The organism is Polynucleobacter sp. 39-46-10 (genome assembly GCF_002282275.1).
Map to the genome: position 1 here is coordinate 1 of NZ_NCJB01000018.1, position 51450 is coordinate 51450.

Below are 51450 nucleotides of genomic sequence, written 5' to 3' on the forward strand. Positions count from 1 at the left end.
AGTAGTGCTCTTAGTAGTGCCCTGTAGTTGCTGAATGATTTCTGCTTTATTGCTGGGCATGATTTGAGCAAAGACTTCATCAATGCCGATCCTTTTTCCTACGCGGTTTGCAGCAGCTACATTATCGCCAGAGAGCATTACTGTACGAATCTGTAATGCATGCAATGCATCAACCGCTGATTTGGCATTGGGCTTGAGCTCATCTCCAAAAGCAATTACAGCAATTGGAGTTGGCGCTTGCGTACCTGAGCTACCTAAATTTATCAGAACGGAAACAGTCTGACCCTGCTCAAAACAGGTTTGCGCCTTTTGCAAAATGAGAGTGTATTGACTGCTAGCTTCCAGGGAGGCCACACTTTGCAGGCGAAGCGTTTGACCCATGAAAGGACCCGCGGAGGGCATGCCTTCAATTCCAATGCCCGGTAAGCCTTTATTCAATGAGGCAGCAATCGGCGTGACACTTTTTTCTTTGGATGCATCCAGGAGCGCTTTAGCCAAAGGATGCTCACTTCCTAATTGCAGGCCTGCAGCACTAGCGAGAATTTGATCAATATCTGTAGATGATTGATCAAAAGGAAGGAGGGCAAGCATACGTGGCTTACCAATGGTTAATGTGCCAGTCTTATCAAACGCAACGACATTGAGTTTATGGGCCAACTCCAATACTTGTGGATCTTTAATCAGAATGCCAAAGCGTGCGGCTATACCAGTGCCAGCCATGATTGCTGCTGGAGTGGCTAAGCCAAGTGCGCAGGGGCAAGCGATAACAAGAACCGAGACGGCGCGCAAGATTGCGATGGAGATGGACTCTAAGTAAAGCCAGTTGCCGATACCAGTAATGAGCGCAAGAATAATTACAGTAGGCACAAAGATTGCGCTCACCTGATCCACCAACTTTTGAATCGGCGCCTTTTGTGTTTGCGCCTCTTCTACTAAGTTAATGATTTGCGAAAGCACGCTTTCAACGCCAACTGCTTGAGCGTCCACTATCAGCACACCCTCACCATTTAATGCGCCACCAATTACTTTTGCCCCAATTAATTTTTTAATGGGCTCACTTTCACCGGTGAGCAGGGATTCATCAACGTGGCTAGCGCCCAACAAAATGACACCGTCAACCGGAATGCGCTCACCAGGAAGTATGAATACCCGATCCCCAGGTAGCACTTGATCCAAGGGTAAGTCGCGGTATTTGTCCTCATCTACACCCGCATTACTCTGAAGTTCAAGATCAGCGTTTAAAACTTTTGCATGTTCAGGCCAGAGTTTTTGTAAGGCGCGAATCGCTTCACTGGTTTGTTGCTTGGCGCGCGCTTCTAGCCATTTGCCTAATAAGACCATGCAAATAATGACCGCCGATCCTTCAAAGTAGAGTTCATGCGCATGGCTTGAGGTAAGCAAAATATAAAGGCTGAGCCCATAGGCAGCACTGGTGCCTAGGGCAACTAGTAAGTCCATATTGCCCGCACCAGCCATTAAGGATTTATAGCCTGCCACGTAGAAACGCCAGCCTAAAATGAACTGCACTGGTGTAGCTAGGGCGAGTTGCCACCAGCCTGATAAAGACCAGTGAACACCAAAAGGCATGAAGAACATCGGTAAGAAGAGTGGCGCAGAAAGCAGGAAGCTCAAGACGACACGACCCAAACCGTCAGCCGCCCAAAATGACTTGACTCTTTTTTGATCCAAATTACCCCGAACGGAGCTCTCTTTAGCCTCGTAACCTGTCTTTTTAACTAGCGCAATGATTTCTGCGAGGTTAGATGCGCCACGTTTTATCCGAACTCTAGCCTGTTCGGTGGCTAAGTTAACGCTAGCGGCTTCTATCCCAGGAATCTTATCCAAAGCCTTCTCTACGCGACTGACGCACGAGGCACAGGTCATTCCACCGATATCGAGGCTAAAAAACTCTGAATTGGTCTGTTTTTGGGGGTTCATGTAGAAGATAATCTACTGCAAGGTGAAAAAAAGCCACCAACAACCGCATTTTGACAGTTTTGAAGGAGTAGTTATGTTTACGCTCAAAGTTTCAGGGATGACTTGTGGTGGCTGCATCAATGCCGTTACCCGAGCTATTCAGGCTCAAGACTCTCAGGCTCAAGTTCAGGTGGACCTAGCAACCCAGTTGGTAAACCTGGAAACCAGGCTTTCCCCTGAGCTAGCAGCACAGCTGATCACAGATGCAGGATTTCCAGTATCTCAATAAGCCTAAAAAATCCGGCTTTAGCAATTTTTTGCAGGTGCGGTTAATCTACCTACTATTCCATTATTCGAAATACATCTCAATAGACCTTATTGAGGTTCCCTCGCGGGATTGTTTATCTTAGGAGAAGTCGGTGGCGCTTACTGTAGAGGCTGTGCAAACAGCATTAAAAGGCTTGGTTGACCCAAATACAAAAATTGATTTTGTGTCGGCAAAGAGAGTCAAAAACCTTCGTGTAGAGGGCGGAGATATCAGTCTAGACATTGTTCTGGGGTATCCAGCAAAAAGTCAGTTTGATGCTATTCGTAAATCGGTGATTGCTGTGCTCCGCGAATTGCCTGAAGTGAAAAATGTCAGCGTGAATATCGGTAGCCAAATCGTTGCGCATTCGGTTCAGCGCGGAGTCAAGCTATTGCCGAATGTAAAAAATATTATTGCGGTAGCCAGCGGTAAGGGTGGGGTAGGAAAGTCAACTACTGCAGTCAATCTTGCCTTAGCTTTGGCTGCCGAAGGAGCGCAAGTCGGCATGTTGGATGCAGACATTTACGGCCCAAGTCAACCGATGATGCTCGGCATTACAGGCAGACCCGAGTCCATTGAAGAAAACACGATGGAGCCGATGGAAGGTCACGGCCTTCAGGCAAGCTCAATTGGTTTCTTGATTGATGATGATGCACCGATGGTGTGGCGTGGCCCAATGGTCACCTCTGCTTTAGAGCAACTGCTTCGTCAGACTCGCTGGCGCGATCTGGATTACCTGATTGTGGATATGCCGCCGGGTACTGGCGATATTCAGTTGACGCTGGCTCAGAAGGTGCCTGTTACTGGCGCGGTCATTGTGACCACTCCTCAAGATATTGCTTTGCTTGACGCACGTAAGGGCCTCAAGATGTTTGAGAAGGTTGGCGTTCCGATTGTGGGCATCATTGAAAATATGAGTACCTATGTCTGCCCAAGTTGCGGCCATGAAGAGCATGTATTTGGTACAGGTGGTGGTCAGAAGATGTGTCAAGAATATGGCACAGACTTTTTGGGTTCCTTACCCCTGAATTTATCTATTCGTGAACAGGCTGATGCAGGGCGCCCAACAGTGGTGGCTGATCCTGATGGCGCAATCAGTGCAATCTATAAGACGATTGCAAGACAGGTTGCCATTAAAGTAGCAACGCTGTCAAAAGATATGAGTAGTAAATTTCCTAATATCGTGGTTCAGAACACCTGAGGCCTTATGCGTTTTGCAGTTCTCATGCGTAAGCAGTTTGTTGATAACCCCTGGATTTCCTATCGGTGGGTGCCTCAGGAGGTATTGCCAGATTTTGGGCAATTCAATAATGCATCTGCTGATGAGGGAAAAATTGTTGGCCAGTTTTTAGGTCGTGATGATCAAGGTGAGTCTTGGTTATTTACCGGGTATGAACTTAATCTTTTTCCGGACGAAGGTGAGGGATACTACCTCAACCTATCCGCAACCCAACCCTGCTGGTTTGTAATGTGGCGTCTAGAAGAAGACATTGAGCGCTATATTGATACTCAGTCTATCGAGTTAGCCAAATCGGAAGCAACCATTGCTGTCCCGCACCGCATTTGTGTAAGTTACAACGAAGCAGGGCGCTTATTGGATGGCGGTGAATCAGTGGACAACATCCCTCTATCGTCAGAGCACGCTTCTTGGTTGCAAGAGTATGTCAATGAGCATTACCGTCCTGAACCTAAGAAACGACATCGTCCTGAATCATTCAAAGGCGCCAATCGTGGGTTGGAGGATTAATGGCTGGCGGATTCCTGAATCGTTGGTCGCGCCTCAAGTCTGGAGAGCAGCTCGAGCCCGAGAAAAAACCAAGTGATCAACTTAAGCAAGAATTAGCATCCAGTTCAGAGGCAAACAAGCTCAATGCCGATGCTCAAGAAACTCCTCCATCGGCAACACTCGAGGACGTCGAGAAAATAGACCGCTTTGCCCCTGATTTTTCGGCTTTTATGAAGCCAGATGTAGATCCTGCGGTCCAGCAGGCGGCTATGAAGAAGATGTTTTCAGATCCTCACTTCAACATCATGGACGGCCTGGATATCTATATTGACGATTACTCCAAGCCAGATCCCATTCCTTTGGAAATGCTCAAGCGCATGGTGCAGTCAGACATGCTCAACATCTTCCGTAAAGATGATGAGGAGAATGGCCCGAGCACACAAACTTCTGCCAATCCAGTTTCTGGGCAGGAGGAACAGGCTTTACCCCTAGCTCCCCAGACTGATTTAACATCCACACCAACGCCTATTCAGGAAGTGGGGGATAAAGACCCCTTATCCGTGGATAAGAAAACCAGTTAAGAAGAAATCGATGAGTCAAAAATTAGTCTGTAATTGCAACGGAACCATGCCTTTGGATTCAAAGGCGCTGGGCGTCACCATTCATACCTCCTTATGCAGACAAGAAGTTAGCTCGGTCCTCAAAGCATTTGATGGTAGTGATTCGATTGTTATCGCGTGCACTCAAGAGCGCGCTTTATTTGGTGAGTTGGCCGAGCAATCTGAAAAACCCTTGGTGGCGCCTTTGCGCTTTGTAAATATTCGTGAGGTGGCTGGCTGGACTCAAGAAGCCAAATCTTCCATGCCGAAGATTGCTGCATTGCTTGCCTTGGCAGATATGCCAGAGGCAGATCCTGTTCCAGTAGTGAACTATGAAAGCCAAGGCCGCTTACTCATTGTTGGGCCTGGTGATCAAGCTTTGCCTTGGGCTGCAAAACTCAGCGACTCTCTTGATGTTTCTGTTTTATGTACTAAACCTGGCGCAATGCCTATCGCAAGAAACTTCCCGATCTATACAGGCAACATCACCAAGCTCGAGGGTTATCTCGGTAATTTCACCGTGGAGTGGGACCTGCAAAACCCAATCGATCCGGAGATGTGTACACGCTGTGGAGCTTGCGTTGAGGTATGTCCTGAGGGCGCGATTGATGAATCGTTTCAGATTGATTTAGATAAATGTAAATCCCATCGCGCCTGTATCACGGCATGTGCTGGTATTGGTGCGATTAACTTTGATCGCGTAGAGCGTCAGCGTAGTTCTGAGTTTGATTTGATTATGGATCTGCGCACTGATCCGCAGATGCGCATGAGCCAAACACCGCAAGGTTACTTCGCCCCTGGTCAGAATCCACTCGAGCAATCTTTGGTTGCAAGCCAATTACTGGGTTTAGTTGGTGAGTTTGAAAAGCCTAAATATTTTGCCTATACCGAAAAGATTTGTGCGCACGGTCGTAACGGTAAAGTGGGGTGCAGTGCTTGTATCGATGTATGTTCTACAGGCGCTATATCTTCCTTGTTTAAAAATGGGCAAGGCACCGTAGAGGTCAATCCGAATTTATGTATGGGTTGCGGTGCGTGCTCAACAGTCTGTCCGTCTGGCGCAATGCGCTACAACTACCCAAGCGTGACTCATCAAGGCAGGGAAATTAAAACTCTTGCCAATGTGTTTACTGCTGAGAGTGCCAAGATCAAACAGGTGCAAGCACCAGCCTTGTTGTTGCATTCACTCAAGACTGGAACTCAAGTCCTAGATTCTCTAGGACGCTTGGCTCACTTAAGACCAAAGCAATATGAGGCTTTGCCATCCTTCGTATTGCCTTATGGCATAGAGCATATTGCCTCCACTGGTTTGGATTTATGGCTTGGTGCACTTAGCTATGGTTTTGGTGAAGTGGTTTTATTGCTGACTGGCGATGAGGATCCAGCGTATCGTGCTGCACTCGAAACACAGGCTGATTTGGGTAATGCTATTTTGTCAGCATATGGTTTTGATGCCAGATTCTCGCTAATACAACTCGACTCCGCGGAAGATCTACAACCGGCATCTGCTGCAATGGCCAAGCTGCGTCAGCGCGGCGCTCTGCCAGCGATTTGTTCACCTGCTAGCTTTGGTCTTGGTAATCAAAAACGTGAAACCGTTGAGATGGTATTGGAGCATTTGCAAAAGCAAGCTAAAACACCGCTTCCTGCAGGCGGGGTTGCTCTGCCTAAATCTTCTTTCTTGGGTGGCCTCAACATCAATAAGGATGCCTGTACGCTTTGTATGTCTTGTGTCGGCAGCTGTCCTGAGGGTGCGCTGCTAGACAACCTGGATGAACCCAAGCTTTCCTTTATTGAAAAGCAGTGCGTTCAGTGCGGCATCTGTGTCAAAACTTGCCCGGAGCAAGCTTTGGTCTTGGCGCCTCGCTTGAAGACGGTAGAAGAGCGCAAGCAAAAAGTAGAGATTAACGAAACCAAACCTTTCCATTGCATCAGCTGCGGCAAAGTATTTGGAACGGCAAAGATGGTGGATTTGATGTTGGTGAAATTGGGTGCGCATGGGGCATTTGCTGGCGCGGCGCTCGATAGACTGAAGATGTGCAGTGATTGTCGTGTTGTCGATATGGTGAAGAAAGAGTTATGAGTGAACAGATAAAAGAAGCCGCATCTACTAAGATTGGTGACGTAGGGCTACCAGAGGATTTGGCCAGAGCAGATTTATATGGTTTGATTGCTAGATTCTTTCATCAGCCGCCCGATCAGGAATTATTGGATCAAATAGCAGCTTCTATTCCGGATGGAGAAGAGACAAAGGCCGAAGATGCTCCGCTAGCCAAGGTTTGGCATAGCGTGGTTGAAGTTGCTAAAAACAACCCTGCCAAAGCCTGGCATGAGGAGTTTGATCGCAATTTCATTAGTGTAGGTCGCCCAAATGTGATTTTGAATGGCTCGTTCTATATGGCTGGCCATTTAAACGAGAAGCCTTTGGTGGATATACGCCGCGATTTAGATACTTTTGGTTTGGAATCGGCTGAAGAGGTCACTGAGACAGAAGATCATCTATCGGCCTTATGTGAGGTCATGAGATACCTCATAGCAGGGGATGATGTCGAGATTTCCAACCTCACAAACCAGCGCGCCTTTTTCAATAGCCATATCCGCACCTGGTATGACGAATTGTGCGATGCGATAGAAGGTATTCCAGATATGCATCTCTATCACCCAGTCGCTGCCTTAACCAGGGAATTTTTGGCCATCGAAGGGCAGAGTTTTGACATGATTTAATGTTGCGCTGCACAAGAGGAAAACCCCTAGAAAAAAATTAATTCCAAATATGCAAAAAATACAATTACCAATTACACTTTGATCTATATCAAATTTGCACTAACTAGGAGCATGCGATGACTACTAAATCCGCAACTGCAGTAAACGAAGAAAACAAGCCGTCACGCAGAAAGTTTTTTATCGGAGCGGGTGCCACTGTTGGTGCTGTTGCTGTTGCTTCGCAAACTTCAATTGGTAAGGCAGTAATTCAAGAAATTGGCAGTACTGTTCAAGGCAAAGATGACGGTTATCAGTTGTCTGCGCACATTCGTAAGTACTACGAAACCACCATGCTTTAAATCCAGTTATTAATGAAGTCGTTTCCAAATAATTAAATAAAAATATTTCTCAGGGACAACATATGAGTCTGACTCGTAAATCCAATACCCCACAAAGCAGTCGTGCTACGCCTGCATCACGCCTCATCGGTAGCCTCTCACGCGGGCTTCAGTCTGCGGTACCAACGATGGATCGTCGTACCTTCCTCAAGCGCTCAGGTGTCGGCGTAGGTGCTGGTATTGCGGCAAGCCAATTAACATTGGTGCAAAAAGCCTCTGCTGAGCAAAGCAAGGCTATGCTGGACGGCAAGGGCAAAATTGAAGTTAAGAGAACAATTTGTACCCACTGTTCCGTAGGTTGCGCCACTGATGCTACTGTTGAGAATGGTGTTTGGGTTCGTCAAGACTCCGCATTTGATTCCCCGATTAACTTGGGTGCTTACTGCGCTAAGGGCGCATCTTTGCGTGAGCATGGCCACGGTGACTTCCGTTTGCGTTACCCAATGAAGTTGGTTGATGGTAAATATCAGCGCATTTCCTGGGATCAAGCTTTGACTGAAATTACTGCGCAGATGAAAGATTTGCGTAGCAAGTACAGCCCTGATTCACTCTTCTTTATTGGCTCATCAAAACACAATAACGAGCAATCTTACTTAATGCGTAAGTGGGTTTCTTTCTTCGGAACCAATAACACAGACCATCAAGCCCGTATTTGTCACTCCACAACAGTTGCCGGTGTTGCAAATACCTGGGGCTATGGTGCGATGACCAATAGTTATAACGACATGATGAATGCCAAAGCAGCTCTGTACATTGGCTCTAACGCTGCAGAAGCGCATCCAGTGTCTATGCTTAGCTTGTTGCATGCCAAAGAAAACGGTTGCAAGGTCATCGTAGTTGACCCACGCTACACCCGAACTGCAGCGAAGTCAGATCAGTATGTTCGCATTCGCTCTGGTTCAGATATCCCATTCTTGTTCGGTGTTCTGTATCACATCTTCAACAATGGTTGGGAAGATAAGAAGTACATCAATGACCGTGTCTACGGAATGGACCAGATCCGCAAAGAAGTGATGGAAAAGTGGACTCCTAAGAACGTTGAAGAGGCTTGCGGCGTTCCAGAGGCGCAGGTTTATAAAGTTGCAGAAACAATGGCCAAGAATCGCCCAAGCACTCTAGTTTGGTGCATGGGTCAAACACAGCATACCATTGGTAATGCTATGGTTCGTGCGTCTTGCATCCTGCAATTGGCTTTAGGCAACATTGGTAAGTCCGGTGGTGGCGCAAACATTTTCCGTGGTCACGATAACGTTCAAGGTGCAACTGACGTTGGTCCTAACCCAGATTCATTACCTGGCTACTATGGTCTTGCAGCGGGCTCATGGAAGCACTTCGCAACTGTTTGGGGTGTTGACTACGAGTGGATCAAGGGTCGCTATGCGCCCGACATGATGGAGAAATCCGGTACTACGGTTTCTCGTTGGGTTGACGCAGTGCTTGAGAAGAATGACATGATTGATCAGCAGACCAATGTAAAAGGTTTGTTCTTCTGGGGTCACGCACCAAACTCACAAACTCGCGGTCTTGATATGAAGCGCGCGATGGATAAGTTGGATTTACTAGTTGTTGTTGACCCATATCCAAGTGCAACTGCGGCAATGGCAGCTATGCCGCCTGCAGAGGGTGATTCTGTTAACAAGAACCGCAATGTTTACTTGTTGCCAGCTACAACTCAGTTCGAGACAACAGGTTCATGCACAGCTTCAAACCGCTCATTGCAGTGGCGCGAGAAAGTAATCGATCCATTGTTTGAGTCTGTTCCTGACCACGTGATCATGCAAGCGTTTGCAGATCGGCTTGGTTTTGGTCAAGAGCTTTCAAAGAATTACAAGATGCTCAATTCCAAATTTGCTGGTAAGCAATGGAAAGAGCCGCAGATCGAAGATATCTTGCGTGAGATCAACCGTTCAGTTTGGACAATTGGTTACACCGGTCAAACTCCTGAGCGTTTAAAAGCGCACATGAGAATGGCTGGCGTATTTGATCCTAAGACCTTGAAGTCACGTGGCGGTGTTGATCCAGTAACTGGTTATGACACAACAGGTGATTACTATGGCTTGCCTTGGCCTTGCTACGGCACCGCCGCTATCAAGCATCCAGGCTCACCAAATCTCTATGACACTAGTAAGAGTGTGATGGAAGGTGGCGGTAACTTCCGTGCCAACTTTGGCGTGGAAAAAGACGGCAAGAATTTGTTGGCTGAAGATGGCTCTTACTCTAAGGGTTCAGCGATTACTACTGGCTACCCAGAATTTGACCACGTGCTCGTGAAAAAACTCGGTTGGTGGAATCAGCTGACTGAAGATGAGCAAAAGGCTGCCGAAGGTAAAAACTGGAAGACCGACCTCTCGGGTGGTATACAGCGCGTTGTGATGAAAAACGGTTGCCATCCATTTGGTAATGCGAAAGCTCGTGCGGTAGTGTGGAACTTCCCTGACGCCATTCCAACTCACCGTGAAGCGCTCTACAGTACCAATGCTCCAATGATGCGTAAGTACCCAACATCTGCGGACAAGAAGAATTTCTGGCGCTTGCCGACTCTCTATAAAACAGTTCAGGATAAGAACTTGAATGAGAAGCTCTACGAGAAGTTCCCAATTATTCTGACCTCTGGTCGTTTAGTTGAGTACGAAGGTGGAGGAGACGAAACTCGTTCCAACCCATGGTTGGCTGAGTTGCAACAAGAAAACTTTGTGGAGATCAATCCTAAGGCTGCAGAATCTCGAGGCATTAAGCATTGGGACTATGTTTGGGTTAAGTCACCAACGGGTGCCAAGATCAAGGTTCGTGCGTTGGTAACCCCACGTGTTGACCAAGACACAGCTTTCGTGCCATTCCACTTTGCCGGTTGGTGGCAAGGTAACGACTTGCGTAAATATTACCCAGAGGGTGCTTCCCCAGTAGTTCTAGGCGAGGCGGTGAATACTGCAACGACCTATGGCTACGACATGGTAACGATGATGCAAGAAACCAAAACCACCATGTGCCAAATCGAAAAATTTGCCTAAGTTAAAAAATAAAGTCAGGAGAACACCATGGCAAGAATGAAATTTATCTGCGACACAGAACGATGCATTGAGTGCAACGGCTGTGTCACGGCTTGTAAAAACGATAACGAAGTACCTTGGGGCATTACCCGTCGCCGTGTTGTCACGGTAAATGACGGTGTAATTGGTCAAGAGAAATCTGTCTCAGTTGCTTGTATGCACTGCTCAGATGCGCCTTGTATGGCTGTCTGCCCAGTAGATTGTTTCTATCGCACCGACGAGGGTGTGGTCTTGCATGACAAAGACATCTGTATCGGTTGTGGCTACTGCTCTTTTGCTTGCCCGTTTGGCGCACCTCAGTTCTTGAGTCAAGGCGCCTTTGGTTCACGCAGCAAGATGGATAAGTGCACCTTCTGTAGTGGTGGTCCAGAGGCCAATGGAAGCGTTGCTGAGTTTGAGAAATACGGTCGCAATCGTTTGGCAGAAGGCAAGTTGCCTTTATGTGCTGAGATGTGCTCAACAAAAGCTTTAATTGGTGGCGATGACGAAGTGATTTCTTCTATTTATGCTAAACGTGTTTCAGTTCGTGAAGCGAATGGCAGATATCCAAGTAACGACATCTTTGGTTGGTCTACGGCCTACGGCCCTTCAGGCTCACCTGCACCTAAGCCAACACCTGCTGACAAAATTCCAGGAGCAAAGTCATGAAATTCAATTTCAAAACTCTCGGCGTATGTTTAGCGGCTGGTGCTTTGCTGGCAGCTTGCTCCGAACCTCCTGAAATTGCAGCGAAAGCTGCAAAGCGTCCTGATGTAGCTCCTTATATGGGTGCTGACAACGGATTTATGACGAAGGGTTGGACTCCAGGTGATCAAGCTAGTTGGACGGAGGCGATTAACAAGCGCAATCAGAAGCAATCTGAGTATTCACGCGCTAAGTGATCAGTTAAACAACAATAAATAAAACGAAAACGTTTAAGGATATTTGTATGAATCGATCATTTTCAAGTGTTAGTCGCTCCTGGGTCCCTGGGTCTTGGCTCTGGGCGTATCACTGAGTTTGTTGAGTGGGGTTTCTTTGGCCGAACGTGCGCCAATGCAGCCTTTGCCATCGCCAAGCGGAATTGATATTCCTAAGAATCTCAATGCGATTCCTAGTGGCACACAAGCGCAATCTCAACCAGCGAACACAGCTCCTAAAGAGGGTGTCATTTGGGATACAGCCAATAGCGATCCTTATAACTATGTCAGCATTCCAGATAAAGAGGCGAGTGTTCTTATTCAGCGCTCAGGTCAGCAATGGCGCTTGATTCGCAATGGCGTGATTACCGTTTATGGCGGCTGGCTCCTAGCGCTTGCGTTCTTTGGTGTGATTGCGATGTATATGTTTAAAGGCCCAATTAAGTTGCAGGAGCCCTTATCTGGCACAAAAATTAAGCGTTTCAATGGCTTCGATCGCCTGACACACTGGACAATGGCATTTAGCTTCATTGCCTTGGCATTTACTGGCTTACTAATTTTGTACGGCAAGTACTTTGCAATGCCATTGATGGGCGGCGCAGCTTATGGCTCCTTCTTGATGGTTTGCAAAAGCATTCATAACTTTGTTGGTCCGCTATTTACATTAAGCATCGTGATTTTCTTTTTCCTCTTTGTTCGTAAGAATATTTTTGGAGAGGGTGACATGGCATGGTTAATGTCTTTCGGTGGTATTTTCTCTGGTAAGCATGTGCCAGCTGGATTCTTTAACTTTGGCGAGAAGTTCTGGTTTTGGTTCGGCATGGTTTTCTTGGGCTTGATTATTTCTGCCTCTGGATTTGTGCTCGACATGATCGTGCCATTCATGGATATTCAGTACTTGCGTGGCACTATGCAATTAGCCAACATCATTCATAGTTCTGCGGCTATTTTGATGACAGCTATGGCAATGGGCCACATCTATATCGGTACGATTGGTATGCAGGGCTCAATCGACGGCATGAAGACTGGCTACGTTGACGCAACTTGGGCTAAGGAACACCATGAAATTTGGTACAACAAGATTAATAAATAAGGACAAAGCCATGAAAAAAATCATTGCTTTCACACTCTGCTCAATGGCTACTACTACTGCATTTGCTACTTTGCCTCCGTTGACGCCTGAAGCTCAAGCGGCCGCAACTTTGGCAAAAGCAAAAGCGGCTTATGGCGACAAGGTAGCGGGGTTCCAGCTTTGTCAGGCTATGAATCGTGTGGCAGACAAGTTTAGGGTTCCTGGTACTCCAGCTCCTGCAGCCTGTGTTGCACCACCCCCATTTGTTGCGCCTGTAGCTGCAGCACCAGCAGCAAAGTAATTACTCGGCGAGCAACTCTTGATGTAAGTAGCGCTTAGCTGCTTGTGTCTGAGGATCGGCAAAGAAAGGACCTACGGGTCCTTTTTCTTTTAGCTGACCCTGATCAATGAAGAGGATGTAATCTGCAATTCTTTGTACTTGTGCAAGTTGGTGAGATGTGAAGATGACGTTAGTGTCTTGAAGCTTAAATTGACGTACGATTTCTTCGACTTGCTCCGTAGTATTCGGGTCTAAGTTAGCAGTAGGTTCGTCAAGCAAAACCAAATTGGGTTTTTGCAAAATAGCTCGACCTAGACAGAGTTTCTGTCTTTCACCTGCTGAGAGTTTATGCGCAGGGGTGTTGGCAAGATGACTTAATCCGATCTGCTCCATAACCGCATCAATATCAGTAGAGTTAATTGAAGGGTCGGCATCTTTCACCATAGCAATATTGGCTTTTGCTGAAGCCTTGATCATGGGTGTGTGATGCAATACAAGGGATGATTTGATCGGGCCGCTAGAGTGGGTGACAGTGCCTGAATCTGGTTTGATTAAACCATCAAGTAATTTTAGGAGAGTTGTTTTGCCTGCACCATTGGGCCCAATGCAGGCACAAATTTGATCGGCAGGAATAACTGCATGCGGAATATCTAAGATGATGCGCCCATCACTTTTGACGATGACGCCTTTCAATTCAATGAATTGCTGAAATTGTTCAGAGCTATTAACCATATCGACGCTCCGCAACTTGGCGAACTACAAATGTGAAGAGGTTGGCCAGCAGCACAATACCGAGCAAAATAATGCCTAAGGCAAGCGCCAAGGGCAAGTCTCCCTTACTAGTTTCTAAAGCAATGGCAGTTGTCATGGTGCGGGTGGACTGGTCTATATTGCCACCCACAATCATCACGGCACCCACCTCGGATATCGCTCTAGCCAAACCAGCCAAAATGGCAATCGTGAGCGAGAAACGGCAGTCCCAAATCAGCCATTTTAGGGCGGCCATTCGGGGTAAGCGAAGTGCCATGAAAGAATCCCGATGAATTCTCCAAGAGTCCTCCAAGATTTGACGGCTTAGGGCGGCAATTAAGGGGGTTGTAAGCAATGTTTGCGCCAAGATCATGCCGTTGGGTGTAAAAAGCCATCCCCATACCCCTAAAGGCCCTGTACGGGAGAGTAATAGGTAGACTACGACACCTACAATGACTGTCGGAACCCCCATGAGGGTATTTAAGGCAACTGTAATCGTCTTTTTGCCATTGAATTCTTCGGTCGCCAAAAGTGCCCCTAAAGGCAGTCCGATCAAGGTGCCCAAGAGAAGTGCCGTCAGACTGACCTGTAAAGAGACTAGGACAATGCCCATCACCCCGGCATCTAAATGCGCGAGGAGCATAAAGGCATCCCGAAAGGTAATCAACATGGGCTTGATTCTAGCAAGGCGATGGCAAAATGGCATAAATGCAAATAATTTCCCTTCTTATAACTTATGGCTGAAGTCATTTGCCTCTGTAATGAGGTTCTCGATGTCGATCTTCGTGAATATCTCGATACCCATCCGATCGACTCTATTGATGAGTTGCGTGAACAGGCATCGATTTGCAATAAATGTATGCAATGCCAAGATCTGGTTGAAGGTGAAATCTATTTAGCACGCGTCAGGCGACACCGTGCTGCAGGACAGTTTTAGTGACGCAATTACAGTTAGGCCGCTTTAGCGTCATGAGTATTAATGTGCATAAGGGTTTATCGCCCTTGCATAGAAAATCTACGATTTATGAGTTGCGTCAAAAAATGCGTAGCCATCATCCAGACCTACTTTTCTTGCAAGAGCTTCAGCAAGAACATCGCGGGCGAATCAGAAGGTTTGGTCAATGGCCTTTGACTGAGCTGACCCATTTCTTATCCGAAGATTTTTGGCATGATTGGCATTACGGCAAGAATGTTGAATACCCGGATGGTCATCATGGTAATGCCATTCTTTCTAAAAGACCTTTGCATAAGGGTGAAAACTACGATATCTCGGCCTATCGATTTGAGCGGCGCGGCTTACTTCATAGCATTACTCAGCTAGAGGGTGTTGCAACACCAATCCATTGTTTCTGCGTGCACCTGGCTTTATTTGAAAGAGGGCGAGAGCGTCAGCTGGAAGAAATTATTCGTTATATTGATTCGCTTGCCAAGGGTGGCCCGACTATTGTGGCGGGTGACTTTAATGATTGGCGTAATCGCATCAGTGCACCGATGCGCGTCGCTGGTTTTGATGAAGTTTTTGAGGTGCTAACAGGCGCCCCTGCAAAAACCTTCCCTAGCGTAAAGCCGATGCTAGCGATGGACCGAATTTATGTAAGAGGCTTGAAAATCCATTCTGCAGAGATAATGCACGACTGGTTGAAACTATCTGATCACTTAGGCATTGCAGCAGAACTTGAGATTTTATGAACATTATTAATTTTTTACTCGGATCCATTTTTGGCGAATCTCTTATTTGGGTGCCAATAGCACATGTCATCATTGTGATTCTATTTGGATTTAAATTAATTTCAGTGAGAAGGCCAGTTGGTGTTGTGCTGGCCTGGTTTCTGATTGTCGTTTTATTCCCATTGATTGGTATCAGCCTGTACATTCTGATTGGTGAACGTCCCGTGGGTCGCCAGCTCACTCGAAAAATTATTCGCATGGATAAAGAGTACGCCGCGATCACTGAGAGTACGCGTAAGTGTTATCAGGCTGACAAGCAGTTGCTACCAATCGAAGGTAGAGCCTTGAGTGTATTGGCGGAGGCTAAAAATGGTTCTCCTGTCATTGCGGGCAACAAGATTGAACTGTTCACTAGCTCCTTAGAGATCTTGCAGTATTTCATTGATGAGATTAATCAGGCAAAGAAAACTCTGCACTTGGAGTTTTATATTTGGGCTCTCGGCGGTGATGCGGACCGCGTTGGTGAGGCCTTAATCGCGGCTGCTAAACGCGGTGTAACTTGTAAGGTCTTACTTGATTCCTTGGGTAGCAAAAACTGGTTTAAATCCAGATGGCCAAATCGTTTCAGAAATGCTGGCATTCAGGTAACTGAGGCATTGCCAATTCAGATTGGCCGCTTCCAGTTTCGCCGCGCTGACCTAAGGCTACATCGAAAAATATTTGTGATCGATAACACCATTGTTTGGACTGGCAGTATGAACATGGTTGATCCGCGCAGTTTCAAGCAGGATTCCGGTGTGGGTGAGTGGGTTGATGCCATGGTCAGAATTGAAGGACCGATTGCATCCCAATTTGAGCTGACATTCTCTTTTGACTGGAGTGTTGATAATCCGAAGATTACGCACTTTAATGATGTGGCGCCAGCCCCCAGTCCGCAAGAAGGCAAGGTCTTGGCCCAAGAGTTTTCGTCTGGACCGGTCTATCGTGACGATATCTTGTATCAAGTACTTCTCTCGGCCATCATGGATGCGCGCGAAGAGCTCACTATTACTACGCCATACTTTGGTCCAGATGATGGGTTGATTCAGGCTTTGATGGCGGCTGCTGGTCGAGGCGTAAAGGTCACCTTAATTGTTCCTAAATTAAATGATTCGACATTGGTTGCTTGGAGTAGTCGCAGCTTCTATTCTGACCTGATGAGTGCAGGCGTTAATATCGCCGAGTTCCATGGTGGCTTGTTACATACCAAGAGCTTGCTGATAGATAAGCGGGTGGCAATTTTTGGTTCGGTGAATTTTGACCAACGAAGCTTACGATTGAATTTTGAAATTAGCTTAATCGTGTACAACGATGCGTTTTGCGCCAAGCTGGAGACTTTGATTGAATCCTATTTAGCTCAATCTGACATGGTGGATTCAGTCAGATGGGGTAAGCGACCGCGTTGGCGTGTCATGTTAGAGAACGCCGCCCACCTCTCTTCGCCTTTACTTTAAATCGCGCCTTGAGCGCGCATCGATTCGATTTGGCTTACTGAAATACCCAGCTCCGATAGGATTGCATTGGTGTGCTGCCCAACGGCGGGAATGGCATCCATGCGGTAGTCGAAGGTGTTATTGCTACCAGGGGGTAGCATGGCTGGAACAGGCCCTACAGGTGACTCCACTTGTACCCAGCGATCTCTTGCTTTGAGTTGATCGTGATTCCATAAGCCTTGCATATCATTTAGACGGGCATTGGCAATTTGGGCTTGATCTAGTTTTGCAATGACTTGCTCGGTAGTGAGATTACTAAAACAAGCATCAATGATGGAGAGCAGTTCATCTCGCTTCTCATTACGTTTGAAGTTTTTATCAAAGCGCTCGTCTTTGGCTAAAGCTAGATTCTCGAGCACCACTTCACAGAATAAAACCCACTCACGGTCATTTTGAAGTCCCAGCATGATGGTGCCACCATCGCCCGCCTTAAATGGCCCGTAGGGATAAATCGTGGCATGAGATGCGCCATTGCGCGGAGGAGGGGTGGCACCTTCATAGGCGTAGTAGAGCGGATAGCTCATCCATTCACCCAAAGACTCGAGCATGGAAACGTCGATAGTAGATCCTTTGCCAGTTTTACCGCGCTGTAAAAGTGCAGCCAGTACATTGGTGTAGGCATACATGCCTGCGGCAATATCGGCAATCGAGTTACCCGCTTTGCTGGGGGTTTCGGGAGTGCCGGTCACCGATAAGAATCCAGCTTCACTTTGAATCAGCAAGTCATAAGCCTTTTTGTCACGATAAGGACCATTATTCCCATAGCCTGAGATGTCGCACAAAATTAAACTTGGATTGTCTTTTTGCAAGAGCTCTGCAGTCAGACCCATGCGTGCTGCCGCACCAGGAGCTAAGTTCTGTACGAGCACATCTGCTGTTTTGAGCAGTGTCTTGAGGGCTGCGAGGGCAGATTCTTGTTTGAGATCTAAGGTTAGACTTTCTTTAGAGCGATTCACCCAGGTGAAGTGGGACGACATACCATTGACGCGCTCATCATATGCGCGGGCAAAATCGCCAGCACCAGGCCGCTCTACCTTAATAACTCGTGCGCCTAAGTCTGCTAACTGGCGCGTACAAAATGGAGCGGCAATAGCGTGCTCCAGAGAAACAACGGTGATGCCATCTAAAGGGCGAATACTCATGTAATTACTTATCCAACCGGTTGAATGAAAAGATCTGATTTAGAAGGAGCGGGGCAGTCCGAGAACATGCTCAGCTACATAGGAATAAATTAAGTTTGTCGAAATGGGCGCCACTTGATAGAGGCGGGTTTCTCGGAACTTGCGCTCGACATCGTATTCATTAGCAAAGCCAAAACCACCATGGGTTTGTAAGCACACGTTCGCTGCTTCCCAGGATGCTTTTGCAGCTAGGTACTTCGCCATATTGGACTCAGCGCCACAAGCTTGCTTGGCATCAAATAGCTCGCAAGCCTTAAAGCGCATCAGATTGGCTGCTTCAGTCTCAATATACGAATCTGCAATTGGAAACTGAATGCCTTGATTCTTGCCGATAGGGCGATCAAATACTACGCGCTCATTGGCGTAGCGACGCGCTTTATCTACAAACCAATAGGCATCACCAATACACTCCGCTGCAATCAGGACGCGCTCTGCATTAAGCCCATCAAGAATATATTTAAATCCTTGACCCTCTTCTCCGATTAAATTCTCTGCAGGGATTTCGAGGTTGTCAAAAAAGACTTCATTGGTTTCATGATTTACCATATTAGCAATCGGCTGGATTGTCATTCCTTTGCCAATCGCTTCTTTGAGATCAACGATAAAGATCGACATACCTTCTGATTTTTTCTTTACTTCTGCGAGCGGAGTAGTGCGCGCTAAGAGAATCATCAAATCAGAATGTTGAATACGGGAGATCCAAACCTTCTGGCCATTCACAACATACTTAGCCCCCTTTTTGACGGCAGTAGTTTTAAGTTTGGTGGTGTCAGTGCCTGTAGTGGGTTCAGTAACTGCCATAGTTTGCAGGCGCAGTTCACCGGTAGCAATCTTTGGTAAGTAGAGCTTTTTCTGCACATCAGAGCCATGTCGCAGCAATGTGCCCATGTTGTACATCTGGCCATGACAGGAGCCTGCATTGCCGCCGGAGAAGTTAATTTCTTCCATGATTACTGAGGCTTCAGCAAGGCCTAAGCCTGAACCGCCAAATTCCTCAGGGATCAAGGCGGCCAACCAACCAGCTTGAGCCATCGCATCAACGAAGGCTTCTGGGTAGGCTCTTTCATGATCTACTTTTTGCCAATATGCGGAGTCAAAACTCCCGCAAAGGTCACGTAAGGCTTCACGCATGTCTTGGTATTGGTCTGGCTTGGGGATCGGGTGATTCATAGGGCTATCTATAAAAATGGTGGTTAGTGAATAGGTCAATACCTACAGTTTAAGCAAGAAATCAGAATTGCGGGCAGAGTGAAGTAAGCAAGAATCATTAGGCGCAAGATGGGGCTGAGTGCCTATTGGGGCATACTTAGGGAATGACCAGGCCCTTACCTACTAATCCACCAGGGCTCCTGAATTAATGGAGCAAATGCTCAGCCAGTTCTTCGACTTTTTTGGGATGCCATCAATTGGCTTACCAGCGGTATTTATTAGTGCTTTTATCTCTGCAACTTTGTTACCCGTGGGTTCCGAGCCGATACTTTTTGGGTATGTTTCAGTCAATCCTCACTTGTATTGGATCGCCATTATTGTTGCCACTATTGGCAATACTTTGGGTGGCATGTTTGATTGGTGGCTTGGGCTGCTGAGCCGCAATAGTTTCGAGTCTCTCAAGGGGCCTTCTAACAGCAGAATGCAGCGCTGGCTTGAAGAGCGGGGGCCAAAGATGCTGCTATTGTCATGGTTGCCTGGTTTTGGCGATCCCCTTTGTTTAGCGGCGGGCTGGCTCAGGCTGGCTTGGGGACCTTGCCTCATCTATATGTTTATCGGCAAACTACTGCGCTATCTCACTATGACGTGGCTATTAACCCTAGTCCCCAATAGTGTCTGGCATCAATTGGGGGAATGGCTTCACATCATCTAAGAAGCTCCCCAAAAAAGCATTAAACAGCGCAATACTTTTGTTGAATCTCGTCGTTATTGAGGAGGTTCTGAGCCGTGTCATGAAAGACAATCTCACCTTGATCCAGAATGTAGGCACGGTCAGAAATCTTGAGTGCTTGTTGAACATTCTGTTCAACCAACAGGATGGTTAAGCCCTGCTGCTTGAGTTTGGCAAACAGTTCAAACATTTCTTCCACTAAGACTGGCATGATGCCTTCTGAAGGCTCATCTAAAAGGATGACTTTAGGTTTCGCAATCATAGCTCGTGCGATTGCTAGCATCTGCTGCTCACCGCCTGACATCGATGTTCCATCTTGATGTAATCTCTCCTTGAGGCGGGGAAAGGTTTCAGCAATTTCATCGACCATTGCGCTCATGTCACCAAGACTCTTCTTTGCGATAACGCCTAACTCTAAATTTTCCTTGACAGTTAATCCTGGAACAATGCGTCGATCCTCTGGGACGTAAGCTAAACCCAGGTGGTAGCGCTCATGAGCTGCAAGATCCAAGAAAGAGATACCATCAATAGAGGCCTTACCTTCTCTCTTCGAGAGTAGACCCATTAAAGATCGCAGGGTAGTAGTCTTGCCGGCACCATTACGTCCCATTAAGGTAACGATTTCACCCTTATTTACTTCCAAAGATACACCTTGAAGAACATGACTGCGGTCGTACCAGGCATTTAAATTTTCTACACGCAACATATATAAACCTTCGTTAACCTTGGCCTAGGTACACACGTCGTACCTCTGCATTATTTTGAATTTCTTCTGGAGTACCTTCGGCCAAAAACTCACCATGATGCAGAACGATGATGCGTTTGCATAAACCCATAATTAGTTTCATCTTGTGTTCAACCAAAATGACGGTTCTTTCATTTGCCAACGTGCGAATGAGATCCATCATCACGAGAGTCTCCTCGGGGGACATCCCCGCAGTGGGTTCGTCTAACAACAGCAGGCTTGGATTGCAGGCAAGCGCCATAGCAATTTCTAATGCGCGTTGTTGACCATGAGCTAGGTCACCCGTCTTTTTATTTCGCAGGTGCTCTAGATTGACTCGACGTAACAGTTGGTCTGCAAGCTCAATTGGTCCGGGATAGCTTTGCGCATTACGTAAAAAGTTGTAGCGCGCTGTTTCCATTTGTGCAGCAACGCGGACATTTTCATGGACGGTGAGCTGTTTAAATACATTGGTAATCTGAAAACTCTTAGAGATGCCGATGCGAGCAAATTCATATTGCTGCATGCCGGTAATATCCTTACCGTTAAATAAAATTTGGCCGCTTGAAGGGGGAAAGGCTCCACTGAGGACGTTAAAGAATGTACTCTTTCCTGCGCCATTTGGGCCAATGATTGCTGTGAGGGAGCCGGGCATAAATGTGGTCGACACATTCTGCAGGGCTTTAAATTTCCCAAAGCTCTTGCTGACATTGCGAGCCTCAAGGATGGGGGATTGGTTTGAGCTACTCATTATTTCGAATCCTGATTGAGGTTTAGCTTGTTCAAGATGGTTCCCCAGATTCCTTTAGGGAAGAACAATACAAAGAACATAAATACCAGTCCAATGACGGCCATCCAGTGCCTGGTGAAAGTGGTGACCACATCCTCCAAATAAAGCATGACGGCAGCACCAACAAACGGCCCAAAGAAAGTACCCATGCCACCCAAGATGCTCATCATTACTGCTTGTCCAGATTGGAGGTAGTGCAGAGAGTCTATTGGAACAATCGACAGGTGGAGAGCGCGTAATGAACCTGCTAAGCCGCAGATGGCAGCTGACAATACAAAGACCAATAGCTTTGTGCGTGCGACATCAAATCCGCAAGCCGCAGCGCGCTTCTCATTCTCACGAATTGCTTCCATTACAGCGCCAAGAGGTGAGTTCAGGATTCGAGAGATAAGCCATATGGCAATGACTACAAAAAAGAGAATGATGTAGTACTTCACGAGTGGATTTAGAAAATCTACTGGGATGCCAAAAATATTGAAGGAATCAACACGAACACCCCTTAAGCCATTCTCACCACCGGTCAAACTCTCAGCCTTGTAAAAAGCATAAAAAACAATTTGGCCTAAAGCCAGGGTGACCATGGAGAAGTAGATGCCTCTGGTGCCAATCGCCAGGAAGCCCATAATCAATCCACCGATAGCAGCGCCAATCACACCCACCAGAATTGCAGTGCCCCAGGGCATTTGGTAATGGACGATACCAATACCAGTCAGATAGCTGCCGATACCCAGGAATGCTGCATGACCAAATGATAGAAGGCCCATATAGCCAAACAGGAGATTGAACCCCATGGCGAATAATCCAAAGATTAGGATGTTGATAGCAAGAGCTTCATACGGCATGATGAAAGGAAAGATCATCAAGAAGAGGCTGCTTGCTAACACGCGATGGCGCGCAATGAGTTGGAAAAATGATTTCATAAATATCCAGGGGGGATTAACCCATTCCCCCCGCTTTGCCAAATAAACCTTGTGGTCGGATTAGGAGCACTACCGCCATCAAAACAAAAATGGAGAGTTCGGAAAGGTCGGGGAAGAATAGCGAGGTCATGCTGTAGACTACGCCAACCAATAAACCTGCAACAACGGCACCTACCGGTGAGCCCATGCCACCAACTACCGTGACTACAAAAGACTCCGCCAAGATTGGAATGCCCATTTCTGGATTAACCGAGCGGGTAGGTGAGGCCAATATTCCGGAGAGGCCGGCAATCGCACAACCAAGGCCAAATACCATGAGCCATACTTTGGCAATATCTACTCCAAGCACTTTGACAATCTCTTGGTCAGCGGCACCAGCTTTAATTATCAGGCCATAGCGGGTCTTCTGAATAAAGAACCAGACCGCAAAAATAATGACGGCTGTGGCAGCAATCAGGAAGAGTCTATATTTGGGGAAGAAGCCAATGCCAACATCGAGGGTGCCTTTAAGTCCATCAGGGGTAACAGATGGTAGACCTTCGATACCAAAGGTGACGCGCATTGCTTCAATCAAGACATAAGACAGTCCAAAAGTCAGGAGGAGTGGATAGTCAATGCCTCGGCCATAAAGAGGGCGGACCAGGAATCGCTCAGTTAGTAATCCAAGTACTCCAGTGGCAATGGGTGTGAGAATTAAGCTAAACCAAAAGTTGCCTGTTACGCCTAGGAAATAGACGCCCATGAATGCGCCCACCATGAAGAAGGCGCCGTGGGCAAAATTCACAACATTGAGCATGCCAAAAATAAGACACAAACCCAGTGCTAGAAGTGCATAAATACTGCCCAAGGCAATTCCTGTTAGCAGCTGCATGCAGAAAAGTTCAAATGTAAGACCGGTCATATATGTACTCAGAAAAACTCCCCTTCAGCCAAAGGCATCAGGGGAGGGGTTCAGGGTAAATCAAATGACTTACCCTGAAATTTCAGATTTAAGCCTTGTGGCCTAGCTCCGCGCAACTACGCATATTCTTCTCGGTAGTTGGTTCGATCGTCAGGATATTGAAGACATCGTACTTATCCTTCATATTCTTTGACTTAGACTCAACGATGATGACTGTTTGCACAGCTTGGTGGTCGCACTTGCGATAGTACTCAGGACCTTTGTACCAGTCGTACTTTAGGTTCTCCATTGCACCTACCACTTTCAAGGTTTCAGTGGATTTTGCAATCTTAATCGATGCCAACACACTCTTTACGCCAGCGTAGCCTAGTGCACCATAGTCAGACGGAACTGAGCCGTTGTACATTTTGCGGAATGCATCGTTAAATGTTTTTGCTGTTGGGATACGATCCTCAAGACCCCAGTAGTAGGAAGTGCCGCCAATAATTCCTTCAAATGCTTCAGGGCCGCCTGCAAGACGTGATGTATATAGAAGAACTGGAGTCACAATTTTCATGCTGGACTTCAGGCCAAAGTCTGTACATTGCTTGGCGGCATTAACAAGGTCGCGACCAAAGTTACAGAGTACCAAGATGTCGGGATTCAATGCCTTGATGCGTGGCAAGAATGCAGAGTAATCGGATGCGCCTAGCGGGTGACGAATATCCGCCAATGTAGTAGCGCCCATCTCTTTACCAGCACGCTCAAAAGCGCGAACCATCTCGTGGCCGTAAGCATAGTCTGCGGTCAGGAATACGATCTTTTTGCCAAAGCGAGGGATAGAGTAGCGAGCTACTGCGCCTGCTGTCATAGTTGGATTCAAGGCTTCATGGAATGTATATACACTCCAATCTTTGGCTTCGTTAATCGCATCAGACTGGCTGATGGAATTAAAGAGCACCTTGCGCTCTTTACAGACGGCATTGATAGAGAGTTGGGTTGCAGCGGAAAGTGAGCCCACAACAAAGTTCACCTTGTCTTTTTCAATCAACTCAAGAGTGCGTGTCGCAGCTTCGCCTGGATTCAGTTTGTCATCGCGAACTAAGAGTTCAGCTTTGCGACCATTGAAGCCGCCCGCATCGTTGAATTCTTTAATAGCTAATTCAGCAGCCTTAACTTGGTCCTGCGCTTCAGCAGAGAATGGGCCAGTTAGTGGTGTAGGAAAGCCAATCTTAATAGTTTCAGATTGGGCGCTTGCCATGTTCATCCAAAGCGGGGTGCTAGCTGCAGCAGCTCCGCCGATTAACATTTTTCTTCTAGTTTGATTCGTTACTTTTTGTTTCATGGTTGTCTCCTCCATTTAAAACAGTTTATTAATAAGAATACTTTTTGCTTCATAAATCTTAACTGAATGCTTCTGGTAATGCGAATATCTACATCTAGTTTTTTTAATGCGACTCTGGAACTGCTTTCCCTTCTGCTAGCAAGGTGCTGAGATCAATTGCTGTCTCCGCCATCACGGTATCCGCATTTCTGCGTAGGCTATTGCCATCCCTAGTGCCTTTGCTACCTTGTGCTTGCATGTAGCGGCCTAAGTATTGCGCTCTTGCAACTACCTGTTGCCCAAGCTTAAGTCGTTCCTTACCATATGCTTCGAGTGCCGAAGGGTTTGCGCCCAATGCGGCAATGTGCCGTGCAATTGCCATTGCCTCATCACCCGCTTTTGTAACTCCCATACCAACATGTGGTCGTCCAACAAAAGCTGCATCACCCATTAAAGCAATTCTGCCGAAGACAATTTGCTCTGATCGAACATCGTAAATTGCTTGCAAAAAGGGTGAGGCTGTTTTTTCTAAAATTTCTGCATATTGAGGAGCCAGAATTTCCCGAGCAATCGTTCGCATTTCAGCAATGTGCTTCCATGACACTTTGAGTGGTGGGATGCCGGTTGGATAGTGGTGACCATCCGCATCCGTCAACAGTTTGCCTAGCTCACTCTCTTCAGATGCGGGGCGATACCAAACAAAGTTATAGCGCCGTTTGCCTAGTCTGGTGTCATTGCCAGGGCCTGCAACGGGGTAGCCGAGCATCTGTTCGCCATTAGGCAGACAGAATCCAAAGTAATTAAATAAGGTATCCAAGGTGTAATTTGATAAATGGCTTTCATCGCAAACACCTCGCCATGCAATGTATCCTGCATATTCAGGCTGAATATTTGGCGCTACTTGGGCTCTTACTGCAGAGCGAATGCCATCTGATGCAATCAGCAGCTCTGCCTGATAAGTGCTGCCATCTTCGCAAGTCACCTGAACACTGTTGGAATCTTGGCTAACTGTTTTTACATTCTTACCTTGTAGGTAACGCTCAGTTGGAAAATTCTCTTTCAATAGGTGGTAGAGGCGACTCCATGAAGTGAGGATTTGTGGAAGCGGCATTTCACCTAAGCTCTCACCATCAGCACCCAAGGTAACGCGCTTTGACACGGCAACTCCAAGACTGTCATCCACAGCGATCCCTGCTTCGCGTAAGGCATCTGCAAGCGCATCATGTGTCACGATTCCAGCACCTCGACCATCTAAGGAGCCAATCGCCTTTTCTAGTAAGGTGACATCGTGACCCTGGCGGAGCAATATATTGGCAGCAAATAAGCCCCCAAGGGATCCGCCGATGACGAGAATTTTTGCCATCTTTACTGTGCAGCCTTAGCATCAAGCGCTGCTTTTTCTGCTGCAGGGTAATTTAATTCAATCACGATACCGTTGGGATCATCTAAAAAGAGTTGGTGAAGCTGCAACACGGGCACTGTTCGCTGTCTACAAGGAACCCCTAATTTATCAAGCTGTGCAAGCTTGGCCTCCAAGCCTTTGGCAAAAAACGCGATGTGATCTACCGCCCCAGAGCCATATAGCGAGCTTGGGTCGCGCTCGCCAAGATATTGCTTCAATCCATTAGGATCATTCTTATCAATTGCAATGAGATGCAGCACTGCATTGGCCCAATCGTTTTCATCGCCGTTGTACAGCCAGACCCCTGGAAATGGAAACTCTGGGCGTGGCCCAACCGTTAAGCCTAGTACTTCACTATAAAACTGAGTAGTCTTCTCAATCTCAAGACTGCGGATGGAAAAATGATTTAGGCTGAGGTATGTCATATTAATTTTTACCATTAGTAAATAAAGCTTTTGCTGAGATCAGGTAGGAGCTAATGCGATCTTGAATAATTTCTTGTTCGGTATTGGGGTTCCCGGAGTCATAGATGGCTTGACCATAAATCCAACGGCGCATACCGATGTAAAAAATACCACCATGCAGGCCCATTAAAAACTCTAATTCTCGCTGTGAAGGCTTACCGCGCGTGCTGCGACCACAGTGTTTGCGAGTTTCTCGAATGAGTCTAGGCAATAGGCGATCACGCAATAGCTCAAAGAATCGATCGCTAATTGAGTGATCGCTTAAGCCCGAGAAAATCAAGATGCGTACGAAATCGTAGGTGAGAACCGTATTTGAATAGTCGATATAAAACGCATACAATTTTTCTTCTGGTGAAAGGCGCCTGTCGTCTAGCAACTTTTCCCATTCAGGCTTCCAGCGTGATTCAAAGACGTCCTCATACACCGCTTTGATTAATGCATCCTTTGTAGGGAAGTAGTGATAGAGCAGGGTGTGAGTAACGCCCAGCCCTTTTGTTAAGTTTCTGAGTTGCCCATCAATCCCATGTTTTGCAAAGTACTGAATTGCGCGATCTAGTATTTGGCGCTTACGATCTGCCGTACTCATTCTCCGGCGAGCAGGGACCTCAGAGGCAGTCACTTCTGAAGCGACGCTGTTTCTTGTGCTGCGGTCTCGATCGAAACTCATTGTCATCAGGGTTTATCCGAATTTGGCCTTATTGACCAAAAGTTAAATAATGGTACATTGTTGAACAATTGGTAGATAAGACTCTATTCGTACAAACCCCAAGGAGATGTAATGGAACTAAATGGCGAGCAACTCATTGCGGCTCCAATCCCAGAATCTCACCTGAGGAAATACACGCTAAGGTCATGTTCAAGATTGGACCAGTGAGAGCTAGATTCGCTGGAAAGCTTCTGTTGAGCGATGTCGTTCCCGATCAATCCTGTTCAATGGCATTTGAGGGATCGGGTGGTGCTGCAGGCTTTGCAAAAGGGCGCTCACGAGTTGAATTGAAGGCTGCTGAAGGTGGCACCTTGATTACTTATACGACGGAGGCCTCCATTGGGGGCAAGTTAGGACAAATTGGTGGCCGCTTAATCAGCGCTTCTGCCAAAAAGATTGCGGATGATTTTTTTCAGCGGTTTGCAAAAGAATTGGGTGGTGAGGTGATGCCCCTAGAGTCGGACGCACAGGCCGAATAAGGTTTGGCGATATAAATACAAAAGCAGTGGAGGAGACGAAATGAAAGCAGCAGCATTTGATTATGCAAAACCGAAGGTGCTTGGTGAGGCCTTAGCTTTGCTGGCTGAAGCCGGTGAAGATGCCCGTTTGATTGCAGGTGGCCAGACACTTTTGGCTACGCTCAACCTCCGCCTCTCAGAGCCTAGCATTCTGATTGACATTACCAATCTCGATGAGCTCAAAGGGATTTCTGTAGTCGGTGACCAATTGCGTATTGGAGCTTTAGTAACTCATACTGAAATTGAAGATTCAAAATTGATTGCGCAACATGCGCCGCTGCTTAAGGCTGCCGTGCCACATATCGCACACAGAGCTATCCGCAATCTAGGCACCTGGGGCGGCTCTTTGGTTTATGGAGATCCTGCGGCTGAATGGCCAGCCTGTAGTCTGGCACTTAATGCAACGATGTTGATTGCAGGTCCTGATGGCGAGCGTCGTATTTCAGCGCAAGACTTTTTCATTGATCTGTACACCACATCCTTGGAGCCCAATGAAATTCTTGTGGCAACTGACATGCCAATTGCAAGCAGTGATCAAGTTTTTTATTTTCATGAGTTAGCTCGTCGCCATGGAGACTATGCTGTTGCTGGCCTTGCCTTAGTTGCAAATAAAGCCGGCAATGTTCTAAGCGACTGCACTTTCACTTTCTTCTCTGTTGGTGCTACGCCGGTAATGGCGATAAAAGCTCAAGCCTTGGTTGAGGGCAAGCCTCTGAACGATGAGTTGATTGCTAGCGCAGTTGCCGCCGCTAGGGCGGAGATTGAGGTGATTGCAGATATCACTAACAGCGCAGAAACTAAACAACATTTAATTGGTGTTTTATTAGAGCGCGGCTTAAAGCATTTAATTGCTTAACTAATTATTAGAAAAATAAATCAAGTTCGGAGATTGAAATGAGCTTAAAGAAAAAAATTACGATGACCGTCAATGGTTCGCTAGTCAATGCTGAGATTGAGCCGCGTCGACATTTAGTGGATTTTTTGCGTGAAGATCTCCATTTAAAGGGGCCTCACCTAGGTTGTGAGCAGGGCGCATGCGGGGCCTGTACTGTCAAAGTTAATGGGCAAATCATTCGCGGCTGCTTATATTTGGCTGTGCAAGCTGATGGATGCGTTGTGGAGACAATTGAGGGCCTCACGAAAAGTGGTGTATTAGCAGACCTACAAGAAGCTTTCATGCGTCACAACGCAATGCAATGCGGATTTTGCTCCTCTGGAATGTTGCTTGCTGCTGCGGAGTTGATTGAAAAACAGCCTAAAGCGACGCGTGAAGAAGTGCGCGAATGGATCTCCGGAAATTACTGCCGTTGTACTGGTTATCACTCCATCGTAGATGCCATCATGGCCGTGCTAGAAGCTCGAGCCAAAGGCGAAAAAATTAAACCTGTTGTTGCTCTCGCTTAAGTAGACTGGGAAAACTGATTATGAATAAGCCAGCAGACCTCAAAGGATTAGCGCTTGATCCAGTAACAAATGATCAACGCTACATTGGTAATAGTGAACCTCGGCATAAAGCGCGTCGACTCATCGAGGGTCAAGGTACTTATGTAGACGATATTCAATTGCCCAGAATGGGGCATGTGGTGTATTGGCGTTCGCCGGTAGCCCATATGAAAATTGGAAAAATTCATATTGAACAAGCAAGCAAAATGCCGGGTGTACTTGCCATAGTTGATGGCGTCAAGATGGCAGAGCTTTGTAAGCCATGGGTTGCCACTTTAGGTCATCTGGCTGGCATGAAGTCTGCCCCTCAATATGCATTAGCAATTGATAGAGCTTGCTGGCAAGGTGAGCCAGTAGTTGCTGTAGTTGCAGAGACGCGTGCTCAGGCAGAAGATGCTTTGCAGTTAGTAGACGTTGAGTGGGAGGAGTTGCCTGCGGTAGTCTCTATGGAAACGGCATTGGATGCAGAGACGCCAGTAATTCATCCAGAGCTTGGTGACAACCTCTGCTTTACGCGTAGCTTAGATGTTGGCCAGGTGGATGAAGTGTTCGCATCCGCCGATGTTGTTGCAGAAGCAACCTTTGGTTTTGGTCGCCACACTGGTGTGACCTTAGAGCCTCGTTGCCAAATTGCCGACTACAACCCTGGTGATCGCCGTCTGACGGTTTATCACTCACAGCAAGCGCCGCACATGATGCAAGATTTATATTGCCGTCAGTTTGGCCTGTCTGAATCGGATGTCCATGTTATCTGTAAAGATGTTGGCGGTTCTTTTGGCATCAAGGTTCACGCATATCCAGATGATTTTGCAACGGTGGGTTTGGCGATGATGTTAGAGCGTCCAGTCAAATTTGTTGCTGATCGACTTGAATCATTTACGAGTGATATTCATGCGCGTGAGCATCGAATTAAGGGGCGCATTGCGGCCAATAAAGATGGCGACATCTTGGCCTTTGAGATCGATGATCTTACTGCCATCGGCCCCTATTCCATGTTCCCTAGAACCAGCGCGATTGAGGGCAATCAAGTCGTCAACTTGGTTGGTGGTCCATACAAGCATCAACATTACAGAGCCAAGCTCAATGTAGTGTTTCAGAATAAAACGCCTACCTGCCAATATCGTGGAGTAGGGCATCCGATTGCCTGCGCTGTGACTGAAGGTTTGGTGGATTTAGCTGCGCAAAAGTTAAAGATGGACCCTTTGGAGTTTCGCAAGCGTAATGTGATTCCTGATGATGCATATCCTTGCTCCGGTATTTCAGGAATTAAGTTAGAAGTGTTATCGCATGAGCAATGCCTGCGAACTATTGAAAAGATGATGGACTATTCTGCTTTGCGCAAAGAGCAGGCTGAGTTGCGCAAAAAGGGCATCTATCGCGGAATTGGCTTTGCCACCTTAATTGAGTTAACTAACCCAAGTCCAGCCTTCTATGGTGTAGGCGGCGCTCGCATTGCCTCTCAGGATGGCGCTTCTGCTCGATTAGATCCTAGTGGTGTGGTTTCCATATTGATTGGTGTTGGTGAGCAGGGTCAAGGTACTGAAGGCATCTATGCCCAAATTGCTGCCGATGCTGTTGGACTCTCTATTAAAGACGTTCGCATTATTACTGGAGATACCGATGTAACCCCTTATGGTGGTGGAACTTGGGCTTCTCGTGGTGCTGGAGTTGGTGGCGAAGCAGTGTTATTGGCATGTCAGGCTCTCCAAGAGAATATCTTGAAGCTTGCTGGCGCTATCTTGAATAGATCGCCTGAGGAGTTGTTAGTGCGTCGTGGTCATGTTTTGGATAAAGCAACCGGCGAGCAGTTACTCCCGTTTAGCGAGATTGGTCGTATTGGGTATTTCCGTACCGATACTTTGCCAGTCGGATTCTCCGCTGATTTGATGGTGACACGTCATTACACTCAAAAAGAGTATCCATTTATCTTTACTAATGGTGTTCAGGCGTCTTATGTTGAGGTGGATCCCGACACTGGATTTGTAAAGCTCTTAAAGCATTGGGCGGTTGAGGATTGCGGCCGTGTACTCAATCCGATGTTGGTCGATGAGCAAGTGCGCGGAGCAATTGTTCAGGGTATTGGCGGCGTTCTTTTCGAAGAGTGTCTCTATGACGATAGTGGCCTACTGCGGAATGGCAGCATGGCTGATTATTTGGTTCCTATGGCTAACGAAATGCCGGATATTGAAGTGGCTCACGTAGAGACCCCAACCCAGTCATCCAAGTTGGGGGCAAAAGGCGCTGGTGAGGCTGGTACTGCCGGGGCTCCTGGAGCGGTCCAGAATGCGATTAACGATGCTTTGGTGCCTTTTAATACTGCAGTGTTTGATCAGCCCATCACTTGTGAAAAGATTCTGAAGGCCCTTGGCAAGGTGTAATTAAGAGTTCGCCCTAATTTACGCATTCCCCGTATCAAAGGGGTTGCCGCATCCTGTAACATCAAGTTTTGACCATCCGCAAGCCCTCATTAGGGGGTTTGCGATTAACTTGATATCGCGAGTAAGAATATGTCTCATTTAAAAGGTAAAACCGCTCTAGTTACTGGCTCGACTAGTGGCATTGGATTGGCAATGGCTATCGGGTTGGCAAAGCAGGGTGCCAATATTATGGTTAACGGCTTTGGTGAGAAAGATGCGGCTGTTGCTGCCATTAAAGCTTGCGGCGTCGAAGTGGATTACCACGGTGCCGATATGAGCAAACCTGCTGAGATAGAAGATCTCATCAAGCAAACTGAAAAGCGATTTGGCTCACTAGATATATTGGTAAATAATGCAGGCATTCAATACACAGCAAATATTGAAGACTTTCCAGCTGATAAATGGGAATCGATTATCGCCATTAATCTAAGCTCAGCTTTTTATACATCTCACCATGCTTTGCCTGGAATGAAGAAGCGTAACTGGGGCCGAATTATTAATATCGCATCGGTTCATGGTTTGGTTGGCTCTATTCAAAAATCGGCTTACGTTGCCGCAAAACATGGCATTGTTGGCTTAACGAAAGTAACCGCGCTTGAAAATGCCAAGACTGGAATTACCTGTAACGCAATTTGCCCAGGATGGGTTCTGACCCCCTTGGTGCAAAAGCAGGTAGATGCGCGCGCAGAACGCGATGGGATTTCAAATGAAGAGGCCAAAAAAGCCTTAGTTTCCGAGAAACAGCCCTCGGGCGAGTTTGTTGCTCCAGAGCAATTGGCTGCATTGGCTGTTTTCCTCTGTGGTCCCGATGCCTCTGAGGTCCGTGGGGTCGCCTGGAACATGGATGGCGGCTGGACTGCCCAGTAATCCCAAGGGAGGGGTGATACAAGGTAACCCCCTTTCCATACCCAAACAAAATCGCCAGAATCGTCTATAGTTAGGGCGAATATGGCTGCTATAGCTACCGATTAATATGTCTTACAAGGAAAAAATGATGGAACATACATTACCTCAGCTACCTTACGCATTAGATGCGCTTTCACCATTCATCTCAAAAGAAACTCTAGAGTTTCACTATGGCAAACACCATCAAGCCTATGTAACCAATTTGAACAACTTGGTTAAAGGTACTGAATTTGAAAATGCTTCCTTAGAAGACATCATTAAAAAATCGTCTGGCGGTGTTTTTAATAACGCAGCCCAAGTATGGAACCATACCTTTTACTGGAACAGCATGAAGCCCAATGGCGGCGGTGCTCCAACCGGCCCCTTAGCTGATGCTATTAATGCTAAGTGGGGCTCTTTTGATAAATTCAAAGAAGAATTCACAAAGTGTGCGGTTGGTACATTTGGATCTGGCTGGGCTTGGTTGGTTAAAAAGGCGGATGGCTCTCTGGATTTGGCTTCAACAAGCAATGCGGCCACACCTTTAACTACGGACGCAAAGCCTTTGATGACTTGCGACGTTTGGGAGCATGCTTATTACATTGATACTCGTAATGCTCGTCCAAAGTACGTAGAAAATTTCTGGAATGTAGTGAACTGGGATTTTGCTAGCAAGAATTTTGCCTAATATCTCCTGATATATACATTTTTATCAAGAAAGCTTTTATGTCATCTATCTTTACCTCATTGGGGCGCACGGTTTTAGCTGGTTTTGTGCTTCTTGCATTAATTATTTTGGCTTTGGGTGCAAATCTCAGCTCAATTGAATTGCCTTTCTTATTCCGTTGGATTCACGTGATGGTTGGCGTGATGTGGATTGGTCTGCTTTGGTATTTCAATTTTGTTCAGATTCCTTCCATGTCAAAAATTCCAGATGAGCAAAAACCTGCGATTGGAAAAGTAATTGCTCCAACAGCATTATTTTGGTTCCGCTGGGCGGCCTTGTTTACTGTTGTTAGCGGTTTGATCCTGGCTGTGTTGAATGGCTATGCACATCAAGCATTTACCTTGCAGGCTCCATTTCGCGCAATTGGTTTAGGTATGTGGATTGCCTTGGTAATGGCTTTCAATGTTTGGTTCATCATTTGGCCGAATCAAAAACGTGCCTTAGGTATCGTTGCGGTTGAGCCGGATGTTAAAGCAAAGTCTGCACGTGTTGCGATGTTGACTTCACGCTTTAATACGATGCTTTCCGTGCCAATGTTGTTTTTGATGGTTGCTCAATCACACAACGCAACCTGGTTTGTGATCGTTTAACAAGTTAGCTGCTGTGCATCATTAAAAAGGCCCGTAATAGCGGGCCTTTTCTTATTCAGTAACCATTTGAAATTGCAAGACAGAATCAGCTGTTATTGTAGTATCGGCGGAAGTTCTTTAGTGAGTGCACCGCGCTGGGCTGTTGCCGTTCCTAGAAGTGCAAAGCCGAGTAGCTTACCCTCGCTCGATTCGAAGCGCGCTTCAATGCCGCCTTCAATTGAATTAATCTTCCACTCGCCCAAAGCACCTTTGGCTGGCGGTGAAACGATGTTTGGCAATGCGGGAGTCTTCACCATCACCGGCATAGCTGGGTAGGTAAGCGCTATTTCCTGTCCGAGGAGGTTTGGGGCTAATGCACGTGCTGCCTGCATGATGGGCATGACATAGGGGAGAACCAAGCCTTCAACCTCAGCACAGTCTCCAATGGCGTATACGTTTTTGGCGCTAGTTTCTAGCTGACGGTTGACGGTGATGCCTGAGTCAGTTGCAATTCCAGCTGCTTTAGCTAAATCCAAACGGGGCTTAAGGCCAACAGCCGATAGAAATACATCGCTAGTAATCACTGATCCATTGGCCAGGGTGATGGACAGAGAGTCACCAGCGCGATCAATGGATTGCACTGTAGTTCCAAAGTGCCAGCTAACACCTGCCTCGCCGAGTTTGGCTTGAAGTGCTTGCGCTGCTGCTTCGGGAAGGAGACGACCCAAAGCTTGCGGCGCCAAATCAATCACATCCACTTGATAAGATCCCAAAATCAAATCGTTTGCAAATTCACACCCAATAAGGCCTGCTCCTAGAATGGTGATACGTTTTTTACCTGCAATCGATTTACGAAACTGCGCATATTCTTCTAGGTCATTGACGGTGATGACCTCATTTGAAGCATTACCCTGTAAAGGTAGGCGAATTTGGTCAGCACCCAAGCCTAGAACCAACTTTCCATAAGAAACACTTCCTTTGGATGTTGTAATGGTTTGAGCGACGGTATCAATTGCAGTGACATCAGCATCACCCAGAATGGTCATCTCTAGTTGTGTTGCCATACCTTCGGCATTGGTAGAAACCAATTGCTCGGCAGACTTGTTACTTGCCAACGCTGTAGAGAGCATAGGCTTTGAATAGAAATAGCCTGGCTCACGGGTCACTAGCGTAATCGGTACAGTCTTATCGAGTTTGCGAAGTTCACGAATGACGGTGTATCCAGCTAAGCCGCTACCAATGATGACAATTCCTGATGGTGATGCTTGATTCTGACGATCCAAAGCTGGACTCCCTAGTAAAGCAGTTAAACGATTGGTGTACGGATTAAATTAAGAAATTTGAACCATTTCAAAATCCGATTTTGCTACGCCACAGTCTGGGCATTCCCAGTCTTCAGGGATGTCAGCCCAGGCAGTGCCGGCAGGAATGCCGTCTTCCGGTAAGCCCTTTGCTTCGTCATAGATGAAGCCACATACGATACATTGCCAAGAATTCATGATGTTTCCTTAAAGATAATTCGATCAGTTTAAATTTATTTTCGTTTTATTTCTGAACTTGCTCAGACTGCTGCAAATTCTTTAGCTTTTTCTAAGGCCTTCTTGTAGTGGTTGGCATGACGCTCCTCTACATTGGCTAAGGCCGCAAAGCGTTTTGCTGCCTTAGCTAACATTGCCTGAAATTGCTCAGCATGCTCTTTTGACTCGGCAATTTGCTCATCAATTTCTGCTACTGCTGCCAAATTGCCTTCATCAACTGCTGTTTTACGAAAGTTTGGATACATTTCTGTGTATTCATACGTTTCACCCTCGATTGCGATCTCTAAGGCGCGAGCTGGGGTAATCGTATTGGCAGGGTGGAGTAAGTCTAGGTGACCAAAGGCGTGCATGACTTCTTGATCAGCAGTTGCCTCAAAGATTTCAGCGGTTTCGATATCGCCGGCAGCGCGCGCTAATTTTGCAAAGTAGCGATATTTAATGTGTGCCATAGATTCACCTGCAAATGCAGACTCTAAGTTTTGGATGGTTTTAATTTCTGGGCGGGCCATTTTCATTCCTTTTTCATATTGATTGGTAAGAGGTGTTTAACACCATGGAGTGAATTCTGAACCTCGAAAGATTATCAGTCCAGTAAATAATAATGATATTATTTATCTAATAAATTGATTATAGGGACTTTTTGAAATCATGGCTGCTCTACCTTCATTACGTCAACTTCGTTATTTTGTAGCTATTGCTCAGGAGCTCAATTTCACTCGTGCTGCAGAGGCTTGCTTTGTAGGTCAATCTACCTTGAGTGCGGGCTTAAAAGAGCTTGAGGACGGTCTAGGAGTTCGCTTAGTGGAGCGAGATCGCCAAAATGTGGCCATCACCCCAATTGGCTTGGAAATTTTAGAGAGATCTAAGGCAATCTTGGCATCCTCTCAAGATCTGGTGGAATACGCCGACGCTGTTGGTAAGCCAATGGCTGGAACTATTCGGCTTGGTGTGATCCCAACGATTGCACCGTTCTTATTGCCTAACGTCATGCCTGATATTCGTACCCGTTTCCCCAGTCTCAAAATTGCCTTGAGAGAAGACCTGACGGCTAATCTGTTAACTAGACTGGCCGAGCATCAATTGGATTTCATTCTGATTGCTTTACCTTATGAAACCTCAGGCTTATTGGTTAAAGAGTTATTTGATGATGAGTTTTGGTTGGTTGCCCGAGAGGATGATCCAGCCCTGAAAGGGAAAGAAATTCAACTACCCGCAAAAATGGCCGAGAGACTATTGCTTTTAGAGGAAGGGCACTGCTTGCGTGAACACACACTGCAAGCCTGTAAGCGCTCAGATATTCGTAAGGCGGATGGAATGGAGGCGACCAGTTTGCTCACTCTGCTCCAGATGGTGGACTCTGGAATGGGGATAGCATTGCTTCCGGAGATGGCAGTGAGAGGCGGCTTGTTAAATGGCACCAGCTTAGAGGCTCGCCCACTGGCTCCCCCTGCACCAAAGCGGGTGATTGCTTTAGTGGCCCGCTCTTCTACTGCCCACTTAGAGGAGTTTCAGGCCTTCTCTGATTGCATACAAGCTCGCTTTAAGCGAGGTGCAAAGAGCGGGCGTGGGGCAGTTAAGGGTTTGCGCAAGGAGTAAGCAAGAAGTGATCTTTCTTGCTACAGTCAGCATTCAATAATTTTTATCAGTAAAACAGAAAGAGTCTCATGTCCGGAAAAGAAATCATGTTTACCCCCGTCAAGCTTGGCTCTATTGAGCTAAAGAACCGTCTTGTGATGGCGCCACTTACCAGAATGCGCGCTATTGAAGGGGATGTGCCAAATCCACTGGCAAAAACATATTATGAGCAAAGGGCGACTGCTGGTCTGATCATTAGTGAGGCCACACAAATCTCTCCGCTTGGAAAAGGCTATCCAGCAACTCCTGGAATTTATTCTGCTGAGCAAACTGCTGCATGGAAAGAGATTGTGGGTGCGGTACATGCCAAAGGCGGCAAGATGGTGGCTCAGCTATGGCATGTGGGTCGTATTTCTCATTCATCTTTGCACCCTGAGCAGGGTTTGCCGGAAGCGCCATCTGCAATTGCACCCGCTGGCCAAACGTATGGCGCCGATTGGAAGTTGCACGATTATGAAATTCCAAAGGCAATGACAACTGAAGATATTGCCGGGCTTCTCAAAGATTTTGAATTGGCTGCTGCCAATGCAAAAGCAGCCGGTTTTGATGGTGTGGAAATTCACTCTGCGAACGGTTACTTGCTAGATCAGTTCTTGCAAGATAAAACCAATCAACGCACTGATGGCTACGGTGGTTCAATCGAAAACCGTATTCGTTTATTGGGTGAGGTTGTTGAATCTGTTGCTAAGGTCTACCCAAGTGATCGTATCGGTGTGCGCCTATCACCATACGGTAGCTTTAATGATATGGCTGATAGCGATCCAGTCGCTTTGTTCACTGCGGTGATTCAAAAACTCAACAACTACAAGCTTTCCTATGTACATATGATTGAGCCACGCTCTACTAGTGCTGGTGGCAATGATCAAGTGAACGCAGGGGCACCGCTGACTTCAGAGATGTTCCGAGCAGTCTATCAAGGTCAATTTATTAGTGCCGGTGGATATGATCAAGCTATGGGCGAGGCTGTGCTTGAGGCTGGTTTAGCCGATGCAGTCGCCTATGGACGTTTGTATATTGCTAATCCAGATTTAGCGGAGCGTTTCCAGCAAGGCGCGGCTCTAAATGCTTATAACCGTGCAACGTTTTATGGTGGAGCAGAAGTAGGGTATACGGACTACCCAGCACTCTAATGTAAAGATCGATCAAGGCCTCTATCGAAAGATGGGGCCTTACTTTTTATCGTCAGGATCTTTTAAGAGGTCATAGTGGTTAGCCACGAGAAGCATAGCGATAGATGCACATCCCATCGCAAAGAATTCCCATTGATGAAGCATGGCTGTACCAGTGACGGTCATTAAGATGGTCCATCCAACTGCCATCTTAGCTTTTTTGCTTAAAGGTTTCATATATCGGAACTGAGGTAAAAATTATCTAATGGTAAGTCTAGCTCTAGCGCTCAACTCATTCGGGGTGCCGCGTTTATCAATCTGAGAAAGTCTGAGGGCTTCTTGTTCAAAATCAATTTGAGCCGGATGAAACTCCAGATTGCCAAGGTGAATGACATAGGTCCACACGAGCTCGCGACCCCTATCTTTATATACATCTACAACGCGCTTCATTTTGTAAGACCTATGGTGGGTATGGATCTCTGTGCAGAGTTCATATTGTGTTTTAAATTAATCAAATTTCGTGGATCTATACGGATAACGCCACCACGAGGGCTATCAATGTCTGCAATCAAAAAGAAGGAGGTGGAAATCATTGTTGGGAAAATCATAAAGAGGCCAACATTGCGTCTAAAGTTCCGTGCGCCAAAACCTACCAAGATATTGGCACCAACTGCGATTGCTGCCATCAGCCACCATGCAGCAGCGGGGATGCGATTCCACCAAGCTGCCTGAGTGTAGCCTTGGGTGTTAATGACATCATTCATTCCGGAGATCACTAGCGCAATAGTGGGAGTTGACTGTGTTCGTGCCACGGGGAGCAACTCATTCCACATCGCATTTTCAAGCGCAAGAGTACGCTGAGTAATTTGTTTTGCTGTCTCTCTATCTTGCTTAGAGTAAAACAAGATGCGCTGATCTAAGTATTCGTTGAGCAACCCTTTGATGCTCTGTGCAGTATTGCTGGGCAAAAGATCTGCTCGCAAGAATTCAGTCCCAATCGCATTTGCCTCAGCCTCTTCATAAGTCTGTCTCAAATCGTATCGCGCGATCGCCATTGAAAAGGTAAAGCCGATGATCAAGCCCAGCAAGGTTAGTGTTGCCGTCTGAATAATGCCTAAGTCCGCTGAGGTCTCGGTATCTTTAGTGCGGTATTTGCTCAGTACCGCATAGCCAAACCACACTGAGCCCGATAGGACTACAGCAGATATGAAAAAAACCAGTACGGGGTAATTGGCTAAGTGTGGAATATTAAAAAGTTCCCGGATACAAAATATCCTTAGTCACATTGTGAATGTCACGGTGACCTGTAAAGGCCATGGTGATATCCAATTCATTATGAATAATGTCTAGACATTTAGTAACACCAGCTTCGCCCATGGCACCCAAGCCATAGAGGAAGGGGCGACCAATCATCGTGCCACGTGCACCCAATGCCCAAGCCTTCAAAACATCCTGGCCTGACCGAATGCCGCCATCCATCCAAACCTCAATGTCTTTACCAACGGCATTGACGATGCCAGGCAATGCCTTGATGCTGGAAATAGCGCCATCTAATTGACGGCCGCCATGGTTCGAAACGATCAATGCATCTGCGCCAGAGTTTGCGGCAAAGCGGGCATCCTCTTCATCCAAGATGCCTTTGATAATTAACTTGCCACCCCACAGTTTTTTAATCCACTCCACATCATCCCAGCTGAGACCTGGATCAAACTGCTCAGCCGTCCAAGAGGAGAGGGAGGACATATTGCCAACACCAGTGGCGTGACCAACAATATTGCGAAAGGTTCTGCGCGGAGTCATAGCCATGCCCATGCACCAGCGTGGCTTGGTCATCATATTGATCATGTTGGCAATGGTTAGCTTTGGAGGGGCAGACAAACCATTTTTTAAATCTTTATGACGTTGACCGAGGATTTGTAAATCCAAAGTCAATACCAGCGCGGAACACTTTGCTGATTTGGCGCGCTCAATGAGACGCTCAATAAAGCCGCGGTCTTTCATGACATAGAGCTGAAACCAAAATGGTTTAGTGGTGCGCTCTGCTACATCTTCAATGGAGCAAATACTCATCGTGGAGAGGCAGAAAGGAACGCCAAATTTCTCTGCAGCACGGGCAGCCAAAATTTCACCGTCAGCATGTTGCATGCCAGTTAATCCAGTTGGTGCAAGTGCTACTGGCATTGCGACCTCTTGACCCACCATGGTTGTTTTGGTGGTGCGATTAGTCATATCTACGGCAACACGTTGACGTAATTTGATCTTCTGAAAATCGGATTCGTTGGCTCGGTAAGTAGATTCAGTCCATGAGCCAGAGTCGGCATAGTCATAGAACATCTTAGGGGTGCGTTTTTGATGCAGAACTCGTAAATCTTCAATATTGGTGATGATTGTCACTAAAACCCCTTTATGTGTTGCCAATGTCAGTATCTGACGCTAATTTAAGCTCTATCTTAGCAATACCGAGCATTTGTTTCTACAATGCTTAGGGAAAGTCCTTCTTAGGGCTCAAAATACCCATTTCTAGCCTAAATCCTCCCGAATGCCTCATATCCCTTTGTCCACTGTGTTTTATTTGTCACTGGCGACTGCCTTGTGGGCAGGTAATGCGATAGCCGGAAGGGTTCTGGTCGGTAGTATTTCACCGATCACCTTAAGTGCGGTTCGCTGGGGTTTAGCGGCTGTCCTATTGCTTCCTTTTGGATGGCAAATTTTTAAACCGGGTAGTTCACTTTGGCAAAACAAGGGTCGCTTCTTGGTGTTGGGACTCTTAGGGGTGGGCAGTTATAACGTCCTGCTTTATCTTGCCTTGCAAACCTCGACAGCGATTAACGTGACCCTGATCGGTGCCAGCATGCCCATTTGGATGCTTTTTATCGGCGCCGTCTTTTATAAGGTCAAGCCATCACTTTTGCAGCTCTTAGGGGCGGTGGTTTCTTTGGTCGGAGTAACTGTGGTCTTAACCCGCGGTGAGCCTGCCAGCCTCTTGAGCATGGAAGTGGTGATGGGTGATTTGCTCATCATGTTTGCCACAATCCTTTGGGCTTTTTATAGCTGGATGATTAGTCAACCTGGTAAGAGTAACGAGCGGCAGTGGCCTTGGGCTGAGTTCTTGATGGCCCAAGTATTGATCGGCTTCATGTGGACGATGTTGTTCGAGGGTGCGGAGATTGCTACTGGACACGCTTTTATTGATCTGAATTACTGGACTGGCTCATTGATCCTCTTTGTCGCAATTGGACCATCTTTGATTGCCTATCGTTGCTGGGGTTTAGGGGTCAATGGCGCTGGACCTACGGTAGCAGGGTTCTTTGCCAACCTGATTCCCTTATTCACAGCACTACTCTCAGCTGCTATCTTGGGGGACCCACCCCAGCTCTTCCACGGCCTTGCCTTTACTCTCATTGTATTTGGTATTCTGGTTTCTTCCGCAACGAAGAAATGCAGGTAACCCCCTTCATTTGCCCAAAAAGCCCGTTTTTAAGGGCTAAGTACCCAAACAGCGCTAAATCAGTATCATTTAGGGCTAATCACACGATTTACTAGGAAATTACTATGCCAGGTTTACTCCCGAATGTTGATCCAGACGGTCTTTTAGAGTTCTCAGTTGTTTATACCGATCGCTCACTAAACCACATGTCTGAAGAGTTCAAAAAAGTCATGGTGGATATTTCTGGCGTCCTCAAGGATGCTTATAACGCTAGCACTGCAGTCATTGTTCCTGGTAGCGGTACTTTTGGTATGGAAGCGGTTGCGCGTCAATTTGCTAATAATGAAAAGTGCCTGGTCTTACGTAACGGCTGGTTTAGTTACCGCTGGACTCAGATTTTTGATCTCGCCAACATTACCCAGGACATTACCGTTATCAAGGGTAAGCAATTGGAGAATGCAACGCAGGGTGTTTTTGCACCAGCGCCAATTGAAGAGGTGGTGGCTTTCATTAAGAAAGAAAAGCCTGCGGTTGTTTTCGCCCCTCACGTAGAAACTTCTGCCGGCATCATCTTGCCGGATGACTACCTTAAAGCTGTTGGTGAAGCTGTTCGCTCAGTCAATGGTTTATTTGTACTCGACTGCATCGCGTCAGGCGCAATGTGGGTGGACATGAAGGCTTGCAATGTAGATGTATTGATCACTGCGCCTCAAAAAGGTTGGAGTAGCTCACCTTGCTGTGCATTGATCGCCATGGGTGATAGAGCACGCGAGCGTATTGAATCTACTCAGAGCAGCAGCTTCTCAATGGATCTGAAGAAGTGGCTTCAAATTATGGAGGCCTATGAAAAGGGTGGTCATGTGTATCACACCACCATGCCTACAGATGCGCTCAAAATCTTACGCAATGTGATGAAAGAAACTCAGGCTCTAGGCTTTGCTGCGCTCAAGGCGAAGCAGCAAGAGTTGGGTGACAAGGTTCGTGCTTTATTGGTATCAAATGGCTATCACTCAGTTTCAGCAAAAGGCTTTCAGTCTCCTGGCGTAGTGGTGAGCTATACCAAAGATCCAGATATTCAATCAGGCAAGAAGTTTATTGCTCTCGGTTTGCAAACCGCTGCAGGCGTACCGCTGCAGTGTGATGAGCGTCCAGACTTCCGTACCTTCCGTATTGGTTTATTTGGCCTAGAGAAGTTGGCTCACGTTGATCGTGCAGTTGGTCATCTTGCAACAGCCCTAGAAAAGATTACTGAGACTGAAGCGCAGCCAGCTTAATTAGCATAAGTACTCAACTGAAAAGGCCGTCTTAGGACGGCTTTTTCATTACCTCAAGTGCAAGCGGGTTAGGCGTTGCTTCACCTACCTTAGTTAACACATTGGTATCGAGGTGATGAAAAGGTTCGGCCTGACCTTTAATCATCATTATCGTATCTTGTTCGTAAGACCAGGTGCCGTCCTCTAGGATCGTCACCATGATGCGGTATTCAATTGTCTTGAAGGCGTAGTCTAAAAAAGGGTTGGAAGAAATTCCGGCGGTCGGATCATCAATCTTGGCAACGCACTCAAACTGAGTTGCATTAGCGGACGCCTTTCCTGTCGCCATGGTAATCATGCCGCGGGGAATGGTGAGAGTGTGAATAATGGATCCGGTTGCAGGTTCCCAAAGCCAGTAGCCAACCTGATCATGATAAGTTTTGACTTGATCTGGTTTGGTGATATGCAAGTGATAGCGCAAGCCATAAAATAATTGCGGTCCATTGGTTTGTGGATCAATTGGCTGCATCTCAATGCGCTCGGTGTACACCTGCTTCTTTGGACCTTCAGCTTTGGGTTTGATATCCAAACCCCGTTGACCTTCCCAAATACCGGCAAGCCGGGTGAGGGGTCCCAGGTTTTCTAGGGTATTGATCGAGTATCCCTGAGGCTCTGTATAGATATCAGCAGGAAAAGAGTTCATAGGGACGCCTTGGTTAAATGAAGTATTTTTGACAGTTTATTGGGTATTATTAAAACATCTACAAATCCATTGGAGCCTTAAATGAAAACTCACTTTGCAAAACTGACTTTGGCTGTGCTCATTTCTACCTCAATTGGTTTGTCGCCTCTTACTGTGATGGCAGCAGATCCAGCTCCAGTAGGTACCCCTGCAGCTGCCCCTGCGGCAGTACCCGCAACTCCAGCTACGCCTGCCGCTCAGCCAGAGAAGGCTGCAAAAAAGACTGCTAAAAAGTCAAAGAAAGATAAAAAAGCAGAGAAGAAGTCTAAGAAAAAATCCAAAAAGAAAGCCAAGGCAGCTCAAGAGCCGGCAGCCACTCAGCAGTAAATTAGTAGCACTACACTGCGCCGCTAATTTAAGGGGTCAGATCCCTCAAGGTCTAAGGACTTTGTGGAATTGGGTCCCTTTTGCTTTCTAGGGGCATCGTTGCGTACCAGCAACCACATCGCCCCGATTACTAAACTCATTCCACTAAGCTGAATCCAGGTAATAGGTTCGGACAGTACGATCCAACCCATAAACAGTGTTGAGACAGGGCCTAGTATTCCAGCTTGAGCAACTAGTGGCGATCCAATGCGATTAATCGCAATCATGATTAATAACATCGGAATGACGGTACACAGGCTCGCGTTGAGAAGGCTGAGCCAGTAGATTTGCTGTACTTGCGTAAATACAGCCCTAGGATCGTAAATTAGAATTTGAATGACGCTCATCAGCGCTGATGCGGAGCTGGCATAGACCACCATGCGCACACTCCCCACACGCTTTACCATTTCACCAGATCCAATCATGTAGATTGCATATGAGCATGCGCTAGCAAAGATCAGCAACATCCCCAGAATAGCCATTGATCCAGTAGAGTTGGCATCTTGGATGAATACTACAATGACACCCAGGTAACCCACTACGAGTGCATACCATTGCAAGCGACTAATAGGTTTATTCAATACAAAATAAGAGATCAGCAGCACGATGGTTGGTGTGAGATACAGAACAATGCGCTCCAGCCCTACGGAGATATATTGCAAGCCCAGAAAGTCGAGATAACTAGAGAGAAAGTAGCCCATAAATCCCAAGACAAATACCTTGATTTGATCTTGCCATGTGAGCGGGCTCATCACCTGTCTGCGCGCCTGCCACCAATAAATTCCCCAAAAGAGGGGAAGGGCCATCAACATCCTCAAGGCAATTAGGGTCTCGGCATTTGCACCATAGCCAAAAGCGAGTTTGATCAGAATCGCTTTTCCGGAAAATAGTACGGAGCCAAGGCCGGCCATTAAAAGGCCGTAGATATAACGCCGATGATGAAGAATTCCGCTGGCTGATTGCATGCTGTTTTATAACAGCTTATTGAGAAGACTCCGCATCTCTAAGATGACCTCAGTTGGAGTAAGCCCAATGGGGCCAATTTGTTTGGCCACCAAGCTATCGGCTGCCGATGCGTGGAGCTGAACTCCAATGCAACTGGCTTCCCATAGGTTGATCCTGTGGCGTATGCCTTGAGCGGCGATTGCTGCAATAGTGCCAGTGAGGACATCACCCATCCCGCCGACGGCCATGCCAGGATTACCTTGCTTGCATTGCACTGCTTGCTGAAGGGGTGAAGCGATCAAAGTATGTTGACCCTTCAGAACGACGATGGAGTCAGTGAGTGTGACTAAGTCGGATAATGCGGCAAGACGATTTTCTTGAACAGCTGCTGCAGAAGTATTGAGAAGATTGGCTGCCTCTCCAGGATGTGGTGTGAGAACAGTCATGCCTGGAGACACTTTATTCCGCTGCTTGAGAAGTTCTAAATATTCAGGGGTATCGGCGATTAAATTGAGCGCATCTGCATCAATCACGAGTGGAATTTTTGGGTATCTCAATGCCGCAATCAGCCAATCTCTCGCAAGCTCAGAGAAACCCAGGCCTGGACCAATTGCTATGACATCGGGCGCGGTTGTATCTAATTGCTCTTGAGCATTAAAGCTGGCCAAGCGCACCATGAGTTCAGCCTGCTCTGGCATTGCGTGAGCGGCAGTTGGATCCAGCATTTCTAAGATGGTCCAACCAGCCCCTAAGTGAAGCGCAGCGCTGCCAGATAACATGAGGGCGCCTGCCATGCAGGGTGCGCCACCAACGAGCAACACTTTACCGGCATCCCCTTTATGTTCTGAGGGCTTTCGCTTGAGTCGAGTAATGAGCTCGAGTGATCTCAGTTCCTTGGGGGGGTTCATGTGAATAGTATCTCTCAGATGAGTGGCTTAACAATGTATTTTATCGGGAGTATGCTTAAGAAATGAAAATACAATTTCTTGGCGCAGCGGGTGAGGTGACGGGATCAAGACATTCTGTAGAAGCTAGCATTGGTGGGCGTGATGTGAGGTTCATGGTTGACTTTGGTATGTTCCAGGGCGGGCGTGAGGCTACAGCAAAGAATCTAGAGTCACTCCCGTTTTCACCCAAGGAAATTGCTTTCGTTGTACTCACGCATGCCCATATTGACCATAGCGGTCTCTTGCCGAGACTGTGCGCTCAAGGATTTACCGGTCCGATCTATTGCACAGATGCGACATTCGAGTTGCTGAAAATTATGTTGCCAGATAGCGCTCATCTGCAGCGTTCCGATGTGGAGCGTGCGGTACGTAGACAAAAGGCAGGTAAGTGGCGCGGAGACTTGCCAGTAGCCTTGTACTCCATGGAAGAAGCAGAGCTAGCTCTTGGGCAATGCGAGATACTGCCTTATGGAAAACATTTGGAGCTTAGCCAAGGAATTGATCTAGAGTTTCAGAATGCAGGCCATATTCTGGGATCGGCAATTGCGGTGATCGATATTACTGAAGACTATTCCAAGAAAAAGCGCTGTGTTTTCTCTGGTGATATTGGTATGAAGGGTAAGCTATTAATGCCTGATCCCACTCTGATCCCTCAAGCCGATCTCGTCGTAGTCGAGTCAACCTACGGTGATCGCCTGCATAAGACATTGGCGGATACCGAGACTGAATTAATCGAAGTGGTGACCAGCACCTTGAATGCCCATGGAAACATTGTCATTCCTGCATTTGCTGTGGGTCGGACGCAAGAGATGCTGTTTTTATTAATTGATTTGGTAAAGCGAAATTTATTACCCCATTTGAGTATTTGGGTAGATTCTCCGATGGCAACTGCGGCTACCCATTTAACCCAACGTTTCTTTGCCGAGCTGGATAAAGAGTCGCAGTCAACTTTTGAGTGGTTCAAAAAAAATCCAGGGGCAGTCGACCTGAGATTCATTGCGGACGTAGAAGAGTCTAAAGCGCTTAATAAGATCAAGGGTGGGGCAATTATTATTTCTGCGAGTGGCATGTGTGATGCTGGTCGTATTGTTCATCACCTACAGAATAATTTGCCTCGAGCACAAAATGCCATCGTGATTACTGGTTTTCAGGCGTATGGCAGCTTAGGTCGTCGCCTAGTAGATAAAGCAGCTAAAGTTCGCCTCTTCGGCGAAGAGGTTGTGGTGCGAGCATCCATTCATACTATTGGTGGATTGTCTGCCCATGCAGACCAAGCAGGTTTACTGGATTGGTTGCGAGGCTTTCATTCAGCACCCAAGTCAGTATTTGTAGTTCATGGAGAGCCTGAGGCGTCAGCTGTTTTGGCACAAGCTATTCGTGAAGAGCTGGAGTGGAAGAATGTGGTCATTCCAGAGCGTTTGCACAGCTACTCTTGTTAAGTCCTACTCAGTCACATTAGCGCCCCAAGCTAGATAATAAAAAATGGACGAAAAAAAACCGCGGCGAACCGCGGCGTTTTATTCTCAAGAAGAGATTATTTCTTAGCGTCAGCTGCTGGAGCTGCTGCTGGTGCAGCTGGGGCTGCAGGTGCATCTTTTTTAGCTTCTTCCATATGAGCTGCTTCAGCACCATGCTTTTCGCCACCCATATCAATGTCGCCGTCGCCTTTGATGAGCAAGTAAGCTGTGGCAGAAATTAATACTAGTACCATGATGATGATTGAACGGTTGCTCATTGCTTTTCCTTCGGTTTGGTTAATATTCCCCAATATTAACGCCTGAATTGCTGATGGTAAATCCAAATTAGCCCTAGATTTCAAATTAATGCAATATTCTAGGTGGTAATACTGAGTCTCATAAGGCTTGGATTGGCTTCAGTACTTAGCCAATATGCTCTAAATTGAAAATAGACTATTTAATAAAAGGTTGTGATATGAGTTGCAAGCTCCCCGTCAACAATTCCCAAACCATCACTGATTTTCTGAGCCTGCAAAAAGGTCAGTTAGCAGAAGGGAGCTCTGAGGACTCCTATCGGTTTGCGTTTGACGATCAAGCGTTTTTAGTTCGTCGGGAAACTTTAGGTTTGCGCTTCCAGCTTGAGCTATTAAAGCCCGAGATTTTATTGCATGAGCAAGGCATTGAGCACACCATTACGGTATTTGGTTCCACTCGGTTTGTGAGCTGTAAGGCAGCTCATGAGCTAGAAAAGAATGCCAAAACACCGGAGGCAATAGCCGAAGCTAAGCGAGCTTTGCTGCACTGTAAATACTACGATTCGGCCAGAGAGTTTGGTGCAATCGTGGCGGCCTACAATTCCACCCAATCTGAGACTCGCAATAAGCTGCATATCGCTACGGGCGGGGGCCCCGGAATTATGGAGGCTGCTAATCGAGGTGCGTTTGAGGCAGGGGATAAGACTATTGGTTTTAACATTAGCCTGCCTAGAGAGCAGCATCCCAATCCCTACCTCACTCCAGGCTTAAGTTTCCGTTTTCACTATTTCGCTATTCGCAAAATGCATTTCATGCTCAGGGCAAGATCAATTGTGGCCTACCCAGGAGGTTTTGGTTCCTTTGATGAGCTCTTTGAAGTGCTGACCTTAATGCAAACTAAAAAAGTGGAACGTTTTCCAGTCATCTTGGTCGGGAAGTCATTCTGGCAGGAGGTGATCAATTTCAAGCAGATGCTTGAGCATGGAGTGATAGATCAAGCTGATATGGATTTAATTCACTTTGTAGAAACTGCTGAGGAAGCTTGGAAAATCATTCGTGACTGGTATCAGCTGGCCTGAGAACTGTAAAATAAGACCATTAACACCATGACTATCGCCAACACAGTAACCCTCGGCTCTGAACTGGATTTACCAGCCTATTTATTTGGTATTGCGATGTTACTAGTTGTGATGCTGGTGCATGGACTTGCTTTGCTTCAAATTGCAAAGCGCTATGAGGTGAAGTCTTTTCTCTACCTTTCAGAGCATAAGTACTCTTCAGTAGCTTTTGTGTTTTATGTCAGCGTACTTTGTTTATTCTTGACGCATATTTTTGAGATCATCCTTTGGGGTATTTCGCTGCGAGCATTTAATCTTCTGCCCAATTTAGGTGAGAGTATTTTATTTAGTGGTAGCACCTATACCGCTATGGGTTTTATGGATGATCTGCTGCCAAGCGGCTGGAAAATGTTAGCAATCATCATTGCCTTCTCGGGCATGTTTGCTTTTGCTTGGACAGCCTCCGTCATGATCTCGATGACCAAGAATTTCCGTCAAGCTTATACCCGCCTCCATATGCAAAAACTCAATCTTCCAGGTGAAGTCATTGAGCGCTTTAAGTAAATCATGAGTAAAGTCTGGGATGCCATCATTATTGGTGGCGGGGCAGCTGGCCTGTTTTGTGCGGGAGTTGCTGGTCAATTGGGCAAAAAAATCTTAGTGCTAGATCACGCTGATATCTTGTGTGAAAAAATTCGGATTAGTGGTGGCGGTCGCTGTAACTTTACAAATTTGCATAGCAGCCCAGCTAACTTTCTTTCCCTCAACCCCCATTTTGTAAAAAGCGCCCTGGCTCGTTATTCTGCAAAGGATTTTGTCAAGCTAGTGCAGTCCTATCGCATTGCCTATCATGAGAAACATCAAGGGCAGTTATTTTGCGATGATTCAGCCAAGCAAATTATTGAGATGCTACTTGGAGAGTGCGCTAAGGGTCATGTTGATATTCGTCATCCAGTCAAGGTAGAGTCGATCTCCAATGAGGCGGGCGTGTGGATCGTTAAAACTAATGCTGGTATTGAACGTACAGCATCTTTAGTCATGGCAACTGGTGGTTTACCAGTTCCTGCAATTGGCGCAACAGCCTATTCTTTGGATATCGCCAAGCAATATGGATTGAAGGTAGTGGATCCACGACCTGCATTAGTGCCGCTGTCATTTACTTCTGGTGAGTTTGATAATCTGATTGAGTTGTCTGGTTTGAGTTTGCCAGTTCGTATTGCGGCTGGCTCAAAAGGCAATCGTTACGGTGCCTGCCGTTTCAACGAAGACTTGTTGCTGACCCATAAAGGTCTCTCAGGACCAGCAGTCTTACAGGCCAGCAGTTACTGGACTGAAGGCGAGGCGATTCATATTGATTGGCTTGGTGCTGTTGAAGCTCACGGCCAATTTAGCTGTGATGAACTGTTTAACAATGAAGATAACCGCCTCAAGTTAACTGAAAATATTTTGGCTTCGGTAATGCCATTGCGCTTAGCCAAAGCATTTGCAGAGCAGAAAAATCTCTTGGGTAAAAAGTGGGCTGAGGTTTCCAAGAAGGATCGTCAGGCACTCAAAGAGCTCATTACTAATTGGTCGGTAAAACCTGCAGGAACCTTGGGTTGGAAAAAGGCTGAAGTCATGTTGGGGGGTGTTGATACCAAAGAGCTTGATGGTCAAACCATGATGGCTCGCAATCATCCCGGCTTGTATTTCATCGGTGAGTGTGTCGATGTGACTGGGCACCTTGGGGGCCATAACTTCCAGTGGGCTTGGGCTAGCGGTTTTGCTTGTGCCCAATCTATCTAGAGGTTTTTAAAACCTATAGATGCATTAGTTTGGCTGATTTCTCATCCAGTCGGCAGTATTAAAAAAAGACTCCTCTAGCTGAGCGCCAATCTGTCCATCAATACCGCAGTCTTCCATGGCGCGATACATGCAGGCCAGCCATTGATTACGCTCCTTCAAGCCAATTTTGAAAGGTAGATGTCGTGCGCGTAGCATTGGGTGACCATACTTTGGGGAGTAGACATCTGGACCACCAAGCCACCCCGTTAAAAAAAGCTTCAGCTTCTCTCGAGAGCTTGATAGGTTCTGGGAATGCATAGCTCGCAACTCTGCGAAGGGCTCTTCTAGCGCCATCAAATCATAAAATCGGTCGACTAATTCCTCAACCTTTGCTGCGCCACCAATAATCTCGTATGGGTTTTTTCTTTCGCTCATGGCTTAATTTTAATGCCAATACAGCGGGGAATTGGCAAGTCTCTCATTTGGGTATAGAGTAGAAATATAGGCTTCAAATTAATCGGTTCATTTATTTAACTCAGGGAGAGATGTAATGGATAAGAAAGATATTCAAGCATGGCAACAAGAAAAGGCTAAGGAGTTATTTGCTTATTCCCATAAATTATTGGATGCTGCCAAAGATCTGAGTGCGCACCACCTCGAAGAAATTCAATGGGGAATGAAAAATGCCATGGAGAGCGCCAAGTCTGCAGCAAAAAATGACCTTACCAAGCTCAAAGAGCTTCAGGAGTCTGCAACCAAAGAAGCGGCAAAACGCGCGACGGTATATCAGAAGAAGGTGAAGTCTGTTCTGAAAGATATTGGGGATGATGCAGCCGACGGAACTGAAAAGCATTTAGAAAAAGTCCGCAGCTCTTTAGTAAGCTGGCTTGAAGATGTCGAGGACAAAATTCCAGGACATGCTGATAAGTTATCTAAGGTAGTTCATGAGATGTCTACAACTGGTCAAAAAATGTTCAAAGAGGGGCGAAAAATTGTGAACCAGGTTGCGGATGCTGCTGAGAAAAATATTGAAGAACTCAGAAAATCTTCAGAGTCAAAGACGAAATCTAAATAAGTCTACGATAACTAAAATGAGCTCCAAGAAGCCACCTAGTACTGAACTGACCCCCAAAAGTTGGACAGTTTAATTAGGTTAGCACGAGGGATTGAGTTCGGTAATTTACCGGGCTCAATCCCTTTAGTTTTTGTTTGATCCGATCATGGTTGT

The 51450-nt window shown here is 46.7% G+C and carries 59 protein-coding genes; 33 read left to right on the forward strand and 26 right to left on the reverse strand.

The features are described from left to right. A partial coding sequence (locus B7X71_RS03000; protein ID WP_293600189.1) for a cation-translocating P-type ATPase occupies positions 1 to 1938 on the reverse strand: 1938 nt, incomplete at its 3' end. A gap of 73 nt (positions 1939 to 2011) precedes the next feature. Here B7X71_RS03000 and B7X71_RS03005 point away from each other — a divergent pair. The 12 genes from B7X71_RS03005 to B7X71_RS03060 all read left to right on the forward strand — a co-directional run bounded on the left by B7X71_RS03005 (position 2012) and on the right by B7X71_RS03060 (position 12969). Further along, positions 2012 to 2206, forward strand: coding sequence for a heavy-metal-associated domain-containing protein (locus tag B7X71_RS03005; RefSeq protein ID WP_293597060.1), 195 nt, complete (start codon positions 2012 to 2014; stop codon positions 2204 to 2206). A gap of 130 nt (positions 2207 to 2336) precedes the next feature. Then, positions 2337 to 3425 (forward strand): iron-sulfur cluster carrier protein ApbC, encoded by a 1089-nt coding sequence (gene apbC / locus B7X71_RS03010; RefSeq protein ID WP_293597059.1) that lies wholly within the window; start codon positions 2337 to 2339, stop codon positions 3423 to 3425. Positions 3426 to 3449: 24 nt separating this feature from the next. Next, positions 3450 to 3971, forward strand: coding sequence for a DUF3305 domain-containing protein (locus tag B7X71_RS03015; protein WP_363926619.1), 522 nt, complete (start codon positions 3450 to 3452; stop codon positions 3969 to 3971). Further along, positions 3971 to 4531 (forward strand): DUF3306 domain-containing protein, encoded by a 561-nt coding sequence (locus B7X71_RS03020; protein ID WP_293597057.1) that lies wholly within the window; start codon positions 3971 to 3973, stop codon positions 4529 to 4531. Before B7X71_RS03015 ends, B7X71_RS03020 begins: the two co-directional genes overlap by 1 nt. A 10-nt stretch (positions 4532 to 4541) precedes the next feature. Next, a complete protein-coding gene (locus B7X71_RS03025) occupies positions 4542 to 6632 on the forward strand; it encodes a 4Fe-4S binding protein (RefSeq protein WP_293597056.1) in 2091 nt (696 codons plus the stop codon). After that, a complete protein-coding gene (locus tag B7X71_RS03030) occupies positions 6629 to 7273 on the forward strand; it encodes a molecular chaperone TorD family protein (protein WP_293597055.1) in 645 nt (214 codons plus the stop codon). The genes B7X71_RS03025 and B7X71_RS03030 overlap by 4 nt, the downstream gene beginning before the upstream one ends. A gap of 116 nt (positions 7274 to 7389) precedes the next feature. Then, positions 7390 to 7611, forward strand: a complete 222-nt coding sequence (locus B7X71_RS03035; protein ID WP_015421362.1) for a hypothetical protein — start codon at positions 7390 to 7392, stop codon at positions 7609 to 7611. Between the two features lie 62 nt (positions 7612 to 7673). Continuing rightward, a complete protein-coding gene (locus B7X71_RS03040) occupies positions 7674 to 10658 on the forward strand; it encodes a formate dehydrogenase subunit alpha (protein WP_293597054.1) in 2985 nt (994 codons plus the stop codon). Positions 10659 to 10685: 27 nt separating this feature from the next. Further along, complete coding sequence (gene fdh3B, locus B7X71_RS03045) at positions 10686 to 11345, forward strand: formate dehydrogenase FDH3 subunit beta (RefSeq protein ID WP_293597053.1); 660 nt, start codon at positions 10686 to 10688, stop codon at positions 11343 to 11345. Continuing rightward, entirely contained in the window at positions 11342 to 11578 is a 237-nt protein-coding gene (locus tag B7X71_RS03050) for a hypothetical protein (protein ID WP_015421359.1), read from the forward strand. The genes fdh3B and B7X71_RS03050 overlap by 4 nt, the downstream gene beginning before the upstream one ends. A 94-nt stretch (positions 11579 to 11672) precedes the next feature. Then, on the forward strand, positions 11673 to 12689 hold the full coding sequence (locus tag B7X71_RS03055) for a formate dehydrogenase subunit gamma (RefSeq protein WP_293600190.1): 1017 nt from the start codon (positions 11673 to 11675) through the stop codon (positions 12687 to 12689). Between the two features lie 10 nt (positions 12690 to 12699). Then, positions 12700 to 12969: a hypothetical protein gene (locus B7X71_RS03060; RefSeq protein WP_293597730.1), complete on the forward strand. Its 270-nt coding sequence runs from the start codon at positions 12700 to 12702 to the stop codon at positions 12967 to 12969. Here B7X71_RS03060 and B7X71_RS03065 read toward each other — a convergent pair whose 3' ends face one another. Then, entirely contained in the window at positions 12970 to 13680 is a 711-nt protein-coding gene (locus tag B7X71_RS03065; RefSeq protein ID WP_293597731.1) for an ATP-binding cassette domain-containing protein, read from the reverse strand. Beyond that, the gene (locus B7X71_RS03070) at positions 13673 to 14368 is read right to left on the reverse strand and encodes an ABC transporter permease (RefSeq protein ID WP_293597732.1); all 696 of its coding nucleotides are present in this window, start codon (positions 14366 to 14368) and stop codon (positions 13673 to 13675) included. The genes B7X71_RS03065 and B7X71_RS03070 overlap by 8 nt, the downstream gene beginning before the upstream one ends. Positions 14369 to 14434: 66 nt before the next feature. Here B7X71_RS03070 and B7X71_RS03075 point away from each other — a divergent pair, with 66 nt between their 5' ends. The 3 genes from B7X71_RS03075 to cls are packed head-to-tail and all read left to right on the forward strand — an operon-like array spanning position 14435 to position 16859. Next, positions 14435 to 14635, forward strand: coding sequence for a hypothetical protein (locus tag B7X71_RS03075; RefSeq protein WP_293597733.1), 201 nt, complete (start codon positions 14435 to 14437; stop codon positions 14633 to 14635). Beyond that, positions 14635 to 15387, forward strand: coding sequence for an endonuclease/exonuclease/phosphatase family protein (locus B7X71_RS03080; protein WP_293597734.1), 753 nt, complete (start codon positions 14635 to 14637; stop codon positions 15385 to 15387). The genes B7X71_RS03075 and B7X71_RS03080 overlap by 1 nt, the downstream gene beginning before the upstream one ends. Beyond that, entirely contained in the window at positions 15384 to 16859 is a 1476-nt protein-coding gene (gene cls / locus B7X71_RS03085; RefSeq protein WP_293597735.1) for a cardiolipin synthase, read from the forward strand. The genes B7X71_RS03080 and cls overlap by 4 nt, the downstream gene beginning before the upstream one ends. On the opposite strand, the gene B7X71_RS03090 is transcribed toward cls, so the two are convergent. Together B7X71_RS03090 and B7X71_RS03095 are read right to left on the reverse strand one after the other, a co-directional pair. Next, positions 16856 to 18040, reverse strand: coding sequence for a CaiB/BaiF CoA-transferase family protein (locus tag B7X71_RS03090; protein WP_293597736.1), 1185 nt, complete (start codon positions 18038 to 18040; stop codon positions 16856 to 16858). The genes cls and B7X71_RS03090 overlap by 4 nt on opposite strands. A 39-nt stretch (positions 18041 to 18079) precedes the next feature. After that, complete coding sequence (locus tag B7X71_RS03095; protein ID WP_293597737.1) at positions 18080 to 19249, reverse strand: acyl-CoA dehydrogenase family protein; 1170 nt, start codon at positions 19247 to 19249, stop codon at positions 18080 to 18082. Between the two features lie 187 nt (positions 19250 to 19436). On the opposite strand from B7X71_RS03095, the gene B7X71_RS03100 reads away from it, so the two are divergent. Next, positions 19437 to 19940 carry a YqaA family protein gene (locus B7X71_RS03100; RefSeq protein ID WP_293597738.1) on the forward strand — a complete coding sequence of 168 codons (504 nt, stop codon included), beginning with the start codon at positions 19437 to 19439 and terminating at the stop codon, positions 19938 to 19940. 19 nt (positions 19941 to 19959) lie between these two features. Here the strand turns inward: B7X71_RS03100 and B7X71_RS03105 are convergent, their stop codons facing one another. The 8 genes from B7X71_RS03105 to B7X71_RS03140 form a co-directional block, all read right to left on the reverse strand. After that, a complete protein-coding gene (locus B7X71_RS03105; RefSeq protein WP_293597739.1) occupies positions 19960 to 20664 on the reverse strand; it encodes an ABC transporter ATP-binding protein in 705 nt (234 codons plus the stop codon). A gap of 13 nt (positions 20665 to 20677) precedes the next feature. Next, positions 20678 to 21433, reverse strand: a complete 756-nt coding sequence (locus B7X71_RS03110; protein ID WP_293597740.1) for an ABC transporter ATP-binding protein — start codon at positions 21431 to 21433, stop codon at positions 20678 to 20680. Beyond that, complete coding sequence (locus tag B7X71_RS03115; RefSeq protein ID WP_293597741.1) at positions 21433 to 22392, reverse strand: branched-chain amino acid ABC transporter permease; 960 nt, start codon at positions 22390 to 22392, stop codon at positions 21433 to 21435. The genes B7X71_RS03110 and B7X71_RS03115 overlap by 1 nt, the downstream gene beginning before the upstream one ends. A 16-nt stretch (positions 22393 to 22408) precedes the next feature. Continuing rightward, positions 22409 to 23293, reverse strand: a complete 885-nt coding sequence (locus B7X71_RS03120) for a branched-chain amino acid ABC transporter permease (protein WP_293600191.1) — start codon at positions 23291 to 23293, stop codon at positions 22409 to 22411. 88 nt (positions 23294 to 23381) lie between these two features. After that, positions 23382 to 24617, reverse strand: coding sequence for an ABC transporter substrate-binding protein (locus tag B7X71_RS03125; protein ID WP_293597743.1), 1236 nt, complete (start codon positions 24615 to 24617; stop codon positions 23382 to 23384). A gap of 103 nt (positions 24618 to 24720) precedes the next feature. Further along, the gene (locus B7X71_RS03130; protein WP_293597744.1) at positions 24721 to 25959 is read right to left on the reverse strand and encodes an FAD binding domain-containing protein; all 1239 of its coding nucleotides are present in this window, start codon (positions 25957 to 25959) and stop codon (positions 24721 to 24723) included. Positions 25960 to 25961: 2 nt separating this feature from the next. Continuing rightward, on the reverse strand, positions 25962 to 26423 hold the full coding sequence (locus B7X71_RS03135) for a VOC family protein (protein WP_293597745.1): 462 nt from the start codon (positions 26421 to 26423) through the stop codon (positions 25962 to 25964). Between the two features lies 1 nt (position 26424). Further along, on the reverse strand, positions 26425 to 27135 hold the full coding sequence (locus B7X71_RS03140) for a TetR/AcrR family transcriptional regulator (RefSeq protein WP_293597746.1): 711 nt from the start codon (positions 27133 to 27135) through the stop codon (positions 26425 to 26427). Between the two features lie 62 nt (positions 27136 to 27197). Here B7X71_RS03140 and B7X71_RS03145 point away from each other — a divergent pair, with 62 nt between their 5' ends. From B7X71_RS03145 to B7X71_RS03175, 7 genes are all read left to right on the forward strand, one after another. Next, positions 27198 to 27647: a carbon monoxide dehydrogenase subunit G gene (locus B7X71_RS03145; RefSeq protein ID WP_293600192.1), complete on the forward strand. Its 450-nt coding sequence runs from the start codon at positions 27198 to 27200 to the stop codon at positions 27645 to 27647. 40 nt (positions 27648 to 27687) lie between these two features. After that, on the forward strand, positions 27688 to 28542 hold the full coding sequence (locus B7X71_RS03150) for a xanthine dehydrogenase family protein subunit M (RefSeq protein ID WP_293597748.1): 855 nt from the start codon (positions 27688 to 27690) through the stop codon (positions 28540 to 28542). A 38-nt stretch (positions 28543 to 28580) separates the two neighbouring features. Next, a complete protein-coding gene (locus B7X71_RS03155; RefSeq protein WP_293597749.1) occupies positions 28581 to 29090 on the forward strand; it encodes a (2Fe-2S)-binding protein in 510 nt (169 codons plus the stop codon). Positions 29091 to 29110: 20 nt separating this feature from the next. After that, positions 29111 to 31507, forward strand: a complete 2397-nt coding sequence (locus B7X71_RS03160) for a xanthine dehydrogenase family protein molybdopterin-binding subunit (protein ID WP_293597750.1) — start codon at positions 29111 to 29113, stop codon at positions 31505 to 31507. A 129-nt stretch (positions 31508 to 31636) separates the two neighbouring features. Beyond that, on the forward strand, positions 31637 to 32413 hold the full coding sequence (locus tag B7X71_RS03165; RefSeq protein WP_293597751.1) for a 3-hydroxybutyrate dehydrogenase: 777 nt from the start codon (positions 31637 to 31639) through the stop codon (positions 32411 to 32413). Positions 32414 to 32540: 127 nt separating this feature from the next. Continuing rightward, positions 32541 to 33119, forward strand: a complete 579-nt coding sequence (gene sodB / locus B7X71_RS03170; RefSeq protein WP_293597752.1) for a superoxide dismutase [Fe] — start codon at positions 32541 to 32543, stop codon at positions 33117 to 33119. 38 nt (positions 33120 to 33157) lie between these two features. Next, positions 33158 to 33748, forward strand: coding sequence for a urate hydroxylase PuuD (locus tag B7X71_RS03175; RefSeq protein WP_293597753.1), 591 nt, complete (start codon positions 33158 to 33160; stop codon positions 33746 to 33748). 92 nt (positions 33749 to 33840) lie between these two features. Here the strand turns inward: B7X71_RS03175 and B7X71_RS03180 are convergent, their stop codons facing one another. From B7X71_RS03180 to B7X71_RS03190, 3 genes are all read right to left on the reverse strand, one after another. After that, positions 33841 to 35010, reverse strand: a complete 1170-nt coding sequence (locus B7X71_RS03180; RefSeq protein WP_293597754.1) for an FAD-dependent oxidoreductase — start codon at positions 35008 to 35010, stop codon at positions 33841 to 33843. Between the two features lie 48 nt (positions 35011 to 35058). Beyond that, positions 35059 to 35226, reverse strand: a complete 168-nt coding sequence (locus B7X71_RS03185) for a rubredoxin (protein ID WP_293597755.1) — start codon at positions 35224 to 35226, stop codon at positions 35059 to 35061. A 62-nt stretch (positions 35227 to 35288) separates the two neighbouring features. Continuing rightward, positions 35289 to 35774 carry a rubrerythrin family protein gene (locus B7X71_RS03190; RefSeq protein ID WP_293600193.1) on the reverse strand — a complete coding sequence of 162 codons (486 nt, stop codon included), beginning with the start codon at positions 35772 to 35774 and terminating at the stop codon, positions 35289 to 35291. Positions 35775 to 35913: 139 nt separating this feature from the next. Between B7X71_RS03190 and B7X71_RS03195 the strand changes: the two genes are divergently transcribed. Beyond that, positions 35914 to 36861 carry a hydrogen peroxide-inducible genes activator gene (locus B7X71_RS03195; protein ID WP_293597672.1) on the forward strand — a complete coding sequence of 316 codons (948 nt, stop codon included), beginning with the start codon at positions 35914 to 35916 and terminating at the stop codon, positions 36859 to 36861. Positions 36862 to 36929: 68 nt separating this feature from the next. After that, entirely contained in the window at positions 36930 to 38030 is a 1101-nt protein-coding gene (locus tag B7X71_RS03200) for an alkene reductase (RefSeq protein ID WP_293597673.1), read from the forward strand. A 39-nt stretch (positions 38031 to 38069) separates the two neighbouring features. Here B7X71_RS03200 and B7X71_RS03205 read toward each other — a convergent pair whose 3' ends face one another. From B7X71_RS03205 to B7X71_RS03220, 4 genes are all read right to left on the reverse strand, one after another. Then, positions 38070 to 38219: a hypothetical protein gene (locus B7X71_RS03205; protein ID WP_293597674.1), complete on the reverse strand. Its 150-nt coding sequence runs from the start codon at positions 38217 to 38219 to the stop codon at positions 38070 to 38072. Between the two features lie 48 nt (positions 38220 to 38267). Further along, complete coding sequence (locus tag B7X71_RS03210) at positions 38268 to 38459, reverse strand: hypothetical protein (protein WP_293597675.1); 192 nt, start codon at positions 38457 to 38459, stop codon at positions 38268 to 38270. After that, positions 38456 to 39190, reverse strand: a complete 735-nt coding sequence (locus B7X71_RS03215; RefSeq protein WP_293597676.1) for a hypothetical protein — start codon at positions 39188 to 39190, stop codon at positions 38456 to 38458. The genes B7X71_RS03210 and B7X71_RS03215 overlap by 4 nt, the downstream gene beginning before the upstream one ends. A 67-nt stretch (positions 39191 to 39257) precedes the next feature. Continuing rightward, complete coding sequence (locus B7X71_RS03220) at positions 39258 to 40403, reverse strand: alpha-hydroxy acid oxidase (protein WP_293597677.1); 1146 nt, start codon at positions 40401 to 40403, stop codon at positions 39258 to 39260. A 145-nt stretch (positions 40404 to 40548) separates the two neighbouring features. On the opposite strand from B7X71_RS03220, the gene B7X71_RS03225 reads away from it, so the two are divergent. Further along, positions 40549 to 41457 (forward strand): DMT family transporter, encoded by a 909-nt coding sequence (locus B7X71_RS03225; RefSeq protein WP_293597678.1) that lies wholly within the window; start codon positions 40549 to 40551, stop codon positions 41455 to 41457. Between the two features lie 104 nt (positions 41458 to 41561). Then, on the forward strand, positions 41562 to 42710 hold the full coding sequence (locus B7X71_RS03230) for an aminotransferase class V-fold PLP-dependent enzyme (protein WP_293597679.1): 1149 nt from the start codon (positions 41562 to 41564) through the stop codon (positions 42708 to 42710). Between the two features lie 31 nt (positions 42711 to 42741). Here B7X71_RS03230 and B7X71_RS03235 read toward each other — a convergent pair whose 3' ends face one another. After that, on the reverse strand, positions 42742 to 43392 hold the full coding sequence (locus B7X71_RS03235; protein WP_293597680.1) for a heme-binding beta-barrel domain-containing protein: 651 nt from the start codon (positions 43390 to 43392) through the stop codon (positions 42742 to 42744). Between the two features lie 81 nt (positions 43393 to 43473). On the opposite strand from B7X71_RS03235, the gene B7X71_RS03240 reads away from it, so the two are divergent. Then, on the forward strand, positions 43474 to 43758 hold the full coding sequence (locus B7X71_RS03240; protein WP_293597681.1) for a protein tyrosine phosphatase: 285 nt from the start codon (positions 43474 to 43476) through the stop codon (positions 43756 to 43758). Between the two features lie 23 nt (positions 43759 to 43781). Here B7X71_RS03240 and B7X71_RS03245 read toward each other — a convergent pair whose 3' ends face one another. Both B7X71_RS03245 and B7X71_RS03250 read right to left on the reverse strand, forming a co-directional pair. Beyond that, positions 43782 to 44762 (reverse strand): DMT family transporter, encoded by a 981-nt coding sequence (locus B7X71_RS03245; RefSeq protein ID WP_293597682.1) that lies wholly within the window; start codon positions 44760 to 44762, stop codon positions 43782 to 43784. A 6-nt stretch (positions 44763 to 44768) separates the two neighbouring features. Further along, entirely contained in the window at positions 44769 to 45650 is an 882-nt protein-coding gene (locus B7X71_RS03250; protein WP_293597683.1) for an NAD(P)H-hydrate dehydratase, read from the reverse strand. A 62-nt stretch (positions 45651 to 45712) separates the two neighbouring features. Between B7X71_RS03250 and B7X71_RS03255 the strand changes: the two genes are divergently transcribed. Then, on the forward strand, positions 45713 to 47128 hold the full coding sequence (locus tag B7X71_RS03255) for an MBL fold metallo-hydrolase (protein WP_293597684.1): 1416 nt from the start codon (positions 45713 to 45715) through the stop codon (positions 47126 to 47128). Positions 47129 to 47223: 95 nt separating this feature from the next. Here B7X71_RS03255 and B7X71_RS03260 read toward each other — a convergent pair whose 3' ends face one another. After that, complete coding sequence (locus tag B7X71_RS03260) at positions 47224 to 47424, reverse strand: hypothetical protein (protein ID WP_293597685.1); 201 nt, start codon at positions 47422 to 47424, stop codon at positions 47224 to 47226. A 197-nt stretch (positions 47425 to 47621) separates the two neighbouring features. Between B7X71_RS03260 and B7X71_RS03265 the strand changes: the two genes are divergently transcribed. From B7X71_RS03265 to B7X71_RS03275, 3 genes are read left to right on the forward strand one after another with little or no spacing between them, the layout of a single operon-like run. Then, a complete protein-coding gene (locus B7X71_RS03265; RefSeq protein ID WP_293597686.1) occupies positions 47622 to 48479 on the forward strand; it encodes an LOG family protein in 858 nt (285 codons plus the stop codon). Positions 48480 to 48506: 27 nt separating this feature from the next. Next, positions 48507 to 49022 carry a hypothetical protein gene (locus tag B7X71_RS03270; protein WP_293597687.1) on the forward strand — a complete coding sequence of 172 codons (516 nt, stop codon included), beginning with the start codon at positions 48507 to 48509 and terminating at the stop codon, positions 49020 to 49022. A 3-nt stretch (positions 49023 to 49025) separates the two neighbouring features. Then, positions 49026 to 50243: an aminoacetone oxidase family FAD-binding enzyme gene (locus B7X71_RS03275; RefSeq protein ID WP_293597688.1), complete on the forward strand. Its 1218-nt coding sequence runs from the start codon at positions 49026 to 49028 to the stop codon at positions 50241 to 50243. 24 nt (positions 50244 to 50267) lie between these two features. On the opposite strand, the gene B7X71_RS03280 is transcribed toward B7X71_RS03275, so the two are convergent. After that, a complete protein-coding gene (locus B7X71_RS03280; RefSeq protein WP_293600194.1) occupies positions 50268 to 50657 on the reverse strand; it encodes a group II truncated hemoglobin in 390 nt (129 codons plus the stop codon). A 115-nt stretch (positions 50658 to 50772) separates the two neighbouring features. Here B7X71_RS03280 and B7X71_RS03285 point away from each other — a divergent pair, with 115 nt between their 5' ends. Continuing rightward, positions 50773 to 51297 carry a phasin family protein gene (locus B7X71_RS03285; protein ID WP_293597690.1) on the forward strand — a complete coding sequence of 175 codons (525 nt, stop codon included), beginning with the start codon at positions 50773 to 50775 and terminating at the stop codon, positions 51295 to 51297. Positions 51298 to 51370: 73 nt separating this feature from the next. Here the strand turns inward: B7X71_RS03285 and B7X71_RS03290 are convergent. Then, the coding region (locus tag B7X71_RS03290; protein ID WP_293597691.1) for an IS3 family transposase at positions 51371 to 51450 on the reverse strand (80 nt) is incomplete at its 5' end.

Bases quoted from the DNA above. Each gene is read 5' to 3' on its own strand.
- B7X71_RS03270 (WP_293597687.1), top strand. From the start codon at position 48,507: ATGACTATCGCCAACACAGTAACCCTCGGCTCTGAACTGGATTTACCA.
- B7X71_RS03205 (WP_293597674.1), bottom strand. From the start codon at position 38,219: ATGGCAGTTGGATGGACCATCTTAATGACCGTCACTGGTACAGCCATG.
- B7X71_RS03225 (WP_293597678.1), top strand. From the start codon at position 40,549: ATGCCTCATATCCCTTTGTCCACTGTGTTTTATTTGTCACTGGCGACT.
- B7X71_RS03185 (WP_293597755.1), bottom strand. From the start codon at position 35,226: ATGAATTCTTGGCAATGTATCGTATGTGGCTTCATCTATGACGAAGCA.
- B7X71_RS03120 (WP_293600191.1), bottom strand. From the start codon at position 23,293: ATGACCGGTCTTACATTTGAACTTTTCTGCATGCAGCTGCTAACAGGA.
- B7X71_RS03115 (WP_293597741.1), bottom strand. From the start codon at position 22,392: ATGAAATCATTTTTCCAACTCATTGCGCGCCATCGCGTGTTAGCAAGC.
- B7X71_RS03015 (WP_363926619.1), top strand. From the start codon at position 3,450: ATGCGTAAGCAGTTTGTTGATAACCCCTGGATTTCCTATCGGTGGGTG.
- B7X71_RS03060 (WP_293597730.1), top strand. From the start codon at position 12,700: ATGAAAAAAATCATTGCTTTCACACTCTGCTCAATGGCTACTACTACT.
- B7X71_RS03110 (WP_293597740.1), bottom strand. From the start codon at position 21,433: ATGAGTAGCTCAAACCAATCCCCCATCCTTGAGGCTCGCAATGTCAGC.
- B7X71_RS03130 (WP_293597744.1), bottom strand. From the start codon at position 25,959: ATGGCAAAAATTCTCGTCATCGGCGGATCCCTTGGGGGCTTATTTGCT.
- B7X71_RS03090 (WP_293597736.1), bottom strand. From the start codon at position 18,040: ATGAGTATTCGCCCTTTAGATGGCATCACCGTTGTTTCTCTGGAGCAC.
- B7X71_RS03210 (WP_293597675.1), bottom strand. From the start codon at position 38,459: ATGAAGCGCGTTGTAGATGTATATAAAGATAGGGGTCGCGAGCTCGTG.
- B7X71_RS03160 (WP_293597750.1), top strand. From the start codon at position 29,111: ATGAATAAGCCAGCAGACCTCAAAGGATTAGCGCTTGATCCAGTAACA.
- B7X71_RS03065 (WP_293597731.1), bottom strand. From the start codon at position 13,680: ATGGTTAATAGCTCTGAACAATTTCAGCAATTCATTGAATTGAAAGGC.
- B7X71_RS03020 (WP_293597057.1), top strand. From the start codon at position 3,971: ATGGCTGGCGGATTCCTGAATCGTTGGTCGCGCCTCAAGTCTGGAGAG.
- cls (WP_293597735.1), top strand. From the start codon at position 15,384: ATGAACATTATTAATTTTTTACTCGGATCCATTTTTGGCGAATCTCTT.
- B7X71_RS03165 (WP_293597751.1), top strand. From the start codon at position 31,637: ATGTCTCATTTAAAAGGTAAAACCGCTCTAGTTACTGGCTCGACTAGT.
- B7X71_RS03255 (WP_293597684.1), top strand. From the start codon at position 45,713: ATGAAAATACAATTTCTTGGCGCAGCGGGTGAGGTGACGGGATCAAGA.
- B7X71_RS03005 (WP_293597060.1), top strand. From the start codon at position 2,012: ATGTTTACGCTCAAAGTTTCAGGGATGACTTGTGGTGGCTGCATCAAT.
- B7X71_RS03095 (WP_293597737.1), bottom strand. From the start codon at position 19,249: ATGAATCACCCGATCCCCAAGCCAGACCAATACCAAGACATGCGTGAA.
- B7X71_RS03280 (WP_293600194.1), bottom strand. From the start codon at position 50,657: ATGAGCGAAAGAAAAAACCCATACGAGATTATTGGTGGCGCAGCAAAG.
- B7X71_RS03140 (WP_293597746.1), bottom strand. From the start codon at position 27,135: ATGACAATGAGTTTCGATCGAGACCGCAGCACAAGAAACAGCGTCGCT.
- B7X71_RS03230 (WP_293597679.1), top strand. From the start codon at position 41,562: ATGCCAGGTTTACTCCCGAATGTTGATCCAGACGGTCTTTTAGAGTTC.
- B7X71_RS03035 (WP_015421362.1), top strand. From the start codon at position 7,390: ATGACTACTAAATCCGCAACTGCAGTAAACGAAGAAAACAAGCCGTCA.
- B7X71_RS03275 (WP_293597688.1), top strand. From the start codon at position 49,026: ATGAGTAAAGTCTGGGATGCCATCATTATTGGTGGCGGGGCAGCTGGC.
- B7X71_RS03050 (WP_015421359.1), top strand. From the start codon at position 11,342: ATGAAATTCAATTTCAAAACTCTCGGCGTATGTTTAGCGGCTGGTGCT.
- B7X71_RS03175 (WP_293597753.1), top strand. From the start codon at position 33,158: ATGTCATCTATCTTTACCTCATTGGGGCGCACGGTTTTAGCTGGTTTT.
- B7X71_RS03240 (WP_293597681.1), top strand. From the start codon at position 43,474: ATGAAAACTCACTTTGCAAAACTGACTTTGGCTGTGCTCATTTCTACC.
- B7X71_RS03150 (WP_293597748.1), top strand. From the start codon at position 27,688: ATGAAAGCAGCAGCATTTGATTATGCAAAACCGAAGGTGCTTGGTGAG.
- B7X71_RS03025 (WP_293597056.1), top strand. From the start codon at position 4,542: ATGAGTCAAAAATTAGTCTGTAATTGCAACGGAACCATGCCTTTGGAT.
- B7X71_RS03100 (WP_293597738.1), top strand. From the start codon at position 19,437: ATGGAGCAAATGCTCAGCCAGTTCTTCGACTTTTTTGGGATGCCATCA.
- B7X71_RS03260 (WP_293597685.1), bottom strand. From the start codon at position 47,424: ATGAGCAACCGTTCAATCATCATCATGGTACTAGTATTAATTTCTGCC.
- B7X71_RS03030 (WP_293597055.1), top strand. From the start codon at position 6,629: ATGAGTGAACAGATAAAAGAAGCCGCATCTACTAAGATTGGTGACGTA.
- B7X71_RS03105 (WP_293597739.1), bottom strand. From the start codon at position 20,664: ATGTTGCGTGTAGAAAATTTAAATGCCTGGTACGACCGCAGTCATGTT.
- sodB (WP_293597752.1), top strand. From the start codon at position 32,541: ATGGAACATACATTACCTCAGCTACCTTACGCATTAGATGCGCTTTCA.
- B7X71_RS03265 (WP_293597686.1), top strand. From the start codon at position 47,622: ATGAGTTGCAAGCTCCCCGTCAACAATTCCCAAACCATCACTGATTTT.
- B7X71_RS03075 (WP_293597733.1), top strand. From the start codon at position 14,435: ATGGCTGAAGTCATTTGCCTCTGTAATGAGGTTCTCGATGTCGATCTT.
- B7X71_RS03125 (WP_293597743.1), bottom strand. From the start codon at position 24,617: ATGAAACAAAAAGTAACGAATCAAACTAGAAGAAAAATGTTAATCGGC.
- B7X71_RS03195 (WP_293597672.1), top strand. From the start codon at position 35,914: ATGGCTGCTCTACCTTCATTACGTCAACTTCGTTATTTTGTAGCTATT.
- B7X71_RS03235 (WP_293597680.1), bottom strand. From the start codon at position 43,392: ATGAACTCTTTTCCTGCTGATATCTATACAGAGCCTCAGGGATACTCG.
- B7X71_RS03155 (WP_293597749.1), top strand. From the start codon at position 28,581: ATGAGCTTAAAGAAAAAAATTACGATGACCGTCAATGGTTCGCTAGTC.
- B7X71_RS03285 (WP_293597690.1), top strand. From the start codon at position 50,773: ATGGATAAGAAAGATATTCAAGCATGGCAACAAGAAAAGGCTAAGGAG.
- B7X71_RS03135 (WP_293597745.1), bottom strand. From the start codon at position 26,423: ATGACATACCTCAGCCTAAATCATTTTTCCATCCGCAGTCTTGAGATT.
- B7X71_RS03040 (WP_293597054.1), top strand. From the start codon at position 7,674: ATGAGTCTGACTCGTAAATCCAATACCCCACAAAGCAGTCGTGCTACG.
- fdh3B (WP_293597053.1), top strand. From the start codon at position 10,686: ATGGCAAGAATGAAATTTATCTGCGACACAGAACGATGCATTGAGTGC.
- B7X71_RS03200 (WP_293597673.1), top strand. From the start codon at position 36,930: ATGTCCGGAAAAGAAATCATGTTTACCCCCGTCAAGCTTGGCTCTATT.
- B7X71_RS03250 (WP_293597683.1), bottom strand. From the start codon at position 45,650: ATGAACCCCCCCAAGGAACTGAGATCACTCGAGCTCATTACTCGACTC.
- B7X71_RS03070 (WP_293597732.1), bottom strand. From the start codon at position 14,368: ATGTTGATTACCTTTCGGGATGCCTTTATGCTCCTCGCGCATTTAGAT.
- B7X71_RS03190 (WP_293600193.1), bottom strand. From the start codon at position 35,774: ATGGCCCGCCCAGAAATTAAAACCATCCAAAACTTAGAGTCTGCATTT.
- B7X71_RS03245 (WP_293597682.1), bottom strand. From the start codon at position 44,762: ATGCAATCAGCCAGCGGAATTCTTCATCATCGGCGTTATATCTACGGC.